Below are 57,503 nucleotides of genomic sequence, written 5' to 3'. Positions count from 1 at the left end.
CGGCACGCTGGCCGAGATAAAGTTTTTCATAAACAGGATCGCCATGGGCAGGTTCACCGCAATGTCGATCAGCACCACGCTCAGGATGTTGTTCATCAGCCCCAGCGCGCGCACCAGCTTGTACTGGGTCATAATGCTCATCTGAAAGGGCACCATCATGCCCGACAGCAGCACAAAAAACATCACGGTGTTGAACCGGCTTTTGCGCCGGGCCAGCACGTAAGAGGCCATGGCCGCCAAAATCAGCATGCCGCCCAGCGCCAGCACGGTGATCACCAGCGTGTTTTTAAACACGTGAGGGTAGTCCATGCTCTGCCAGGCCTTCAGGTAGCCCTCAAAATGCCACTCGGCAGGCAGGGCCAGGGGGTGGTTGGTCGCGTCGTAGGGGGTTTTGAAGGTGGTGATGACCAGATAGTAGATGGGCAGCATCATCACAAAGGTAAGCGCAATAAACAAAACTTCGCGCACGCCCAGCCAGAAGCCCCTTTTAGCCTTGATGCTCATTGCAGGCTGTCCCCCCATTTCCCAAGATATTTTTGCTGGAACACGGTGATCGCCATCACGATCACCAGGAACACCGCGCCCATGGCGCAGGCGTAGCCGTGAAAGCCCTCGGTAAAGCCCTTTTTCATCATCAGCGACACGATGGATTCCGTCTTGCCGTTGGGCCCGCCGTTGGTGAGCGCGTAGATGATGTCGAACACCTTCAGGCCGTTGATCATGCCGGTCACCACGTTAAAGCTGATGGCCGGGAACAGCATGGGCAGCGTCACCCGCATAAACTTCTGCACGGCCGACGCGCCGTCAATGTCCGCCGCCTCGTACAGGTCGGTGGGGATGGACTGCAGGTTTGCCAGGTAGATGGTCATGGTCCAGCCGGCCCACTGCCACACGCTCACAAAAATAATGCATTTCAGCGCAATGGACGCGTCGCCCAAAAAGTTCACCTTGCCCATGCCGAAAAAGCGCAGGATCTGGTTAATCAGCCCAAAGTCCGAGGTGGAGAGCATGTAGTTCCACAAAAAGCCGATGATCAGGGTCGAGAGCACCGCCGGGAAGTACCACACCGCCCGCAAAAAGTTTTTGGTCTTGAACTTCGAGTCCAGCACCAAAGCCAGCGCAAGGCCGGCCACGCTCTGCAAAATGGTGGCGCTGATGGCGTAGATGAACGAGTTGCGAATGCCGATCAGCACGCTCTTGTCCTTGAACAGGCGGATGTAGTTGTCAAACCAGATAAAGGTCTCGCGGCCCGAGTTCAAATCGTTCCAGTTGGTAAAGCTCTTGAAAATGGTGCTGACGGCAGGGTATAAAATGAACACCCCAAAAATCAGCAGTGCCGGAAGCAAAAATGCCTCAAATTGGATCGTGGTCTTGTGTTTGCGCCAGTAAGCGCGCGCCTTTTCGGGCACAGGCGGTCACCCTTTCTCTGAAAAATAGCCGCGGCAGCGCGGGGGTTGTTTTGCCCTTTTCGGCCCCAAACCCCGGGCCCCGGGCAAAAATTTGCAAAAAGCGGCCGGCGGGCGACGATGCCCTGCCGGCCGCAATACAGGTTTAACCCAGTTTCGACATAACCTCTTCGTTCTTGGCGTCGGTGGCCTGCATCACCTCTTCCAGGGTGGTGTCGCCCGCCACAAAGCCCTGCAGCTGCTTGCCGAACTCGTCGTACACGCCGGCGTTCCACTGGCTCCACGGCGCGTAGATGTGGCCGGCCGCGAACACTTCCTTGCAGCCGTCGTACTCGGCGGGCATCTCAAACTCCACGCCCTTCACGTACGAGGAGCCGCCCTGGTTGTTCTCCCAGTAGGCCTTCTGGCCCTCGGGGCTGCTGATGAGCTCCAGCACGCTCAGCGCGGCGGCCAGCTTTTCCTCGTTGCCGCTCTCGCCCAGCTTGGAGTTCACGCCAAAGCGGATGCCGGGGCCGCCGAACAGCCAGCCGGTGTCGCCCTTGTTGCCCACATAGGGCATCATGTCGATCTTGATGTCGGGGTTTTTGCCGTAGATGGCGTCCACGTCCCACGGGCCGGAATCGAACATCGCGGCCTTGCCGGTGGCAAATTCATCCAGCGCCTGGTCGTAATCCATGCCCAGGTCCTCGGCGGTCACATAGCCCTTTTCCACCACCTCGGCCCATTTGTCCAGGTAGGGGCCCCAGCTCTCGGCCATCTTTACCTTGCCGGCGGCGTAGTCCTTGTCCCAGCTCATGCCCTCGGGCTGGCGCAAAAATTCGCCGGTCACGTAGCTCATGGCGTAGTGCATTAAGTAGTTGGGGTTCTTGATGGGGTTTGCCAGGGGCTTCACGCCCTCGGCCGCGATCTTGTCGCACAGCTCCAGCCACTCGTCGTAGGTCTTGGGGATGGTCCAGCCGTGCTCCTCGAACATGCCCTTGTTGTAGAAGTAGCCGCCGAACCAGGACGGGCCGGGGATCACGTAGGAGCGGCCGTCCACGGCCAGCTCGTTCAAAACGGATTCCTGGTAGTTCTGCATAAAGGGCTGGTCGGTGATGTCCAGCACCCAGCCGGCCTGCACCTCGGTGGGCACGTATTCCACGGCCAGGATGTCCGGCCCCTCGCCCGCGTTCATCTGGGTCTTGTACACGGTGGCAAACGAGGTGGTGTCCACAAACTCAAACTGGAAGTCCACGTTGGGCAGCTTTTCGTTGATCAGGTCGATCAGGGCCTGCATGCTCTCCTCTTTGTTCCAGTACATGAACCGCACCGGGATCTTCTCGCCGCTGGGCTGGCCGGCAGTGGACCCCGCGGGGGTGCTGGCCGTGCCCGGCGTCTGGCTGGGGCTGCCGCCGCAGCCTGCCAGCAGGCCAAGGCAAAGCGCCGCGGCACTCAGCATCGCTACGAACTTCTTCATAAAATTTCCTCCTTAAAAAACGCGTTGTGGCGCGCCGCCTTTGCTGTGGGCGGCGCCCTCTTGCTGATCTCATTATAGCAGTGCCCCCGGCGCGCTTTCCATTTCAAAAATTTATGAAACCTTTTAAAAATCCCGCTTCCGAATGCGCAAAAATGCCGTGGTGCCCCTGCCCGGGGCGCTCTCCACCCACACGCCGTACTCCTCGCCGAACACCAGCTTGATGCGCTCGTTCACGTTTTTCAGCCCGTATCCGGCCGTCTCGCGCCCTGTCAGCGAGGCGGCGAACTCCGGGTCCATGCCCACCCCGTTGTCGCTCACCGCAAACAAAATGTCCCCGCCCTGCACCTCGGCCCGGATCACCAGCTTGCCCCGCACGCCCTCGTGCTCGTCGATGCCGTGCAGGATCGCGTTCTCCACCAGGGGCTGCAGGGTAAAGTTCACGGTGGCGCAGTCGTACACGGCCTCGTCCACCTGGTATTCCACGTCAAAATCGTGCTCGTGCATCACCAGCTGCAATTCCACATAGGCCCGCACGTTGTCCAGTTCGCCCTTCACGGCAATGCGGTTTTCGCCCCGGTTCAGGCTGGTGCGGTAAAATTGCGACAGCAGCCCCGCAATGCGGCTGATCTCAGGGCTGTCCGCCTCAATGGCCTTCCAGTTGATCAGCGACAGGGTGTTGTACAAAAAGTGCGGGTTGATCTGGCTTTGCAGGCTTTTCAGCTCCGCGTCCTTCTGGGTGATCTGGCTGGTGTACACCTGGTCGATCAGCTCGTTCACCCGCCGCAGCATCCGCCCAAAGCCGTTGGTCAGCTGGCCGATCTCGTCCTTCGAGTCCGAGTGGATGCTCACCCCCAGATCGCCCTGCTCCACCAGCGCCATCTTCTGGCCCAGCTTGTCGATCCGGCGCACCAGCGTGCGCGAAAAAAGCCACACGAACAGCAGCATCACCGCCAGGCAGGCCGCCACCGTTACAATGGTGTACCACAAAATCACCCCCGCCCGCTGGGTGTAGGCGCTGGGGGTGTAGTAGTAAAGGTTCCAGCCCCCGCTCTCCACAAAGTCGCTGGCGCAGAAATAGTCGCCCCCGCTGGTGCGCAGGCGGCCCTCGCCGCCCTGCCCCACCAGCTCGCGCAGCAGTTCCTCCGGCTCGCCCGCCGCCCCGGGGATGTTGGTGTAGTGGTACACAAGGCAGCCCTCGCCGTCGGTCAAAAAAAAGCCGCAGGGCGCCTCCTGCCGGCGCAGCACGCTGCCCATCAGGTATTCGGTGTTCATGCGCATGTGCACCACACCGATCAGCACCTGTGCGCCGGAATCGTAAATGCGGCGGCTGGCGTACAATTCGCCCCCGTCAAAAAACCAGCGGGTGTCGCTCTGGGCGCAGGCGGTGCGGTACCACTCCTCGCCCTGCACCGCGCCGCTGGGCTCCAAAAACGAGCCGATGGGCCTGGTCAGGTAGTCGGCGTAAATGGTCAGCTTGCGGAAGTCCCGGTTGATGCTCATGTTGTACCAGGACAGCGGCTCAAAATAATTGTTCAGCCGCTGCGAAAGCTCGTACCACTGGATGTCCGAATCCGAAAGCTCCTCCATCACATAGGGGCAGAAGGCGGTAAAGCGGATGAACTCGTTGTTTTTATCCAGCCGGCTGGAAAGAGAATAGGCCACCTGCCGCAGATTGTTGTCTGTGGCGGCGGCCATTTGCTGCTCCAGCGCGTCGATGCTCTGCCGGTACGACACCACGCCCAGCGCGGTGACCGGCAAAATAATCACGAACACATACGAAAGAATGAGCTTGTTGCGGAATTTCAGATGCTTGAACCGCTCCAGCACCTGCCGTTTGAACCACTGTTTCATAAGCGCTCCTCCTTCCGTTTCAAAGGGTCAGGCGTGCTGCTCCCGGTACTGCGAGGGCGACATGCCGTACGCCCCCCGGAACACGGTCACAAAATAGCTGGCCGAAGAAAACCCCACCCGCGCGCCGATGTCCGCAATGCGGGTGTTGGTGCCCTCCAGCAGCTCCCGGGCCCGTTCCAGCCGGTAGCGGGCCAAAAAGTGGGTGGCGCTCTCGCCGGTCTCGGCCTTGAACACCGCCGAAAAATAGCTGGGCGAAAGATACGTCTTTTTCGCAATGTACTCCATGCTCAGGGCCGGGTCGGCATACTGCTCGCGGATCATGGCAATGGCCTCGTTCACCGCCCGGTGCGCCGCGGTCTGCCGCTCCTCGTCGCCGGTCCGCTCGCCCATGGCCCGCAGCTGGGCCGCCGCGTGCTCCTTCAGCTCGTAAAGGCTGGGGGCGGCCATCACCGCCCGCAGCACCTCGTCCCGCTCGTCGGCGGTCAGGGGCGGCCGGGCCTTGCCCGCTGCCTTGCGCAGCGCCTCCGCCATCAGGTTTTTCACATATAACACCGAGAGGCTGTGGTTCTGCTCCAGGGTTTTGAACAGCAGCTCCAGCCGCCCCGCCGCCTTTTCGAACGCCGCGTAGTGGATGTCCTCCATCAGCGAGCGGGTCAGCCCGTCTACCACGGTGTTCAGGTTCGCCGCCGCAAGGTAGCCCTCCTTGCTGAACACCACCATGCCTGCGTCGGCAAAAAATTTGTACTCGCTGCGCTCCTCGGCCTCCTGCACGCTGGCGGCCAGCTGGCGGGGGCCCTGGGCGGGCGGCCCCACCGTAAAAAACACCTCCCGCCGGGTCAGCCGGCGCAGCTTTTCCAGCAGCTTCAGGGCCGCCGCCTCCAGCGCCTCGTCCGGCACGGGGCGCGCGCCGTGCACCAGCGCCACTGCCTGGTTTTCCTCGGTCACCAGAACCTCGCAGGGCCAGGGCCACAGCTCGGCCAGCTGCTTTGTGAACTCCTCCTCGTGGGTGCCGAAAAACGGCTCGTGGGTCTCGGCCAGCACCGGGGTCACCCAGTGCCCGCCGAAGCCCGCCTCGTAATAGGCCGCCGCCTCGGCGGTAAGCTCCTTTTCCGGCGGCAGGAACAAAAGGTCCCACAAGGCCTGCTCCCGCTTCATGCGGTGGTATTCCTCCAGTTCCCGGGCGCGGTCCGCTTCCTGCCGGTCGGCCTCGCACAGGGCCTGCACGTGCTCCATCATGGTCTGGAACTGGGCAAGGTCCACCGGCTTCAGCAGGTAATCCCGCACCTGCATGCTGATGGCCTTTTGGGCATAGGCAAAATCGCCGTAGGCGCTGGCGATCACCACATGCACCGCCGGGCGGTTTGTGCGCACCCAGTCGGTCAGCTCCAGCCCGTCCATCAGCGGCATGCGGATGTCGGTGATCAGCACGTCCACCTCGGTGTGGCCCAGCAGCTGCACGGCCTGCTTGCCGTTGGCCGCCTGAAAGATCTCAAAGGGGTAGCCAAAGCGCCGCACCAGGCCGCAAAGGCCGGTGCGCTCGATCTTTTCGTCGTCCACGATCAGCATACGGTACATCCCGGCGCCCTCCCGTCTTTTTTTAAGGCCCTCACAGGCTGCGCTCAAAGGCGGCCAGCTCCACCGCCCTGCCGTTCACCCGGGCCTCCTCGGCCGCAAAGGCCATCAGGTGGCTCTGCAGGCTCTGCTTCGCGCTGGTGCGGCCCTCGCCGCCGCCCCGCACCTGCAGCACAAAATCGTGCATCAGGCCCACGTCGCCGCCGCCGTGGCCGTAGGCGTTGGCCCCCAGCACCTCGGCCGAAAAGGTCTCGGCCTCGCCCCCAAAGGGCTGAAAGGTCACGGCGCAGCTTTCCAGATCGCCCTCGATCATGCCCTTTGTGCCCATCACCCGCACCGTGCGGGTCAGCCGGGGGGTAAAGGCCGTCATGGTCAGGGTGGCGGCAATGCCGTTTTCAAATTCCATGGCCACCACCTGGTGGTCCACCACGTCGTTGTCGCACCGGTACACACAGCGGCCGTAAGGCCCGGTGCGCAGCGCCTCGGTGCGCTCTTCCAGGCTCATGTCCACGCTGATGGTGTCGGTGGGCCAGTCGGTGTTTTCGGTCAGATAAAGCTTCGGGGCGTAATAGGGGCAGCTCTCACTGGCCGGGCAGCCGTCCAGGCAGCGCTCGGGTGCGCCCTGGGGGGCGTTTTCGGCCGTGAAGTGGGCCAGCCCCCCGTACGAAGATAGCTTTTTGCAGGCCGAACCCGCCATCCAGCTCAAAAGGTCCAGGTCGTGGCAGCACTTCGCCAGGATCATGGGCGCGCTCTCGTCCTTGCGCCGCCAGTTGCCCCGCACAAAGCTGTGGGCCTGGTGCCAGTAGCACACATGCTCGGTCTGCTCAATCACCTGTACCTCGCCCACCGCGCCGTCCTCGATCAGCTGCTTTATTTTGGAAAAGAAAGGGGTGTAGCGCAGCACATGGCACACCGCCAGCACCACGCCCTTTTCCTCGGCCGCGCACTGCATGGCGGCGCACTCCGCCGCGCTGGGCGACATGGGCTTTTCCAGCAGGATCTGGTACCCCTGGCGGATCGCCTCCATGCAGGGGGCGTAGTGCAAATGATCCATGGTGCAGATCAGCGCCGCGTCCGCCAGCTTTGGCTGCGCCAGCAGCTCGGCCCAGTCGGTGTAGCAGGCGGCCTCGGGCAGGCCGTAATCCCGGGCAAACCGGGCCCGGCGGTCGGCCTTCGGCTCGGCCACCGCCACAATCCGGATCTCCTCCGGGTGCGCCTTGGCGTAATCCGCGTAGATGCGGCCCCGGGCGCCCGCGCCCAGCACAACGGCGGTGACAGGTTGCATGCTCATAGTTTGTATCGACTCCTTTTTCGTTTTTGCCGCCCTCAGCAGCACCTTTTGCTCTCATTATAAAAGGCCCGCGGCGCAAAAGCATCGCCGCGCGGCCCGGAACATAAAAAAACGCAAGAAATCGTAAAAAATCAAAAGCCCGCCTCCCTGCCCGGGGGCTTGCCAAGCGTGGTACAATAAGATATATTGCTTCGCCCGCAAAACGCATACAGCCGATAAAATAAAAGCGCGCCCGCGCCCCGGGCCGCAAAGGAGGCCTTCTATGCACCTTCCCTGTGATTGGCAGGACCCCCGCCTGTTCCGCAAAAACACCCTGCCGGACCGCTCTTATTATATCCCCTGCGCCACCGCCGCGCAAGCGCTGGCGGGCCCGCGGGAGCACTCGGCCCGCATGCTGCCCCTCAGCGGACAGTGGGGCTTTTCCCTCTGGCCCAGCCCCGAGGCCGTGCCAGACGCCGCCGTGGCGGGCGGGCCCCTTCAGGGCGAGGCCGGGCTGCCCGTGCCCTCCTGCTGGCAGCTGCACGGCTATGGCAGCCCCCACTACACCAACGTCCGCTATCCCTTCCCCTACGACCCGCCCTTCGTGCCCGCCCAAAACCCCTGTGGGGTGTACCGGCGCTCCTTTTCGCTGCAAAAAAAGCCGGGCGAGCGCTGCCACCTGGTGCTGGAAGGGGCCGACTCCTGCTGCTATGTATACCTGAACGGGGTCTTTGCCGGGTACAGCCAGGTCTCCCACAGCACCGCCGAATACGACCTCACCGACCTTGTGCACAGCGGCGAAAACCGGCTGGTGCTGGTGGTGCTCAAATGGTGCGCCGGCAGCTACCTCGAGGACCAGGACAAATTCCGCCTCTCGGGCCTGTTTCGGGACGTATATCTGCTCTGCCGCCCTGCCGCCCACCTGCGGGACTTTTTTGTGCACACCCGCCTTTGCCCCGGGGGCGGGGCCGAGGTCCAGGTGGAGCTGGAGCGCGCGGGCGGCGCCTTCCCGGTGGCGCTCACCCTGCTCTCCCCCGCGGGCGAAACCTTGGAGCGCCTGGAAACCGCGGGCGCCGGCGCCCTGTTCCGGCTGGAAAAGGCGGAACTCTGGAGTGCCGAGCAGCCGGATCTTTACACCCTTTTGCTCGAGTCCCCGGGCGAGGCGATCCGCCAGCGGGTGGGCCTGCGGCAGGTCAGCATCCAAAGCGGCCGCCTTTTGCTGAACGGGCGGCCGGTGCGCCTCAAGGGCGTCAACCGGCACGATTCCGATCCCCTCACCGGCTTTGCCGTCACCCCCGCCCAGGCGCTTTTGGACCTGGAGCTCATGAAGCGCCACAACATCAACGCCATCCGCACCAGCCACTACCCAAACGCCCCCTGGTTCTGCGAATTGTGCGCCGAGCACGGCTTTTACCTGGTGGCCGAGGCGGATATGGAAAGCCACGGCTGCACCGCCCAATACGGGGCCGACTGGCTGCACGACACAGGCCACATCGCCCAGGACCCCCAATTCTCCGCCGCCATCCAGGACCGGGTGCGCCGCTGCGTCCAGCGCGATAAAAACTGCCCCGCTGTGCTCCTCTGGTCCCTGGGCAACGAGTCCGGCTACGGCCCCTCTTTTGAAGAGGCGGCCCGCTGGCTGAAGGGCTTCGACCCCTCCCGCCCCATCCACTACGAGGGCTCCATCTACACCACAAACGGCTACCAAAACGACACCTCCTGCATCGACGTGTACAGCCGCATGTACCCCTCTTCCAAAGAGGTCGAGGACCATCTGGCCCGTGGTCTCAACCAGGGCAAGCCCTACCTTCTGTGCGAGTACAGCCACGCCATGGGCAACGGCCCCGGCGATCTCGAGGCTTACGCCGCCCTCATGGACGCTCACCCCGAAATGTGCGGCGGCTTTGTGTGGGAGTGGTGCGACCACGCCCTCTGCACCGGCCGGGCCCAAAACGGCATGCCCATGTATCTGTATGGCGGCGACTGGGGCGACGAGCCCAACGACGGCAACTTCTGTGTCGACGGCCTGGTCCGCCCCGACCGCACTCCCCACCGGGGCCTTGCCGAGTATAAAAACGTGCTGCGCCCGGTGCGCGCCCGCCTGACCGGCGATGGGCTGGAGCTTGAAAACCGTCTTGACTTTCTGCCGCTCAACGCGGCCGTGGCCTGCCGCTGGCGGCTCACCCGGGGCGGGGCCGAGGCTGCGTCCGGTCCGCTGGCCCTGCCGCCCCTGGCCCCCCATGCAAGGGCCCTTGTGCCCCTGCCCGCGGCCCTGCCGCAGGGTGAAGCGCTGGCCGGGGCCACCTGGTGCCTCGAGCTGGAATACACCGCCGCGCAGGGCGGCCCGCTTGTGCCCCAGGGCTGGCCCCTGGGCTTTGACCAGCTTGTTCTGCACCGCCTGCGGGCGCTGCCGCCCCTGCCGCAAAGCGCGCCGCCCTCCCTGGGCGAAACGCCCGGCGCCTTTGTGGTCAGCGGCCCGGGCTTCCGGTACGGGTTCGACCGCCGCACCGGTCTGCCCTGTTCCCTCACGCTTCAGGGCCGCGAGCTGCTCACGGCCCCCGCCGCCTGGAACCTGTGGCGCGCCCCCACCGACAACGACCGCCTTGTAAAGCTCGATTGGCTCAAGGCGGGTTACGACCGGGCCGCCCCCCGGGTCTACAGCGCCTCTGCGCGGCTCCAGGGCGGCTGCGCGGTGCTGCGTTTTCGCCTCTCGCTGGTGGTGCCCGCGCTCCAGCCCCTGGTGCGCATGGACGTCTTGTGGCGGGTGAGCGGCACGGGCGAGGCCGAGCTTTGCTGCCGCTGCGCGCGGGATGGCCGCCTGCCGCCCCTGCCGCGCTTCGGGCTGCGGCTGTTTGTGCAAAAGGAGCTGCGCCGCTGCGCGTACTTCGGCTACGGCCCTGCCGAAAGCTATGCCGACAAGCGCGCCGCCGCCCGCCTCTCCCTCTGGCAGGAAACAGTGGATGGCGCCACCGAGCATATCCGCCCGCAGGAGGAGCGCAGCCATTGGGGCTGCACCGAACTCACCCTGGCCTGCCCCGCCGCCGCCCTGCGGGTCGAAAGCGAACAGGACTTCTGTTTCTCCGCCCTTCCCTACACCCAGGAACAGCTCACCCAAACGCGGCACGATTTTGAATTGCAGCCCGCGGACGCCTGTGTGCTCTGCCTGGACCACCGGCAGGCCGGCATCGGCTCGGGCAGCTGCGGCCCCGCGCTGGAGCCGCCCCTCGCCTTTGCCGACCCCGCCTTCGAATTTTGCTGGCGCTTTTCTTTCCCCGCTCCCGTGTCATAACCACGGCCAAGAAAGCGCATAACCTGACCCCTGCAGTGTGGTTCCTTCCCCGAACCTTGCGGCGCGTTTTTCCCGGGCAATTCTCTCTTTTCCCCGGGGCCGGCGTCCGTTGCATGCCGGGTAGCTTGCGGCAGCATCCGCCGCAAAACAGCCCGAAAAAATATCACACGAAAAATGGCGTTTCCCCCGCTCAGGCTTTGGGAAACGCCATTTTTGATTGCTTCACAATAAAAAGCTCATCTTAACGCCCCCGCGCCGCGACCCTGCTGGGCAGCCGGCGCGGGGGTGCAAACAAATTAGAATTCATTTATCCTCTATGTGTGCCAATTCTTGATTCTTTACGTAATTCCCATGCTCGTCCTTTGTAAAAGGAAGCACGGCTATCACCGCGTCATTGTTTATTAACCCATATACATGAGGGTAAAACCTGCCGCAGTTATCTTCATCTTCATAACGAACCTCTGCTTTTAATTTGTTTTCATCAATGCAAAGCAGTACCAATTCTTCTTCCATGTCTTTGAAATTTGGAGCGACACGCCAGAAATATTCAATCGTTGAGCAATGTATACATCCGTGGGCCCGAATGTTTCGATTTCCCCAGGCGGGTTTATGTTTTCTTTCTTCCCAAGTTGTTCCTTTCATACAATGCAAAATCATGAACTATCCCCTCCTCGCAATCCCGATCCGCCGATTTCTATATTGTATATTTTACTATTAATTTCAGTGTTTTCAACTGTTTTTAAGGTTTTGCACTTTTCGGCGGCTCACATTGAAACTCTGTTTTTCAAAGTACCCTTGTCCCGCTTCTGCCGGGGTAGCCGGTGCAAAGGCACAAAAAAGCCTCTCCCGCTTTGCCATGGACGTTCTTTATGGCAGCATTGCGGCGCAAGAGTTTCTTCCGATGGGCGCGTTTCCCGCCCCCCCAGGGCGGCCGAACCACAAGGCCCAAACAGCGCGGGACCCTTCCCCTTTCGGGAAAAAGGCCCCACGCTGTTTTTCTGCCCGCGGTTCACTTTTTTTGCAGCAGCGCCCTGCGGGCGATCAGCACCGCGCCGCTGGCCGCGTCCCTCTCGGGTAAAACACAGCGCAGCCCCGGCAGCTCGCTTTTCAGCGCCTCGCACACCGCCTGCCGCACCGGCGCGCACTTTATAAGCACGCTGCCCGCCAGCGCCGCCCGGGCGGTTTGCAGGCCCAGCCTTGCTGCCACCGGCAGCACCAGCATCGCCAGCTCCCGGCCCGCCTTTTCGCAAATCCCGCGGGCGGCCGGGTCGTTCTCCTGCAGCGCCTCGGTCAGCAGCGGCGCCAGGGCTGCGATCTCCCGCTTGCCCACCCCGGGGGCGTAAATGCGGCCGATCATGCCCTGGATGTCCCCCACGCCCAGCCGGTCAAACACCAGCCGTTCCAGGCAGGTTGCCGGGCCCCGGCCGTCAAAGCCGCGCACCACTGCGGCCAGGATGTCGCGCCCCAGGGCGTAGCCGCCCCCCTCGTCGTCCATCAGGCTGCCCCAGCCGCCCGCCCGGGCCTCTTCGCCCGCGAGGGTCTGGCCGTAGCAAATGGAACCTGTCCCCGCAATCAGCACCATGCCCCCCGCGCCGCCCAGCGCGCCGTACAGCGCGGTCTGCTGGTCGCCGGTAAAGCACACCGGGCCGGCATAGCCCCCCCTTTGCAGCGCGGCCCGCAGCCGCTGCTCGGTGGCCGGGTTGCTGATCCCCGCGGCCCCCACGCACAGCATGCGGCAGCCCGCAAGCCCGCCCGGCAGGGCGGCCATCTGTGCCAGCAGCCCGGCGGCGGTGTCGTCCGCCTGGCCGGGGACCGTGCCGTTGGGGTTCAGCGGCCCGGCGGTAAAGCGCAGCGTTTCGCCGCCTGCTAATTCCCGCACCTCGCAGATGGTTTTGGTCCCGCCGCCGTCCCAGCCGGCAATGTATTCTTTCATCACACACACTTCCTCTCCTGCGTCCTTTGGTTTTTCCAAAAACAGCCCGGAAACGCCGAAATCTTTACTCACTTTTGCCGCGGTTCTGCTATAATAAGAGCAGTGCGAAACTTTATTTCAAAAAACGGTCGTTTTGTCAAAAAAACTGGTCAAATCCATGGGAGGGTCTTTGTATGAACTTTTCCGGAACCGAGCCCCACATCGTGCTGGGGCTGATGAGCGGTACCAGCGCCGACGGGATCGACGCGGTGGCCGTTCGCATTGCGGGCTGCGGCGCCGATACCGCGGTGGAGCAGCTTGCCTTTGTCACCCTGCCCTTCGCAGACGAGGTTCGCGCCCGCCTCCTCGCCCTGGCAGGAGGCTGCGCTGCAAACAGCCGGGAGTTCTGCCTGGTCAATTTTCTGCTGGGTGAGCTGTTTGCCGACGCCTGCGAGGCGGTCTGCCGGGCCGCAGGCCTGCGCCCGGACCAGGTGGATTTTGTGGGCAGCCACGGCCAGACCTTCTGGCACGAGCCCGCCGGGGCCGAATACCTGGGCCGCACGGTGCGGGCCACCCTGCAGCTGGGCGAAGCCAGCCTGATCGCCGAGCGGCTGGGCTGCCCCGTGGTGAGCGACTTCCGCGTGCGCGACATGGCCGCCGGGGGTCTGGGCGCGCCGCTGGTGCCCTATACCGAATACCTGCTTTACCGGCAGCAGGGCCGCACCGTGGCGCTGCAGAACATCGGCGGCATCGGCAACATCACCCTGCTGCCCGCCGGGGGCCGCCTGTGCGACACCCTTGCTTTCGACACTGGCCCCGGCAACATGGTCATGGACGCGCTCGCCGCGCGCATGACCGGCGGCAAACAGCGCTACGACGAAGGTGGCCGGCTGGCAGCCGGGGGCCGGGTGAGCGAAGCGCTGCTGGCATACCTGCTGCAAACCGACGGCTACCTTAACCTCGCTCCCCCCAAGACCACCGGCCGGGAATATTACGGCGAGGGGTTTGTAAACGCGCTCTGGGCCAAAGGCGCGGAGCTGGGCCTTTCCGGGGCAGACATTCTGGCCACCGCCACCCGCTACACGGCCGAGACCATCCGGCTGGCCATCGAGCGCTTTTGCCCCGTGCGGCCGGACCAGCTCATTGTGGGCGGCGGCGGCAGCCGCAACCCGGTGCTCATGGCCCATCTGGCCGCGGCCCTGCCCGGCTGCCAGGTCATGACCAACGAGGGTCTGGGCCTCAACAGCGACGCCAAAGAGGCCGTGGCCTTTGCGGTGCTGGCCAACGAGGCCATGGCGGGCCGCTGCAACAACGCCCCCAGCGCCACCGGCGCCGCGCACCCGGTGGTCATGGGGAAAATCTCATTTTAAACCGTATTTTTAAGGAGGCCCGACCCGCCATGTTTGAAACTGCCTGTTCCCTGCTGCAACATGCGGTAACCGCCGGGCGCTGCCCGGGCGCCGCGCTCGCCGTGGGCTGCCGCGGCCGGCTGCTGGCGCAGGCGTACTTTGGCACCATGGCCCCGCTGGACGCTCCGTTTGAGCCCGTGGGGCCCCGCACGGTATACGACCTGGCAAGCCTGAGCAAGGTGGTGGTCACCACTACCCTGCTGCTGCAGGACTTTGCGTCCGGGGCCCTTTCGCCGCAGGATCCGCTGAGCCGCTTTTTTGCCGGGGCCGGCCCGCAAAAGGGGGCGCTCACCCTGGCCCGGCTGCTCACCCACACCGCGGGGCTGAAAAGCTGGGCCCGGCTGGACCTGCTGGACCCGCCCCCCGCCGCCGCGGCCGAAACCATCCTCTCGCTGCCGCTGGCCTATGCCCCCGGCAGCCGGGTGGTGTACAGCGATCTCGGCTTCATCCTGCTGGGGCGGGTGCTGGAGGCCGTGCACGGCCTTCCCCTGCCCCAGCTGGCGCGGCAGCGGGTGTTCGGGCCTCTGGGCATGGCACACACCGGCTACGCGCCCCCGCCCGCCCTGTGCGCCCCCACCGAGCGGGATGAGCGGGGCGCCTGGCTGCGGGGCGTTGTGCACGATGAAAACGCCCGCTTCCTCGGGGGGGATTCCGGCAACGCGGGGGTGTTTTCCACCCTGCCGGACCTCACCCGCTACGCCGCGGCGCTGGCCTGCGGCGGCAGCCTGGAGGGGGTGGAGCTTGTGCCCGCCGCCACGCTGCGCGCAGCCTGTCAAAACGCCACCCCGGGCCTTGGGCAAAACCGGGGGCTGGGCTTTCAGCTGGCGGGCGCGCCGGGCGATTTTTTCGGGCCGCTGTTCAGCCCCGCCGGGTTTGGGCACACCGGCTTTACCGGCACCAGCCTGGCCGTGGATCCCGCCGGCGGGCTGTTTGTGGTGCTTCTCACCAACCGGGTGCACCCCGCCCGGCAGCCCGACCGGTTCGCGGGCCTGCGGGCCGAAATCCACAGCGCCATTTTGCAGGAGTGGCGCGCGCAGCAAGGAGGAAACGCATGACCAACGTGGAGGCGCGCATCCGCAGCAGCTACGGCAGCCTCAGCGACACCGAGCGCAAAGCGGCCGACTATTTTTTAAATCACATGGAGGCCAGTTATTCCCTTCCCATCGCCCAGCTGGCGCAGGAGGCAGGGGTAAGCCCCACCGCCTGGGTGCGGCTGTGCAAGGCCGTGGGCTACGAAGGCCTGAAGGAAATGCGCAAGCATCTGCTGGTAGAGCGCATGAACGAGCCCCAGGACGCTCCCGAGGACAAGCGCTATTTCTCCGATCTGAACGAGGGCAGCGATGCGGCCCAGATTCTACAAACGGTGTCCAACACCAGTATACAGGCAATTCGCGACACTGCCAAGATGCTGGACCAGAATGCGTTGTATCAGGCGGCCAACTGCATCTTAAAGGCCGCCACCATCCGGCTGTTTGGGGTGGGCGCCTCGGCCCTGGTGGCCGAGGACCTGTATCACAAGCTCACCCGCATCAACCGCTATGCCATGTTCAGCCGCGACAGCCACATCCAGCTCAGCTACAGCTCCACCCTCTCCGCGCGGGACGCCGCGGTGTTCGTGTCCAACACCGGCGCCACCCAAGAGACCCTGGAAACGCTGCGGGCGGCGCAGCAGAGCGGCTGCCGCACCATCGGCATCACCCGGTATTCAAAAAGCCCGCTGGCCGCGGGCTGTGACATCCTTTTGTATACCGTGTCGCCGGAGGTGTATGTGCGCAGCGGCGCCATGAGCAGCCGCATGGCCCAGCTCATGACCGTGGACGTGCTGTTCACGCTGGTGGCCAGCAAGGATTATTCCGCCATTCAGCAGCCGCTGGAAAGCAGCTATAAGATCTGCCAGACCCACCGGGTCAAGGAATAGGCCCCGCCCCGCTTCTACCCCAAAAAAACATCCATCGCGCGCTTCAGCTCCCCGTCCCAGTACGCCCAGTCGTGGGCGCCGGGGCCGGTGCGGAAGGTGTGGGGGATGTTTTTTTGCGTCAAAAAGCCGGCCAGCTCCCGGTTCACTCCGCACAGGGGGTCCTCCTCGCCACAGGCGAGATACAGCCTCGGCAGCGGCGAGGCTGCAGCGGCCGCCAGCCGGAACACATCGCTCTCGGGCGGCACCCGGCCCTGGGCCAGCCCCGGGCCAAAAATCGCCTCGCCCGCGGCGGCGCTCAGCGGCCACTGGGCGCTGCCCACCAGCCGCTCCGGCCGCACCGCGGCCGAAAACGCCGCGCAGCCCGCGTATTGCCCGGGAAAGGTCAGGGCACATTTCAGCGCCCCATAGCCCCCCATTGAAAGGCCAAACACATAATTCTGCTCCCGCTTTCGGCTCAGGCCGAACAGCCGCGCGCACTCGGCGGGCAGCTCCCGGGTCACAAACTCAAAAAACCGCGGGCCGCGGGCCATGTCCGCATAATAGCTGTTGCGGGCGTCGGGCGCCACAAGAACCACGTTTTTTTCCGCGGCGTAGCGCTCGGCCGCGGTGAACCGCAGCCAGCCGCTGCCGTCGTCCGACGCGCCGTGCAGCAGCAGCACGACCGGTGCCTCATCCGGCGCGCCCTGCTCCGGCAGCACCAGCCGCACCCGGCCCTGCCCGCCCAAGGTGGCAAAGCGGTGTGTAAATTCCACAAGGGCCATGCTTTTTGCCCCCTATCGCAGCCGGGCCAGCGGCAACCTGCCCTGGGGCGGCGTCTCGCCGCACAGCACCGGCCACAGCGCCCGGAACATGGCGGGCGTGTATTCCCAGGCGGCCAGCCCGGCCACATGGGGCGGCAGCTCCGCCAGATCGTAGGGGTTGCGCAGCGCCACCAGGATCATGGGCAGCCCGGTGGCGGCCAGCGCCCGGGCCAGCGCCAGCTGGCCCTTTAAAATGTGGCCGTTGTAAGTGCCCAGAACAAGGCAGCTGTGCCCGGCGGCCTTTGCCGTGATTGCTTCAATCTCGGCGTCCGTGGGGTCCTTGGGGGTCACCAGCGCCTGGCCAGCGCCCGCCAGCCGGCACATTTCCTCCGCAAAGGTAAAATCGCCGCTTGCGGCGCTGGAGGCCAGGGTGCTGCGGTAGTCCGGGCAGCCCAAAAACAGGGGCGTTTCGCCCAGCGCGGGCAGGCCCCCGGCGGGCAGCTGCACCGCGGTCACGCTTTTTTGCCGCAGCGCGCCCACGGCGGCCCGGCATTCCTCCCGGCTCATTTCGCCGCCCACCGGCCGCAGGGCCGCGCAGCGGGCCTTGTGCTCCAAAATGCGCCGGGCGCTTTTTTCGATCTCCTCCCGGTCCAGCTTCCCCTCGGCCACGGCCTCCTCGGCTCTCAGCACCGCCTCTTTTGCAAGGGCCGCCGTGTGCGACACGAACACCAGGTCCACCCCGGCGTTCATGGCGGCCAGCACCCCGTTCACCGTTCCGTAATGGGTGGCGATGGCCTGCATCTCCATGCAGTCCGAGATCACCAGCCCCTCAAAGCCCAGGCGGCCCCGCAAAAGGTCGGTCATGATCGCGCGGGACATGGTGGCCGGCACCCCGCCCGGCTCCAATTGGGGGAACAGGATGTGGGTGCTCATAACCGCGGGCGCGCCCGCCGCAATGCCCGCCCGGAAGGGGATCAGCTCCCCCTGTTCCAGCTCTTCCAGCGATTTGTCAATGCAGGGCAGCCCGATGTGGGAGTCCACCGCCGTGTCGCCGTGGCCGGGGAAATGCTTCAGGCTGGCGTAAACGCCGCCCTCGGTCAGCCCCTTCATCATGGCCGTGGCGTACCGGGCCACAGCGGCGGGGTCGTCGCCGTAGCTGCGCACCCCGATCACCGGGTTGTCGGGGTTCGAGTTCACGTCCATCACCGGCGCCAGGTCAAAATCCACCCCCAGCGCCCGCAGCCGGCAGCCGGTCAGGTAGCCCATTTCATAGGCGTTTTCTTCCCCGCCCGCGGCAGCAATGGCCATGGCCCCGGGGGGATTGGTGGTATCGTCCGGCAGGCGGGTCACAACGCCGCCCTCCTGGTCAATGGTAATAAAGGGCTCCGCGCCGGTCGCGGCGCGGATGCGCCGCCGAAGCTCGGCGCAAAGGGCGGCAAGCTGTTCCTCGCTCTCAACGTTGTGCCGGAACAGAATAATGTTCCCCACCTTGTATTCTTCCACCAGCCGGATAAACTCCCCGTCCAGTTCCGTCCCCGGGAAGCCCACCACCAGCTTTTGGCCGATCATTTCGCGCAGGGTCATGGCGCAGTTCCTCCTGTTTGTATTCAATAAAGATGAAATGGCTCCTTGCGGCGGGCAAACTGCTCCTGCTCCCGCCGCTGCCGCTCCAGCAGCGCCGCGGCGGTCCAGCCCGGGCGCTCAAACTCCCGGTGGCCTGCCAGCAGCGAGATAAAAGGCCGGCCGCCCTCGCGCACCGGCGGCAAAAAGGCAAACTCCTTTTCGTGGCGGTCCCGCACCAGCTCCAGCAGGGTCAGCGCCGCCGCCAGCGGCCGCAGGGCTTCGGGGTCGGTCACATGCAGGTGCACACCGCCGCACACCTGCCCCTTGTGCTTGGAGCTGGTCGGCTCAAAGTACTGGGGCGTGGCCAGAATGCCCGGCAGCTTTTTTTGGTTGAACGCGGCGGCAAGGCCCTCCACGTCCTGAATGTAAGGCGCGCCCAAAATGGCAAAGGGATCCGCGGTGCCCCGCCCCTCCGAAAGGTTCGTGCCCTCGAACAGGCAGGTGCCCGCATACAAAAGCGCCGTTTCAAAACGCGGGAGGTTCAGGCTGGGCAGGATCCAGGGCCTGCCCCAGGCGGGGAACATTTCGTCCCGCCGCCAGCCCTCGCAGGGGATCACGGTAAGCTCACACCCAAGCTCCCGCTCCCGGTTCGCCATGCCGGCAAATTCGCCCGCCGTGAGGCCGTAGCGGTTGGGCAGCGGGTAGCAGCCCACAAAGCTGGCAAGCTCCTGCGCCAGCAAATTCCCCTCCACAATCCGGCCGCCCAGGGGATCCGGCCGGTCCAGCACCACCAGGCGCTTGTGTGCGCGGGCGCAGTCCTCCACCGCGTACAGCAGGGTCGAAAGAAAGGTGTAATACCGGCTGCCCACGTCCTGGATGTCGTATACCAGCACATCAAACACATCCAGCATTTCCGCCGAAAACCGCTTGGAATCCGCGCCGTACAGGCTGTAAACCGGCAGGCCGGTAGGGCCGTCGGTGTAGTGGGGAACCAGCGCGCCCGCGGCAAATTCGCCCCGCACCCCGTGCTCCGGGCCGAACAGGGCGCACAGCCTGCACACCCTGCCCAGTGCGGCAATGGTGGCCTCACCCGCCCCGGTGCGGCCGGTGGGGGTGGTAACAAGCCCCACCCGCGCGCCCTTAAAAAGCGCGGCGTATTCCTGCAGCCGGTCTGCGCCGACGCAAAGCTTCTGTTCCATGGCTCACGCCCCTTTCAGCTTTTTATTTCGCCCAGCGCGGCTGCCACCCGGCCTTTGGCGCCTTCCAGCCGCCGGGCCGCCTCGGCCGCGTTTACCCCGGCCCGCACCATCACAATGGCGGTCTTGGCGCTGTATTCGCACTGCTCCAGCGCCGCCCGGGCCCGGGCCTCGGTGCACTCCGCGGCGGTGCACACGATCGACACGCACCTCTGCACCAGCTTTTCATTCGAGGGCTTCACGTCCACCATCAGGTTTCCGTACACCTTGCCCAGGCGGATCATGGTGCAGGTGGAAAGCATGTTCAGCACCATTTTCTGGGCCGTGCCGCTTTTCATGCGGGTGGAACCGGTAACCACCTCAGGCCCCGGCGTGGGTGCAATGCCCACATCCGCCAGCTGGTCGATCTCGCTGCCGGGGCAGCAGGTCACGGCCAGCACCGCGCCGCCTTTCTGGCGGGCGTACCGCATGGCGCCCAGCACGTAGGGGGTGCGGCCGCTGGCCGCAATGCCCACCAGCACGTCCTTTTCTCCAAAATGAATGGCCTCAAGGTCCTCCCGGCCCAAAGCGGGGTCGTCCTCCGCGCCCTCCACCGCCTGGAACACGGCGGGCATTCCCCCCGCAATCAGTCCCTGCACCAACTCTGGGTCGGTGGAATAGGTGGGCGGGCACTCCACCGCGTCCAGAATGCCCAGCCGGCCGGACGTGCCCGCGCCGCAGTAGATCAGGCGGCCGCCGCCGCACATTTTTTCGCAGATCAGGTCAATGGCCGCCGCAATGTGCTCGGTTTCCCGCTCCACCGCCAGCGCCACCTTCTGGTCCTCCCGGTTGATCAGGCGCACCATATCGCAGCTGGAAAGCGTGTCGATGTTCGCCGTCGCTTCGTTGCGCTGCTCGGTTGCGATCTGTTTCAGCTCAACCATATAACAACCTCCTCAGGGTCTGCTTTGCCGCTTTGTGAAAGGCGGCGTTCACACGATCTTATGTTTTTGCCACGCCCCTGAGCGCAGCCGCAGGCTGAACAGCACCGCGCGCACGCCCCAGTCGCAGAAAATGGTCATCCAAATACTCACCACGCCCCAGCCCAGCCCCAGCACGAACAGGCAGCTCAGCCCCACCCGGCACACCAGCATGGACGCGATGCTCACCGCCATGGTGAAGCGCACGTCGCCCGCGGCCCGCAGAGCGCTGGGGGTGCAAAAGCCTGCCGGGTAAAACAGGGTGGCAAACAGGCAGTGCCAGGCCAGCAGCTCCCGCACCACCGCCGTGGTCTCGGCGGAAAGGGCATACAGGCCGCTCAGCTGCGGCAGGAGCACATACACCAGCAGGTTCGCCGCCAGCATCAGCCCATAGGCCGCGCGCAGCAGCTTTGCCGCCAGGCGTTTTGCCTCCTCCGGCTGGCCCGCGCCCACGGCGCGGCCCACCACCGGCAGCATGGCAAGGCTCAGCGCCCCGCCCGGCAAGGTGGCAATGCAGGAAAGCGCCCCCGCGGCCGCATTGGCCGCCAGGGCCACCGTGCCCAGCCCCGCGTACAGCCGCTGTACCAGCAGCTTTCCCAGGCTGAACAGTCCGCTCTCCACCCCGCTGGGAATCCCCACATACAGGATCTTGCCCAGCATTTCCCTGCATTCGGCCAGCCGCACCGGCTGCTTTCGGGGCGCCGCAAGCATCCCGCTTTTTGCCAGCAGAACACACAGCAGCACGGCGGCCCCGCCCCGGGCGATCAGGGTGGCAAGCGCCGCGCCCGCCGCGCCCATGCCCTTGCCGTAAATAAACCATGCGTTGCCGGCCACGTTCAGGCCGTTCATCAGCAGGCTGGCCGCCAGGGTGACCATGCTGTTGCCCTGGCTGCGGAACAGGGCCGCCGCCGCGCTGTAGGCCGCCAAAAACGGGAAACTGCACCCAATCAGGGCAAAATACTCCCGGGCGCTGCGCATGACCTCCGGTTCCACCCGGCCGAAGATCAGCGCCAGCAGCCCGTTGCCGCACAGCAGCACCAGCGCCGCCATGGCCAGGGCAATCGCCAGGGTGCTGCCCATCAAAAGCCGGGCCGCCAGGCTCATGCGGGCCCGGTCGCCGCTGCCGCTGTACTGGCTGGCCAAAATTGAGCCGCCCGCGCACAACGCGCCGAACACCGCCACCACCAGGTAGCTGATCGTATCCACCAGGGCCACGCCCGAAACGGCGCTCTCTCCCGCATAGGCCACCATAAAGGTGTCGGTAATGCCCACCAGCACCACCAAAAACTGCTCACCGAACAAGGGCGCTGTCAATCGTACCAGTTGTCTGTTCGAAAACATTTTTTCACAGAGCCCGGATCTGTCTCTGCTCCTCCGGCAGCACCATAAACGTCTCGGCGTACCCCTTTCGGGCCTCAATGCCCCGCAGTCGTTTCAGGTGGGAATAATACTCGTAATAGGGAAAGCTGGTGGAGCCGGTCACAAACCAATGGGTCTGCACCGCCTCCTGCCACAAAGCAAAGCCCTCGCCGCTCACCTGTGCGTAAAGATACGGGCGGTAGCCGGTGGCGTCCTCCCAGTTTTCGGCAAAATACAGCCGGGCAAAATGGGCCTTGTCCGCCCGCTCAAACCCCGGCGTGGCCGCGTAAAACCAGGCGTCGTGCACAATGCGGTGGCAGGCTGCATGGTCCTTGTGCATGGACTCGGCATGGTGGGTCAGGATCACATCCGGCTTTACCGCGCGGATCACGTCGCACACCGCAAAGCGGGCCGCGTCATCGTCGGCCAGAAGGCCGTCCGGGTAGTCCAGCACATGGGCCTCGCCCCCCAGCTTCTCTGCAAAAGCGCGGGCCTCGGCGCATTTTTGCTGCCGGTATTCCGCAATGTCCCGCCCGGCGGGCACGCCCTTTTCTCCCGCCGTCAGCGCCAGGGTCACAATGCGTCCCCCCTCCAGCGCGCAGGTGGCAAGGGTTCCGCCCACCGTCAGCTCCATATCGCCCACATGGGCGCCAATGGCCAAAATGGTTTTTGCCATGCTTCTCGTTCCTTTCCTTGCGGCGCGGCTCACAGCTCTTTCACAAGCACGCCAAAGCTGCGCACCTGCTCAAAGCCCGCGCTCTCGTAAATTTTGCGGGCGTGGTTGGTCTCGCCGGTAAACAGCGACATATACCGCGCGCCCGCTTCCTTTTCTGCCTGGCACAGCCGGAAGAACAGCAGCCTTCCCAGCCCGCGGCCCTGGTACGCGGGCGCGATCCCAATGCCGGCAAAGTATCCCCGGCCGGTGGGCTCGGGGTATACCGGCCCGGCAAACCCGGCCACCACGCTGCCGCAAAGCGCCACGGGAAGCAACTGCCCGGTTCGCCCGGCCCGGGTGATCTGGGCGGTCCAGTCCGGGTTTTCCAGCGCCGCCAGCATCTCCGCAAGGCCCGTGTGCCGGGCGGGATCATAGGGCTGCACGGTGCAGCCCCCGGCCGCAAGCCGCGTTTCCAGCGCCTTGATCTCGGGCGGCAGGGCAAAGTCCTCCAAACTGCGGTACATGGCGCACTCGCGGGCGGCCTCGGTATAGCCCTGGGCCAGCATCCGGCTGTGCAGCGGCAGCCCGGCGGCCACCCCCGGCATGTTGTTATGCTCAAAGCCGGGCGTGCCCGGGATCACCCAGGGCAGCCGCATGGGGTTAAAAAAGGTCACCGCGCTGCAGCGCTTGCCCGCCGCCCGGAACGACTCCTCCAGCGCGGCGAACATGTCCGCGCAAAGCGCGGGGGTGTCCAGCGCCTCGTCCGCCAAAAAGCAGGTAAAGTACCCCCGCTCACCGCCCCGGGGGATATCGTCGCCGGTGCAGCCGCAGATGAACGCGCCCACACCGCCCCCGTTTTCCCACACAAAGGCGTGCCGGCTGTTAAAATAGGGGTGCTCGAACAGCAGCGGGCCCAGCTGCCCGGGCGTGCGGGGGGCATACCCCTGCCGCACCGCGCTGCGCTGCCACAGGGCCGCGACGGCCGGCCGGTCGGCCGGAATATAATTTCTCAGCATATGCAGACCTGTTCCTTCCCGGGCTCAGCCCTTCACCGCGCCCACGGTAACGCCTTCCAAAAAGTACTTTTGCAGGCAGAAAAACAAAACGAACATCGGCATGGCGCTGATGGTCGCGCCCGCCATCATGGGGCCAAACAGGGTGGTATTGGCAAATTTGAACTGCTTGAGGCCCACCTGGATGGTGTACATGGCCTCCTTGGAGGTGGCCAGGAAGGGCCAGAAGAAGTTGTTCCAGCTGCTCAAAAAGGTGGTGATCGCCAGCACCGCCAGGATGGTTTTGGAAAGGGGCAGGATGATGCGGCAGAAGATCCCCATCTGTGTGCAGCCGTCCAGCTTGGCGCTCTCGATCAGGGCGGTGGGAATGCTGCTGAAGAACTGCTTGGTCAAAAAGATGCTGTAGGTGGTAACCAGGCCCGGCAGAATCAGGGCCATGTAAGTGTTCGACATCTTGAAATTGTTCACGATCAGGATGTACAGGGGCACCTGTGTCACCTGGTAGGGGATCATCATGCCCACCATGATGAGGTAGAACAACACGTTTTTGCCTTTAAAATTCAGCTTGGCAAAGGCGTAGCCCGCCATGCTGGCAAACAGCACGTTGCCGATCACCTGGAACACAGCCACCACAAGGCTGTTCCAAAGCCACCTGCTGCTGTATTTGCTGAAGTCGAAAAAGGCTTTGTAAGAGTCCAGGCTCCAGGAGGAGGGCAGGATGCTGCGCGAGGAACCGGCCGCCTCCACCGCGGGGCCAAAGGAGTTGGCGATCATATAAAACAGCGGAAATAAGCAGGCTACGGCCAAAAGCAGCAAAAAGGCGACCAAAAGGGTGTTTCGCAGATACCGCGCCTTTTTGTTGTTCACATGCTGGGAATACAAACCGGTGGTTGCCATGTCGTCCCCTCCCCCTTAATATTCAACGTCCGAACCAGCTACTTTAAACTGGAAGAACGATATGGCCGCAATGATGATGGTCAGGATCACCGCCTGGGCGCAGGCCAGGCCGTACTTGTTGTATTTGAAGGCGTTGTTGAAAATCAGCAGGCCGATCATGGTGGTGTTGTTGTCCGGCCCGCCGCCGGTCATCATGTAGGCGTTCATGAACACCTGGAAGGAACCGATCACGCCGGTGACCAGCAAAAACAGGGTGGTGGGCTTGACCAGCGGGAACACGATGAACCGCACCTTCTGCATAAAGCTGGCGCCGTCCAGCTCGGCGGCTTCAAAATAGGTGTTGTCAATGCCCAAAAGGGCTGCGGTATAAATAATGATGTTCTGCCCCTGGCCGCTCAGCAGCGCCATAATGATGAGCGAGAGCATCGAGGTCTTGCTGGAACCCAGCCAGTTTTGGGTGGGCAGGTGAAACACGGTGAGCAGCTGGTTGAACAGGCCCGTGGGCGAAGCGTCGTAGATCCACAGCCACACCACGCTGAGCGCGATCCCCGAGGCCACCGCCGGCAGGTAGTACATGGCCTTGAACACCGACTGCAGCTTTTTACCAAAGGGCATAAACATGATTGCCACCGCAAACGAGAGCAGCAGCGAAACAGGCACCACCACCGCTGTGTAAACCAGTGTGTTCTTCATGGATTTCCAGAACAGCTCGTTCTGAAAGGTGGTTGCGTAATTTTCCAGCCCCACAAAATCCGAGCCGAAAGGCTTGTAGTTTTCCAGGCTGGTCTTCAGCGCCGAAAACAGCGGATAGATCGTAAACATCCCAAAGAACACCAGGGCCACCGCAATGAACAGGTACCCCCACAGATCGTCGTTTGTGAAAAAGCGCCGCCTGCGGCGCAGTGCGGTCCCGCCGGCCCCGTTGCAGCTCACCGGGCGTTGTTTTGTGGGAGCCCCCGCGCCCGAACCCTTATATTTCATTCAAAAGCACCTCCTGTGAATCATGAAAATCGGAAGAAAAGGCCGGCATAAAAAAGCTTTGTTTTGCCCAGGAGGCAAAAAAGCGGCCTGTCCTTTGCAGGACAGGCCACCTGCCCATATGGGCTTTCCCTCATGCAGAAAACGATCAGGTCAGATCGCAGTTTGCCTCGCCGAACGCGGCGGTGCCCTTGGAAACGATCTCGTCGTACATCGCCTGCGCGGTCACCTCACCGGCCAGCAGCGCCTGGAACTTGGGCACAATGACCTCGTCCATGATCTGCTGCGCGGTGGCGCTCTGCTCGGCGGTGATGCCGGTGGGGGGCGCGATCACGGTGGTGATCATGCGGGCGGCGCAGTCCACGTTGCCCTGGTCCCGCTCGCCCACGTCCATGGTGGCCAGCGCCTCGCGGGAGGTCTTGCTCACGCCGTCCAGGCAGGTCGCGGCGTCCACATAAGCGGCGCGCTCACCGGAAGACAGGAAGTACAGCGCCTTCATCACGTTCTGGGTGTGCTCGTCGGTGGTGTTCTGGTTGCGGAAGGCCACCAGGCCGTCCACCGCGCCAAAGCAGGTCTCGGTCACACCCTCCATGGTGGGCACGGGCAGGAACGCGTAGTTCACGGGGATGGAATTCTCCACCGCGGTGCCGTCATTGGCCTCCAGGGCAGCGTTGTTCTTGGTGATATTGATCTCAAACAGGGGCATCGCCTTGCCAAAGATCATGGCGTTGCCGGTCTCGCACATTACCATCCGCTGCGAGGCCTCCACGCCGTAGTTGGGCATGTAGCCGGAGGAGGTCATCTCCTCCACCGCCTTCAGCAGGTTCAGCATCTTGGTGCTGGTGTAGGCGTACTTCAGGTCAGAGGTAAAGGCGTTGTTCAGCCCGGCGCTCACCCCGAAGATGGTCAAAAAGTCAGAGGCGGTCACCCCGGAGTTCGCAAACACAAAGCCGAAGCAGTCCTTGGTGGTGCCGGCCTTGATGGCAGCCATAAACTCGTCGTAGGTCCAGCCGCTGGACTGCACCTTGGCCACGTCCACGCCGGCGGCGGTGAGCATGTCCTTGTTGGCGCCCAGGGCCTGGATGGTGATGTACAGGGGCAGGCCGTACACGTTGCCCTCAATGGTCATGTAGTCCAGCGCGTTCTGGTCAAAGTCGGCCAGCAGCGTCGGATCCATCACTTCCGACAGGTTCAGCGCGGTGCCGTTCTCCACATAGGTACCGATCGCGGCGTAGGCCATCTCGGCGATATCGGGCGCCTCGCCCGCGTTCGCCATGGTGGAAAGCTTGGTGTTGTGGTCGTCCCAGGAGGTGCCGATCACCTCCATGGTCAGGTTCGGGTACATCTCGTGGAACTCGGCGGCCCACTCGGTCATCTTTTCCAGATAATCATTGGTCACAGGGGGCACCAATACGGTAATGGTGTCTTCCGCCCCAGCGGTGGAAGACGCGCCGGAGGCCGGCGTGGACGCGGGCGCGCTGGACGGCGCTCCGCCGCAGGCGGTGAGCAGGCTGACCAGCATCAGCACCGCCAAAGACAAAGCCAGAAACTTTTTCATGCGATAATCCTCCTTTGTGAATCCGGCCCGGCGGCACTTCCCGCCGGGACTGTTTCTTTTTAAATTGTATTCTTTTTTCACAAAAGTGTCAATATATTGAAACTTTATTTCAAAATCAGTTTGAACTTTTGTTAATCCAGCCAGATATCCCAGCCTTTCTCTGTGGGAGTTGTACAAGAAAAGGGTGACCCTTTGTGAAACTTTCGCGGCTTATTTTATACATTTTAACCTGGTTTTAAAAAAGCCCTGTCCTGCCGCGCCTGGGGGGCCTCGCCGGCAGGCAGGCGTCTTTAAAACAAGGGGGGCCGCGGCCCGCAGCGCGGGGCGGGGGCTTTAGCGGGCGGCCTTTCCACTGCAAAAAGAGCGGCGCGGCCCTGTTCAGGCTCAACAGGGGCCGCTCCGCTCTTTTCGTTTTTTGCTCCCGCCGGGGCAGGGGCCGCGCCGGGCGCTCAGTCCAGTTCCAGCGCGCCGGTGTACAGCTGGTAATAGGTGCCTTTCTGGGCGATCAGCGCCTCATGGGTGCCCCGCTCGATGATGCGCCCATGATCCAGCACCATAATGGCGTCCGAGTTTTTCACGGTGGACAGCCGGTGCGCGATCACAAACACCGTGCGCCCGGTCATCAGCGCGTCCATGCCCTGCTGCACGATGGCCTCGGTGCGGGTGTCGATCGAGCTGGTGGCCTCGTCCAGCACCATCACGGGCGGGTCCGCCACCGCGGCCCGGGCAATGGCCAGCAGCTGCCGCTGCCCCTGCGAAAGGTTCGCCCCGTTGCCGGTCAGCGGCGTGTCGTAGCCCTGGGGCAGCCGGGTGATGAAGTCGTGCGCCCCCGCCAGCTTTGCGGCGGCGATGCACTCCTCGTCGCAGGCCTCCAGCTGCCCGTAGCGGATGTTCTCCATCACGGTGCCGGTGAACAGGTTCGTGTCCTGCAGCACCACGCCCAGGCTGCGGCGCAGGTCGGCCTTTTTGATCTTGCGGATGTTGATGCCGTCGTACCGGATCTTGCCGTCCGCAATCTCGTAAAAGCGGTTGATCAGGTTGGTAATGGTGGTCTTGCCCGCGCCCGTGGCCCCCACAAAGGCCACCTTCTGGCCCGGCTGCGCATACAGGCTCACGTCGTGCAGCACGGTCTTGTGCGGCTCGTAGCCAAAGTCCACGTCAAAAAAGCGCACGTCGCCCTTCAGGCGGGCGTAGGTCACGGTGCCGTCGCCGTGGGGGTGCTTCCAGGCCCACACGCCGGTGCGCTCGGGGCATTCCACCAGCTCGCCGTTCACCTCTTTGGCGTTCACCAGGGTCACATAGCCCTCGTCGGCCTCGGGCGCCTCGTCGATCAGGTCAAAAATCCGTTTTGTGCCCGCCAGGCCCATCACCACGGCGTTCACCTGGTTTGACACCTGGCCGATGTTGCCGCAGAACTGCTTGGTCATATTCAAAAAGGGCACCACGATGCTGATGCTGAACGCAAGGCCCGAAACGCTCAGGTTCGGCGCGCCGGTCACCAGCAGCACGCCGCCGGCCAGCGCCACCACCACATACAGCACATTGCCGATGTTCATCAAAATGGGCATCAGCATGTTGGCGTAGCGGTTGGCTTTTTCCGCATCGGCGAACAGCGCGTCGTTCACCGCGTCAAAATCAGCCTCGGCCCGGCGCTCGTGGCAGAAGACCTTCACCACTTTCTGGCCGTTCATCATCTCCTCCACAAAGCCCTCGGTGCGGGCCAGCGCCTGCTGCTGACGCACAAAATATTTGGCCGATGCGCCGCCCACCTTTTTGGTCACGGCCACCATAAACACAACGCCCGCCAGCACCACCAGGGCCAGCCACAGGCTGTAATAGACCATAATGCCGAACACGGTGAGCACCGTCACTGCCGAGATCATCAGCTGGGGGAAACTCTGCGAAATCATCTGCCGCAGGGTGTCGATGTCGTTGGTGTAGTAGCTCATCACGTCGCCGTGGTTGTGGGTGTCAAAATATGCAACAGGCAGGTCCTGCATGCCGTCGAACATCTTTTCCCGCAGCTTTTCAAGCGAGCCCTGTGTGATAACGGCCATGAGCTGGGTGTAGGCAAAGCCCGCGGCCAGGCTGATCGCGTAAAAAACGCCCAGCAGGCCCACCAGGCCCAGAATATGGCCCCCCACCCCGGCCCAGTCGCCGGTCTGCCAGCTTTGCTCCACGGCGGCAATCACATTCTGCATAAAGATCGAGGGCACCGAACTCACCACCGCGTTCAGCAGGATGCACACGATCACCACTGGCATCAGCGCCGGGTAAAAGCCAAACAGGGTCCTGATCAGCCGCCCCAGCACGCCCTTCGGCGCGCGGCGGCCGGTTTTTTTACTGCTCATCCTTGTCACCTGCCTTGTTCTGCGAGATATACACCTCTTGATAGATATCGCTGGTGCGCATCAGCTCCTCGTGGGTGCCCACCACGTCGATGGTGCCGCCCTTCATCACTACAATACGGTCTGCGTCCTGCACCGAGGCAGTGCGCTGCGCGATAATGATCTTTGTGGTTTCGGGGATATACTCTCTCAGCGCCTTGCGGATCAGCGCGTCGGTGCGGGTATCCACCGCGCTGGTCGAGTCGTCCAGGATCAGGATCCTGGGCTTTTTCAGCAGCGCCCGGGCAATGCACAGCCGCTGCTTTTGCCCGCCCGACACATTCGCCCCGCCCTGCTCAATGTAAGTATCGTAGCCGTCCGGGAACTGGCGGATGAATTCGTCCGCCTGGGCAAGGCGGCAGGCCTCCTCCAGCTCGGCGTCGGTGGCGTTCTGGTTGCCCCAGCGCAGATTTTCCTTGATGGTGCCCGAAAACAGCACATTTTTTTGCAGCACCACGGCCACCGCGTCCCGCAGGGTTTCCAGGTCGTACCGGCGCACGTCCACGCCGCCCACCCGCACGGTGCCCTCGGTGGCGTCGTAAAGCCGTGAGATCAGCTGGATCAGGGTCGATTTTGACGACCCTGTGCCGCCGATGATCCCGATGGTTTCGCCCGGGCGCACATGCAGGTCAATGTGTTCCAGCGCCATGCGCTCCGCGCCCTTGGCGTACTGAAAGGCCACCCCGTCAAAATCAACCGAGCCGTCCTTCACCTGCATCACCGGCTGGTCGGGGTTGCGGATGGCGCTCTCCTCCCGCAATACCTCCACAATGCGCTGCGCCGATTCGCTGGCCATGGTAATCATCACGAACACCATCGACAGCATCATCAGGCTGTTCAGGATCTGGAAGCTGTAGGTCAAAAGCGACGACATCTGCCCCACATCCAGCGCGAGGCCCCGGCTGGTGATAATGGTGTAGGACCCGTAGGACAGCACGAACACCATGGCCGCGTACAGGCAGAACTGCATCAGGGGGTTGTTGATGGCCAGAATGCGCTCCGCCCGGGTAAAATCAGCCCGCACATCCTGGGCGGCGGCGCCGAATTTTTTCTTTTCATGTTCCTCCCGCACGTAGGATTTTACCACCCGGATGCCCTTGATGTTCTCCTGCACCGAGCTGTTCAGCGCATCGTATTTGCGGAACACCCGCCGGAACAGCGGCATGGTCCTGCGCACGATCACCGCCAACCCAATGCCCAAAACAGGGATGGTAAATAAAAAGACAAACGCCATCCTGCCCCCCATCACATAGGCCATGATAAACGAAAAGACCAGCATCAGCGGGCAGCGGATGGCCGTGCGCACGATCATCATGTAGGCGTTCTGCACGTTGGTCACATCGGTGGTCAGGCGGGTCACCAGCGAGGAGGTCGAAAATTTATCGATATTCTCAAACGAGTAGCCCTGTATTTTGTAAAACATGTCCCTGCGCAGGTTGCGGGCAAAGCCGCAGCTGGCGGTGGCGCAGGCCGAGCCGGCCAGCGCGCCGAACACAAGCGACAGCCCCGCCATCACCACCAGCACAAGGCCGTAGCCGAGGATCACGTTCACCGTGCAGCCCGCCTTGATCTGGTTCACCAGGTTTGCGGTGATAAAGGGGATGATGCACTCCATCACCACCTCCCCGCTCACCAGCACCGGTGCGGCCAGCGAGGGCTTTTTATATTCCCGTATACTTTTTGCAAGTTCCTTCAGCATAACAGCCGCCTCTCTTTCCCCTGAGGCAGGGCTTGTTTTTCCCACCTCGTTTTGTTATGAACCTAACATTTACCGCAAAAAAACGCGCGCCGCGGCCCCTCCCGCCGCCCGCTCAGGCGCCCAGGTTTTCACTCATCTGCTCTGCCACCCGCAAAAACACCTGCAATTCGCCCGGGTCCACGCCCCGGACCAGCAGCGCCTCGGTCTCGCGGATGCAGTCTCGCATCTGCGCGTGGATCGCGCCGGCCTTCTTGGTGGGCACCAGGCTTTTCAGCCGCGCGTCGCAGGGCACACTCTCCCGCCGGATCAGCCCGTTCTTTTCCAGCAGCTGCAAAATGCCGGTGGCGGTGGAGCGGCGCAGGGTAAACGCCTGTTCTACATCCCGCTGGAACACCTGCCCCTCCCTGCACATGTCGATGATATAGTGCAGCACCCGGCCCTGCACGCCGGTCACACCCATTCCGCCCAGCCGCCCGTCCATGCGCCGTTTGATCTGGTGCGCCAGCTGGTTGATCCTGCGCCCGCAGTCGTTTTCGCCCTTCATTTCCGCCTCCCGCCGGTCTCCCGGCCCGTTCCGTTTTACGCAGCCGTTTTGTGCTTCAGGCCCAAAACGGATTTTGTTAGGTTGCTAACATATTATAGAGAGCATTTCCCCTTCTGTCAAGGGCGCGTCGCACTTTCCTCAATTTTTTCACAACCGTTTTTTTTCGGGCAAAAAGGTGGTATCCTTAAAGAAAAGCCCTGCGCCCTCGAGGCCGCGGGGGATGCGAAAGGGAGCGCTCTTTCATGTACGACGAACTCACCCCCCTGGACCTGCATACCATGCAGCAGGAGATCGACCACCGCATCCTGGTGCTGCGCCCCCAATACATCCGCGAGGTGCAGGAGGCCCGCGCCTTTGGCGATTTGAGCGAAAACTTTGAATACAAAGAGGCAAAGCGCCAAAAAAACCGCAACGAGAGCCGCATCCGCTATCTTCAGCGCATGATAAACACCGCCCGGGTGGTCCAGCCCGGGCAAAGCGGCGGCGGCGTGGGCCTGTTCGACCATGTGGAGCTGTATTTCCCCCAGGACGGCGAGACCCTGCGGGTGCAGCTGGTCACCACCCTACGGGTGAACGCGGGCGAGGGGTATATCAGCCGCGAGTCTCCTTTGGGGCGGGCCATTTTCGGGCGTGCCGCGGGCGAGCGGGTGCAGGTACAGGTAAACGGCCAGGTCTCCTACCCGGTCGAGATCCGCGCCGTACGGCCGGGCGAAGAAGACCCATCGCTGCCCATCAGCCAGTACTGAGGCGGGTCTTTCGGGGGCGTTTTCCCCTTTTTCCGCGCAGAAAATGTCGGCAGGCGGCAAATCACGTTGAGTTCCGGCCCTGTTTGCACTATAATGGAACCAATAAGGTTGTCCCGCGGGGCAACCGCCCTTTGTCGGCTCTGCGCGCCGCCGGTGCGGCGCGCCCGGCCCTTCAGTGAGGTGTGGCGCTTATGTTGCAGCCGAGCGATCCAATCAGAACTCCGGCCGCGGGCGGCAGCCCCGGCGGGCAGCAGCCCAGCCCGTTTTTCCCCTCCCCCACCCTGGACCGGCAGGAGCTGGACCGGCAGCTGGGCGCCCGCGGGTGGGATATCCTGAGCAAAAGCATCCCCGGCGGCATGATGGGCGGCTATCTGGAGCCGGGCTTTCCGCTGTATTTTGTCAACGATTTCATGCTCTCGTATCTCGGCTACAGCTACGACGAGTTCGTGGCCGCCATCGGCGGCAAGGTCATCAACTGCATGCACCCGGCCGACCGGGAGCGGGTGGACCGGCAGGTGGAAGAGGCATTCTCCCGGGGCGCTGTCTACGAGGTCCAATACCGGATGCAAAAGAAGGACGGCAGCTACATCTGGGTGAACGACGTGGGCAAAAAGGGCCTCGCCGAGGATGGCCGCGGCGTCTGCATCAGCGTCATCCGGGATATTTCCGCCGAGCGGGAAAACCGCGAACGCCTGGAGCGCCAGGCCGCCGGGCAGCGGCGGCTGGCGGCCGGCTACGACCATCTGTTCCAGTCGGTGCTGTGCGGCATCGTGCAGTACACCCTGTCCGGCCGGGGCGTCGTTTTCAAAAAGGCCAACCGGGAGGCCATCCGCATCTTCGGCTACGAGCCCGATGAATTTTGGCAAAAAAGCGATTGGGATCTCGCGGCGCTGATCGCCCCCGAGGACCGCCGGCGCGTGCTGGCCGGCGCCGCCACCCTGCACCGCGTGGGCGACAAAAGCCCCTACGAGTATCGTCTGCTGCAAAAAAGCGGCGCCTATTGCTGGATCATCGGCAGCGCGGAGCTGCTGGTCAACAGCGAGGGCGAGCAGGTGATCCAGAGCGTCTTCCTGGACATCGACGAGCGCAAAAAGGCCGAGCAGCGCAGCCTGCTTCTCGCCCGGCAGGTGGAGGCCAGCAGCGAGGTCCTTCACCTGGCGCTCAAGGGCACCTCCACCTGCGAATTTTTTTACGACCCCGACGCCCGCGAGTGCCGCATGCCCGCGCGCACCTGCCGGGTGTACCAATGCGCCGGGCAGTACGCCGGCATGCCCGGCAGCTTTGCCTCCCAGCAGGTGGATCCCGCCCACCGGGCCGCTTACTGCCAGGCTTTCGAGCGCATCCACGGGGGAGAAGCGGCCTCCTCCTGCGAGTTCCGCAGCCTGAAAAGCGGCCTCTGGTGCCGCCAGACCCTGTCGGTCATCCACACCGGCGAGGGCGGCGCGCCCCGGCTCGTGGTGGGCATCCTCGAAGACATCACCCGCCAAAAAGAGATGGAGCAGGCGCTGGAGGAAGCCCGCTCCCGCGACACGCTCACCGGTCTTTACAACAGGGAGTGCGGCGTGCAGCTCATCCAGCAGTATCTCGCCGGCAGGGCTCCCGGCGAGCACGGGGTCCTCATGCTGCTGGACATGGACGATTTCGAGGCGATCAACCAGCGGGAGGGCAGCATTTTTGCCGACGCCCTCCTGCAGGAGACCGCCGGCCTGCTGTGCGCCGAGACCGGCCCGGAGGATATCCAGGTCCGCCTCGGGGGCGACGAGTTTATGCTCTTTCTCAAGCACTCCAACAAGGCGCAGGCCACGGTCACGGGCCCCCGCATCGCCGCGCTGGTGCAGGGCATCCTGGCAAACGCCGAAAAGCCGCTGCCCGTCTCGGTCAGCATCGGCATGTGCAGCACCGAGGTGGTGGGCGACTACAATTCCCTCTACCGCTGTGCCGAGAGCACCCTCAAATACGTCAAGGAGCACTGCAGGGGCCAGGCCGCCTGCTATCTCGACACCTCCCACGAGATGGGCGTCTTTCTCACCCAGCTCTACACCGACGAACACCCTGTCAACCCCATCGAGACCGAGGGCTCCCGGCGCGGGGAGGATCTTGTCTCCTTCGCGCTGGACCTGCTGGGCAAGGCAAAAAACCTTAACGACGCGGTATTCCTTTTGCTCTCCCGCATCGGCCGCACCTTCCACTTTGACCGGGTGAGCATCATCGAGGCCAACCGGGAATACCTCACCTATCGCTTTTCCCACCAGTGGGCCCGCAGCCGCGCCGATCTGCAGCTGGGCCAGTCCTTTTATGTGTCCGAGCAGGATTTCGAGCTCTGCACCGCCATGTACGACGAGGACGGCCTGGCCGACCACAATCTGCACGAGGGGATCTCGCACATCGCCTCCTGCCTGCACGCCGGCATCTGGGACTACGGCGAATATGTGGGCTCCATGAGCTTCGAGATCGACCAGCCCGGGTATCGCTGGACCCCCGAACAGCGCAGGCTGCTCAAGGAGCTGGTGGGCATCGTGCCCTCCTTCATCATGAAATCCAAGGCCGACGCCCTCAGTAAAGCCAAAACCGACTTTCTCTCCCGCATGTCCCACGAGATCCGCACCCCCATGAACGCCATCAGCGGCATGACCACCATCGCCCAAAGCGTGGCGGGCGACCGGGCCAAAACCCTGGACTGCCTGCAGAAGATCGAGTCGGCCAACGCCTATCTTCTCAGCCTCATCAACGACATCCTGGATATGTCCCGCATCGAGAGCGGCAAGCTCGAGCTCCACTGCGAGGCCGTGGACCTGGCGCAGCTGCTGGGCGACCTCGAGGCCCTCTTCCGGGCGCAGGCTCTCGAGAAGGGCCTTGCGCTGCGCTTTGAAAACGGCCGCGCCGCCAACGCCCCGCTGCTGGCCGACCGCCTGCGTCTGAACCAGGTGCTGGTAAACATCATCGGCAACGCGGTCAAATTCACCGACCAGGGCGGCGTCACCGTCCGGGTCGACGAGCTCGGGGCCCAGCCCAATGCCGTGGCGCTTCGCTTCAGCGTGTCCGACACCGGCGTGGGCATCGAGCCCGCGGCCCAGGGCCGCATCTTCAACGCCTTCGAGCAGGCCGACGCCGGCACCGCCGCCCGCCGGGGCGGCACCGGGCTGGGCCTGTCCATCTCCAGCCGGCTGGTGCAGATGATGGGCGGCACGCTCGAGGTTCACAGCCAGCCGGGCAAGGGCTCGGAATTTTTCTTCACCCTCACCCTCGGCTGCGCCCCCGCCGGGCCGGCGCCGGCCCCCGCTGCGCCATGCCCCGTCCCCCGGAGGGATTTCACGGGCTGCACCATTCTCCTGGCCGAGGACAACGAGCTCAACCGCGAGATCGGCCAGACCATCCTCCAGATGAACGGCTTTACCGTGGTCTGCGCCACCGACGGCCGCGAGGCGCTGGAACTGTTCTGCGGCTCGCCGGCCGGCCGCTTCGGCGCCATCCTCATGGACATCCGCATGCCCGTAATGGACGGCCTCGAGGCCACCCGCCGCATCCGCACCTCCGGCCGCCCCGATGCGCGCACCGTGCCCATCATCGCCCTCACCGCCAACGCCTTCGATGAAGACAGCAAAAAATCCATCGCCAGCGGCATGAACGGCCATCTCTCCAAGCCCGTCCAGGTCGACCGCCTGCTGGAACTGCTGGCGGAATCCCTGCCCCTGGGGCCGGCCGTAACCTGAAGCCACAAGGTGGAAAACCAGATGGAACAGCGAAAAGACATGTTGTATCTGCTCAAGTCCCGCGGCGTCTGTGCGCGGGGCTTTTTTCAGATCGGCTCCGACCCCGGCGCCTGTTACGGCGTGAGCCGGGGCGGCGCGGTCTACGGCCTCGACCTCGGCCCGGCCCCGCTGGATGAAAACGACATTTGGGAGCGGCTGGAACAGATCCATCCCATCTCCAAAGCAGAATTCGAGGCCGCGCAGAGCCGGCATCGGGGCGCCCCCACCGCCGCGCAGCTGGAGCCCCTCGCACAGTGGTTCGCGGCGGAATATTCCGGCCGCCACGCCCTGGGCCGCTGGAAAGCCGCCGCCCGTTACGGCGAGGAGACCATGCGCCGCATCGCCGGCCGCGCCGCCGGGCTGCTGGCCGCCGAAAGGGCCCTGGACCGGGCCGGTCAAAAGCGGCTGCGGGACCGCATGTTCGCGGACCTTGCCCGCGCCCGGGCCGAGCAGCTGTCCCGCGGGCCCGGCCGCCCTTTTAAAGAGAACGGGCCTTAAAGGGCGGGCGCGCCAGGGCAGCGGCTGTTCTTGCCCCCGGCGCATCCCGCAAGCCGCCTCAAAACGCAAAAGCCGCCCTTCCCATCAGCAGGGAAGGGCGGCTTTTTGCGTTTCTACTCTTCCGCGGCCGGGCAGCCGCAGGCTGTGCCGGGGGCTTCGGCGGCGCTTCCAAACAGGGGCAGCAGGTCCGTCACGTCCTGCAGCGGGTAACCGGCTTCCCTTGCCTGTGCGGCACAGGCAAGCCCCGCGCACGCAAAGCCGCCGGCGGCCGCGGCCTGCGCCCCGGCCGCCGCGTCCTCCACCACAAGGCACTGCCGCGGCTCCAGCCCCAGCAGCTCCGCCGCCTTCAGGAACACCTCCGGATCGGGCTTCGAGCGGCGCAGCATCGTGCCGTCCACCACCGCGTCCAGCAGGCCGTCCAGTTCCACCCGGCGCAAAATCATCGGCGCGTTTTCGCTGGCGCTGGCCACCGCCAGCCGCACGCCCTGCGCCCGCAGCGCTTTCAGCATTTCCCGGGTGCCGCGCGGCACGTCCGCCGGGGTCAATTGCTCCAGCAGGGTGCGGTAGTACGCGTTTTTCTCCCGGGCCAAAGCGTCCTTTTCGGGCTGCGGCAGCTCCATCGCCGCGCCCTTTAAAATCAGCTCCACGCTGGCGCTGCGGCTCACGCCCCGCAGCTGTTCGTTCACAGCCTCGCTGAAGGGAATGCCCCTTTGCGCACAGGCGTGCGCCCACGCCTCGCAGTGAAGCCGGTCGGTGTGGCACAAAACGCCGTCCAGATCAAACACAACACCGTCGAACCGCCTGGGCGGCGTATCCGCCGCGCGCTCCCCGCCGGGCTCCAGCCACAGGCGCGCGCCCTGGTGGAGCAGGGCCATGGCCTCCCCCTCCTCCAGCAGATAAGCTGTCTGCGCCCGCCTCACACAGACCCGCAGCCGCCTGCCCCGCCAGCGGACGCAAAAGCCGTACTGTTCCCAGCCCTGCGGCAGGCAGGGGCGAAACGCCAGCAGCCCGCCTTTTTGCCGCATGCCGGCAAAGCCGTACACCACGCTGAGCCAGGTGCCTGCCATGTTGGCCATGTGCAGCCCGTCCCGCGAGTTGCCGTGGCTGTCGTCCAGGTCCAGCCGCGCCGACCCCTCAAAAAACGCATACGCCTTTTCATGGTAGCCGATCTCGCTGGCCACAATGCTGAACACCGTTTTGGAAAGGGAGGAGTCGTGGGTGGTGAGCGGCTCGTAAACGTCAAAAATCTTTCGCTTTTGCAGCAGGTCAAATCTCTCCCCCCGCAGCAGCAGGGCCAATACCAGATCTGCCTGCTTGCAGACCTGGTGGCGGTAGATGACCAGGGGGTGGTAGTGCAGCAAAAGCGGGAAATTTTCTTGGGGGATCGTTTGCAGCGGCCAGGGCACGCGCTGGAAAAAGGCGTCGTCCTGCAAATAAACGCCCCGCGCCTCATCGTAGGGTAGGTACATGCTTTGGGCCGCGGCGCGCCAGGCGCCGGGTTCCTCCTCCCCCAGGCCGATGCGCCGGAACAGCGCCCCGGCCGCTGCGGGATAGGTTTCCCGCAGCCAGGCCGTCCACCGCGCCGCCTGCTCCAGGTTCTCGGCAGCCATCAGGTTGGTGTAGCAGTTGTTGTTCACCAGCACGCTGTATTCGTCCGGCCCCGTGACCCCGTCGATGCAAAAGCGCCCGCCCTGTTCCGCGCTGTAAAAGCCCAGATCCAGCCAAAGGCGCGCCGTTTCCGCCAGGATCTCCACGCCGCATTCCCGCATAAAAGCCTCGTCGCCCGTCGTCTCGGCATACAGGGCCACGGCGTTGGCGATGTCGGCGTTGATATGATACTGGGCCGTGCCCGCCGGGTAATAGGCCGAGCACTCCTCGCCGTTGATGGTCCTCCAGGGAAACAGCGCCCCCCGGGGGTGTCCCGTCTCCCGGGCGCGGGCGCGGGCCTGGTCCAGGATGGAGTAGCGGTAGCACAAAAGCGACCGGGCGATCCCGGGCAGGGTATACAGAAAAAACGGAAAAATATAGGTTTCGGTGTCCCAAAAATAGTGGCCCTCGTAGCCCTCCCCGCTCAGCCCCTTGGCGGAAATATTTGTCTTGCCGTCCCGCCCGGCGGACTGAAACACCTGGAACAGGCTGAACCGCAGCCCCTGCAAAAGGCGCGGGTCCCCCTCGATCGAAAGGCCCGTGTTTGTCCAGAACTCTTCCAGCGCCTCCCGCTGCGCCGTTTGTAGCCGCTCCGCGTCGACAGCGGCCTGCCGGGCCTGCGCCTGTGCCCGGCGGCCCAGCGCCGCCGCCTGCCCGGCCGGGCCGTGAGTATACGCCACGAACTTTTCCAGCAGCACAGCGCCGCCGGCACAGTAGGTGCAGCACACTTCCTGCGCATTCTGGCTGCAAACAGCCGTTACCGGCGCGGCCGACCGCACGCGGTGTACTGCTGCGCAGGCATAGGCCAGGGCCGAACGGCGCGTCGCCTGCACCAGCATACAACCGTCGCCCTGCGCTCTGAACTGCATCGTTTTCAGCGGCGCGCCGTCCAGGCAGGAGCCCACCCGCGGATCCTCCCGGGCGGCGGTATTTTTGGCCCGGGCGTCGATGGCGCTCTCGATCCGCACCTGTTTTACCCCTTCCAGCGGCTCCACCGCGCAGCGCAGGCAGGCAACATCTCCGCCCGAAAGCGAAACCATGCGCTCAAACCGCACCCGCGCGGTACGCCCCTCCGGCGAGCGCCACTCGAATTCCCGGGTGAGCGCGCCCTCCTTCATCGAGAGCACGCGCCGGTAATTTTTCACCTCGCCCCGCGCCAGGCACAGCTCCTCGCCGTCCAAAAAAATGCGGATCCGCTTTGCGTTGGCAAGGTTGAGCATGGTCTGCCCGTTGCGGGCATAGCCATAGGCCGTTTCCCCGTAACGGATGGGCGCGGTATCATAAAAGCCGTTTAGATAAACTCCTTCGCGCGCGCCCGGATAGCCTTCCTCAAAATCCCCCCGGAAGCCCAGGGAGCCGTTCCCCAGGGTGAAAAGGGATTCGCCGCGGCCCAGGGCGGCGGGGTCGAACCGGTCCTCTGTCATATAAAAGCTGTCGTCCGGGCCGCTTGTGCGCTTTGTCCCTTCCATGTTGTTTCCCCTCAATCGAAAATATGATCCGCCCTGTAGGCGATGGAGATATCCTCCCATGGGCCCAGCAGGCAGGCCTCCCCGGCGGATTCCCCCGGTATGCCCTGCACCCGCCCCTCCAGGATGCCGGTGGCGCAGGCGTCGTATTTTTCCAGCACCTCCGGGCCCAGCGGCGCCTCGTGGTGGCCGGGGTGGATGGTGGTAAACCGGTCCGCCAATGCGCGCAGGCTCCGGATGCTCTGCCGGAAGGTCGCCACCCCACAGGAGTGAGGCAGGCACAGCAGCACGCCGCGGGCGCAGGCGGTGTCGCCCGTGTACAGGGCACCCCGGCCTTCCTCCAAAAAGCACACCGAACCGGGCGTGTGCCCGGGCGTGGCCAGCACGCGCAGGGTGCGGCCGCCCAGCTCAAACACATCCCCCTGCGCCATGGGCAGGTAGCGTGCGCCCTTGCACCGGTGCGCCAGCGCGTCCAGCTGCCTCTCGCCCAGCAAAACGCCGAGCTCCCGCGCAAACCGCAGGAACATGCCGCGCCGGTAGGCCGGCTCGCCGTGCTCCTGCGCCACCGGCAGATCAGCCTCCGCGAGATAAGCCCCGGCAAAGGCGGCGTTGCTGCCGATGTGGTCCAGGTGACCGTGGGTGTTGACCACGAGCACGGGCTTTTTCGTCAGCTGCTCCACGGCGGCGCGCAGGTTCCCCAGGCCCTGGCAGGTGTCGATCAGCATGGCCCACTCAGCGCCCTCCAGCAGGTAGGCGTAGGTGTGCGCGCCGCCCATCGCTTCGTCGATGCGCCAGGTGTCCGCACTCAGGGGCGTAACGGCATACGTAAATTCCATAAGCTTGCCTTTCTGCGGCAGATCGCCGCTCACTGCAGCATGGGGCCAGGGCCGAACACCCGGTATTCCCCGGGCACGGCCTCGTCCAGACGGATGGTCTCAACCCCCTGTGCGCGGCAGATCTCCAGCGTGCGGGGGTCGGCCATAAAGGCGGCGTCCGCGGCCCGGTGCCGCGCGATCTCCTCGCCCGAACACAGCGCATTGCCCGTTTGCAGCATCTCCTGGCTGTACAGTGCCGGGTGCGCCACATAACAGTACTGCCCGTCGCCCAACCCCGAAAGCACTTTTTCAAAAAGGCCCGGCGTCACCGCCACCTCGTCCATATGCGGCAGCACCCTGTCCATGTAAAAGCCGAAATCCAGCAGGCCTTTTTCGCGGATCCACTGCGCCAGGCGCTGCTGCAGGCCGGGCAGGTACCGCTCGGGCAGCATGTGGCACTCGGCGTAGCTCAAATGGAACCCGGCCCCGGCAAGGCGGGCGTATTGGGCCTCGATCTCCGCCATCACCTCGTCCAGCCGGGGCGGGTGCTCCGCGAACTGCGCGGGGTCCTGGTAAAAGCAGCCGCGCGCATCCGTCAGCGACGGCGCGTTTGTCAGCGGGCCCCAGCGCATCACGTCCCACTCCGAATTCAGGGCGATGTGCAGGCCGAAGCACAGCTCGTCTTTATGTGCCAGCAGGCCGGCGGCCTCCTCCACAAAGGGGCACACCGCCATCACCGAAATGTTTTTAACAAACCCCGCCTGTGCCGCCCGGGCAATGGCCTGGTTGGCCGCGCGGCTGGACGCACAGTCGTCTGCGCGGGTAATGAGCGTTTTCATCAGCAGCCCCCCTCTTTTTGCGGCGTTTCTCTGCACAGCCCCCGGAAAAAGCCCAGGATCGGCAGGATGTGCTCCTCCTCCAAAAATTCCGGCCCGCCGCCCGCGTGGGCCACCCTCTCCATCAGATCCAGCGTCACCGCGCTGCCCCCGCACACCGCGCGCAGCTGCGCCGCAAACTCCCGGGCCTGCTCCACCGGCACGGCCGGGTCCAGCGTGCCGTGCTGCAGGTAGAAAGGCGGGGCCTTGACCGTGATATATTCCCGCGCGCCGGCGCGGCGGGCAAGGGGCGCATCCTCGTTCGGCGCAGCGCCCAGGTACTGCACGGCCGATGCAAGGAACATTTCCCGCACCGCGGCTTCGCCCTCCATCGCCTGCATATACGCCCACTGGTTTTCGAAATCCAGCAGCGGGCACAGGGCCGCCACGCCCGCCACGGCTTCCGGCGTGCCCGCGGTTTGCAGGCCCACCAGCGTCACCAGGTTTCCGCCCGCCGAGGTTCCATACAAAAAAACGTCCTGTGTGCGCAGGCCGTACCGCCCCGCCTGCGCCCGCAAAAAGCGAAGGGCCGCCTTCAGGTCCTCCACCGGGGCGGGGAACCTGGCCGCCGGTGCCAGCCGGTAATTCACCGACGCCAGGGCAAAGCCCTCGCGCAGGGCATAAAAGCCGGGGTACAGGTGCCAGTCGCGCTTGTCGCACAGGCAGAACCCGCCGCCGTGCACCAGCACCACCAGCGGCAGCGGCTTTTCCGCGCGCGGCGGCAGGTAGAGATCCAGCCTCTGCAGCGGGTCTTCGCCGTAGGCGAGATCCAAGTATTTTTCTTCGATCCAGTCGATGCGCGGCTCCGGCACCTGGGGAGTCATGTCGATCCACGCGGGAACAAACTGTGCGTCACGAATCGTTTTCATGGTATTATCCTTTCAAAGCGCCGGCCGTCAGGCCGTCCATGATGTTTCTCTGCATGAGCAGAAAGAACACGAGCACCGGGAAGATCGAGAGCACCAGCCCGGACATAATGAGCTGCCACTCGTTCAGGTAGCTGCTGTAAAACACACTGAAGGAGAGGGGCAAGGTCTTCAGGCTTTGTGAGCTCAGCATAATCAGCGGCAGGGTGAAATCGTTGAACACGCCCAAAATGTTGATGATGGCCACCGTGGCTGTGATGGGCTTCAGCATGGGGAATACGATGCGGAAAAAGGCGCGGATCTGGCCGCAGCCGTCGATCATGGCCGCCTCCTCCAGCTCACGGGGCACCCCCTTCACAAAGCCCTGGTACAAAAACATGGCCATGGGCAGCAAAAAGCCCCAGTACATCACGATCATGCCCGGCCGGCTGTTCACCAGGTGCAGCTCCCGCGCCACAATCACCGAGGGCACCATCAGCACCTGGAACGGAATGGCCATGGAAGCCACCATCAGCCCCGAAATGATCCGGCTTGCCAGGCACTTGCGCCGCACCACCTGATAGGCCGCCATCGAGGCGAACAGCACCAGCCCCGCAACGCTGCACACCGTGATCAGGATGGAATTGGCAAAGGCCTGCAGGTAGTTCATCTGCGCCATCGCATTGGGAAAGTTTTCAAAATGCAGCTGCGTGGGCAGGGCCAGCAGCGACGCCGTGATCTCCGATTGGCTCTTGAGGCAGTTCAGAAAGATCAGGATCAGCGGAAACAGGAACAGCAGCGCCGCAAGCAGCAGCACCGTTACCAGCACGGCTTTTCCGGCCGCGCGCTTTTTCTTTTGCGCCATTACAGCTCCACCTCCTTGCGCCGCGTCAGCAGGACCTGCAGCCCCGCCACAAGGGCGATGAGGATGCTGAACAGCACCGCCTTGGCCGACGCGTAGGAGATGGCGTCGCGCTTGAAGGCGTCCAGATAGATCTGGAACGACAGCGACTGTGTGGTGCCGAAGGGTCCGCCATTGGTCAGCGAATAGTTCAGGTCGAAGGACTTAAACCCGCCCACCAGGCTCAAAAACAGGCAGATGGTGACCGAGGAGCGGATCATAGGCAGCTTCACCCGGAAAAAGGTCTGCACGGGTCCCGCGCCGTCGATGGTGGCGGCCTCCACAATTTCCTGCGGCACGCCCTGCAGGCCGGTGAGATAAATCAGCATGTAATAGCCCGTCATCTGCCACACCGAAACAATGATGAGGGCCGCAAACGCCAGCGGCGGATACGACATCCAGTCCTTCTGCAGCCCTTCGATCCCCGTGAGCTTGCCCAGCATGGGGAAAAGATGCACCACGATGAAGTTCCACAAATAACCGCTGGTGACCGAACTGATGACCATGGGCGTAAAAAAAGCCGCGCGCAGCAGGCCGCGCCCCGGGATCCTGGCGTTCAGACCCACGGCCAGCAGCAGTGCAAAAACGTTCACCAGTACCACCGTGATCACGGTGTAACGGATCGTGAACCAAAGCGACGCCCTGAAGTCTGGGTCGCTGAACACCCGGGCATAATTGCGCAGGCCCACAAAGTTGGATGCCGGGTCGATTCCGTTCCAGTCGCGCAGGGAGTAAAAAATCCCCAGCCCCACCGAACAGATTACAAAGGTAAAGAACAGCAGCATGGCCGGCCCTGTAAACAGAATGTACAGCGCGTTCTGCCGCAGCTTTTTCTGCAAATGTTTTTTCTGCATGTGTACCTCTTCTTTTTGGGGGCGCGCTTTGCCGCGCCCCCTGCCTTGTTGCACCTCGCGGGCACGCTCTGGCTGCGGCCCTGTTAAAAACGCAGGGCCGGGCAAAAAGCTCTCCTTGCTTTTTCACCCGGCCCCCTTCATTTTCTTAGCCGCCCTGGGCCGCCAGCCGGTTTTCATATGCCTTCTGCAGCGCGTCGATGGTGGCCGCCTCATCGGCCATGCCCGCCGCATAAGCCTGCAGCGGCGTGGCGATATCGGTCACAAAGCCGGAGGGGAAATACTCTGTGCCGAAGATCGGGAACGCCTTCCCCTCGGCCATATAGCGCTGCATATCCTCGTTCAACGCCCCCAGGTTGCTCAGGTCCACATTGTCGTAAGGCGGGGCCACGCGCATGGTGCTGTCCACCAGGTATTTCTGCGCGTTTTCATAGATCCAGTTCAGGAATGCGCCCGCCTCTGCGGCGTGCTTGCTGGTGTTGGCAACGCTGAAATAGCGGGTGGCCGAGGTCATCAGCTTGGTATCGGCCGCATTGTTGGTGAGGGGCACGGCAAAAAGGCCGATATCCAGGTCGGGGTTGGTGGCCCACAGCGGGTCGCCGTACCAGGTCCCCTGCTTGATCATCGCCATCTTGCCCGCGGCAAAGTCCGCCACCTGGTCGGCAGCGCCGTACCCCACAGACTCCGCGCCCTTGCCGTAATCCAGCGTCAGGTCGTACAATCGGAAGAAATTGTCGATGTTGGCCAGATCGCCCAGGGTCTTGGTTCCCGCGTTCAACTCGTCGCAGAAGGCCCTGGGATCCTTTTCATATGCCACGGTAGTGCCGAAAATGTGCATCAAAAAGCCCCACTCTTTAAAGGCCTCACCAAAGGGCTGGATGCCCGCGGCCCGCAGCTTTTTGCAGGTGTCCTCCAATTCGTCCAGGGTTTCGGGCACCTTGTCGATGCCTGCCTGGGCAAAGAGCGCTTTGTTGTAAACAATGCCGTTGCCCTCCACCGCATAGGGGAAGCCCAGCACCTTGCCTTCAACCGTGGCCGCGGCCAGGGCGGTCTCATCCATGTGGCTGACCCAGTCCGCGCCGGTCAGGTCGGCGCAGCGCACGCCCCAGGTGGCGTAGTCGCCGTTGGCCAGATCAAAAATATCGGGCGCCTCGTTGGAGGCAAACCGCGTTTTGAGCAGGGTGTAGGGCTCGTCGCCCGGGATCTCCCACTCCACGGTAACGCCGGTTTGGGCTTTGTAATCCGTGGTCATCTGGTCAATGGCTTCCTTCATGGGCGAGGTCCCGCCGTAAACGCTCAGTGTAACGGCGCCCCCCTCGGGCGCCGCCCCGCTGCCGCTGGGCGCGGCGGAAGGCGCGCCGCCGCAGCCGGCCAGCAGCCCCGCCGCCAGCGCGCCTGTCAGAAGCAATGCAGTAAAACTTTTCATTTTCATTTTATTTCCTCCTTAAAATCGGTTTTGCAAGTAAATTCTTTACCAAAACCATATCATCCTGGCATTTGTCTGTCAATGCATTCAAAATATTTTCATTAAAATCTATTTTTTCGCCATATGAACCAAATAATAAATGGCTTTTTGGACAAGAAAAACCCACCTGCCAGATAAATTACTAAATAAATTTATCTGGCAGGTGGGTTTTTCTGTCATTCTCTCATGCAGTTTCGCGCCAGCACACCGAGGCGCTGATCTTAAAAGGCTCGTCAGCGGCAGCCCCCTCAATCAGGTTCAGAAGCTCTTTTGCCGCCAGATATCCGTTCTCATACCGGGGGATGGAAACCGTGGTAAGGCCCATCAGCGCCGCGGCGTCGCAATCGTCGAACCCGGTGACCGCAATGTCCCCCGGGATCTCCAGGCCGCGCTCCTTAAACGCGCGCATCGCGCCCAGGGCCATGTTGTCGTTGGCGCATACCAGCACCTGCGGCAGCGCATTGCCCAGCAGCATCAGCTTGGCCGCCTGGTAGCCGCTTTTTTCCCGGTAATCCCCATGGAAATAATACTTTTTGTCAAAGGGGAGATTGTTTGCCCGCAGCGTGCTTTCAACCGCCGCAAACCGCTCGATGTTGTCCAGTGAGCGCTCGGTTCCCCCCACATAGCCAAAGCGCTGGTATCCTTTTAGAATCAGTTTCTGCACCAGCTCGCACATCACGGGGTAATTGTCCACCACCACACTTTTGATCGATTCATTTTCCAGCACCCTGTCCATCACCACAACCGGGTATCCGTCCTGCGCCACGGCCAGCAGCTGCTCGTCGCTGATCTTCCCGTCCAGGCTGATCGCCCCCGCGGAAAAGCGGCTTTTCATAAAGTTCCGGCTGGATCTGCTGGTGCACACGATCAGATCGTAGTTGTTTTCCGTCAGGCATTCGCTGATGCCCTTGATGATGTTCAGGTAAAAGCTCCGGTCAAAATCGCTGAAGTTGAACACCACAGTGCGGGGCTGGCCCCCTTTGTGCACCCGCGCCGCGGGCTGGTAGCCCGTCTGCCTGCAAAGCTCCAGCACCTTTCGGCGTACTTCCTCGCCCACATTTTTTCTGCCGTTCAGCACGTTGGACACGGTCGCCGGCGAAACGCCCGCCATTTCTGCGATCTGTTTCAGTTTGATCATCCTGCGCCACCACACTCAAAAAGTATTTTACTAAATTATACCAGTAAAATATGGTTTTGTAAATCAATAAAATAAGTTTTTTATGATCTTCCCAACACTTTGCCACACAATAAAAGCCATTTGCCTTTGAACAAGGCAGACGGCTTATTGCTGAAGGCAAACAAAAAAGCTCTTAAAATCAACGATAAATCGTGATTTTAAGAGTTAAAGTGACATGCTTAACAAAAAAGATATTTGCGCTTCAAGCTCCAAATCATGAGATATCGTTGTTGGACAATTAGACCTAACTTATCCAATAAGAGGCGAAATCCGCTAAAGTCTATTTGCTTAAAGTTAGCCGATACATACAGAAAGTTCCTGATGCAACACAAAAAAGGAGTCAAGTTTTGTTCAGTCTCATCAGACTGTTCAGAACTTGACCCCTATTCATTTGGTTGCGGAGGCAGGATTTGAACCTACGACCTTCGGGTTATGAGCCCGACGAGCTACCGGACTGCTCCACTCCGCGATATAGGCACCCCGTTTTTTGGGTGCCTATATAATATAGCATGGCGCAAAGGTCTTGTCAAGCTTTTTTGCCCATTTTTTTTGCGGCGGGCGGGGGCCCGTCCTGCACCCCTGCTTTTGCTCCCCTCACTCCACCGAGAACCGCCAGGTGGTCCTGTGGCGCTGGGGGGCGCCGGGCAGCAGCAGATTCTGCTCAAATCCCGGGTGATGCACCGCGTCCGGGAAATACTGCGGCTCCAGGCAGAAGCCGCTGTGACGGCTGTAGGCCGCGCCCCCCTTGCCCCGGGCGGCGCTCAGGTAATTCCCGGTATAAAGCTGCACGCCCGGCAGGGTGGTCTCCATGCGCAGCCGCACGCCCGTGACCGGGCTGTACCCTTCCGCGCAGGGGTGCGGGGTGCCCGTTTCGCCCTCCAGAACAAAATTGTGGTCGTAGCCCCCACCGAAGCCAAGCTGCGGATCCGGCGCCGCGATCTCCCGGCCAAGGGGCTTTGCCGCGGTAAAATCAAAGGGGGTGCCCGCCACCGGCCGCACCTCCCCGGTGGGGATCAGCGTCTCGTCCACCGGCGTGTACGCCGCCGCAAAAAGCCGCAGCCGCTGGTCCAGCACATCGCCCCGCCCCTGGCCCGCCAGGTTCCAGTAGGCGTGGCAGCTGGGCCCGAACAGGGTGGGCTGGCCCGCCTCGCCCTTCCACTCCATCGAAAAGCCGTCCTCCACCAGCCGCAGGCATACCTCCACCCGCACCGCGCCGGGGTATCCCTCCTCGCCTGCCGGGCTTTCCAGCACAAAAACAAGGTGATCCGGCCCCTCCCCCGCCAGGGTGAACAGCCGTTTGTCAAACCCCTCGCGGCCTCCGTGCAGGTGGTTCGGGCCGTCGTTGCAGGCAAGGGCGTACTCCTGCCCCCCAAGGCAAAAGCGGCCGCCCGCAATGCGGTTTGCCACCCGGCCCACAAACGCGCCCAGGTACCCGCCGTTTTCCTCGTAGCTTCGCACATCGTCATAGCCCAGCAGCACATCCACCGGGCCCTCCCTGCCGGGCACAGTCACGCTTTGCAGGGTAACGCCCCGGTCCAGCACCGCCACGGCCAGGGTTTCATTGTACAGGGTATAGCGCCACACCGGCGCACCCGCGCCGGTGTGGCCAAACAATTCCCGTTTCACTGCCATAAAACGCACTCCTTCCGCTTTTGCCGCGCCCTTACAGGCTGGCGATGAACCGGTCAAAGGCCGCCTGGCCCTCGGCGCTGCGCTTATAAACGCCGGCGTGCTCCAGCACGGTGGCAAACACGCTGCCCACCTCGGCCTGCAGTATCGCAGCGGCATTGGCCGCGCACAGCTCGGGGTGGCGCGCCTTCACCTGCCGCGCCCATTCGGCATGCAGCGCTGTGGCGGGGTCTGCCTCCAGGTCGGCGCCGCTCACCAGCGCGGCGGCCACCGCCTCCAGCTCATCCTTCAGGCGGGCGGGCAGCACCGCCAGCCCCATCACCTCGATCAAACCGATGTTCTCTTTTTTGATGTGGTGCAGCTCCTGGTGCGGGTGGAATACGCCCATGGGGTATTCTTCGGTGGTCCGGTTGTTGCGCAGCACCAGGTCCAGCTCGTAATCGGCCCCCCGCCGCCGTGCAATGGGGGTGATGGTGTTGTGCGCCTCGCCCCCGGTCGCGGCGTAAATACCGGCGGCCCCGTCGCTGTAAACGCGCCAGGCTGTCAAAATGTGGTCGGCCAGCGCGGCCAGCGGCTCTTTTTCCGCGCACGTCAGGCGGATCACGCTCATGGGCCAGCGCACCACCCCGGCCCGCACCCCCTCCCAGCCGGGCACAGCAAAGCCGCGCTCCACCGGGGCGGTCTCCATGGCAAAGGTGTGCCGGCCGCCCTGGAAGTGCTCGTGGCTCAGGATCGAGCCCCCCACGATGGGCAGGTCGGCGTTGGAGCCCACAAAGTAGTGGGGGAACTGCTCCACAATGGCCAGCAGCTTTTCAAAGGCGCCCCGGTCGATCTTCATGGGGCGGTGCTGCCGGTTCAAAAAGATACAGTGCTCGTTGTAATACACATAGGGTGAATATTGCATGGCCCACGCTTCGCCCAGCAGCTCCAGCGCCAGCAGCCGGTGGTTCTGGCGGGCCGGGTGGTCGGCGCGGCCCGCGTAGCCCTCGTTTTCCTGGCACAGCAGGCACTTGGGGTACCCGGAGGGCGCCTTCAGCCGCGCGGCGGCGATGGCTTTGGGATCCTTTTCCGGCTTTGACAGGTTGATGGTGATCTCCATGGGGCCATAGGCGGTGTCCGCCAGCCATTTCTGATCCTTGGCAATGCGGTCCCGCCGGATGTAATTGGTCGCCTGGCTGAAGGCGTAATACCAGTCGGTGGCGCGCTGCGGATCCCCGGCATACAGCTGCCAAAAGCGCCCGTTCACCTGGCTGGGGCGCGGGGTCAGGCAGCCCATCAGCCTTGTGTCGAACAGGTCGTGCTCGGTGATTCCCTCGCCGCACAGGCCCTTTTCCCGCGCAAACTCCACCAGCCGGTCCAGCACTTCCTCCAGCGGCAGGGCGGGCAGCTCCGCCGGCTCGGTGTAGCTGTCCAGCCCCAGGGCTTCCAGCAGGGCGTTGATGCCGTACCAGTGGTCCCCCGCTTCCAGCAGGCCGTTGTGCTCGGCATAGGCTGCCAGGGCCGCGATATAAGCGTCGATCATGCTTTTTCCCCCTTCTTTATTCTTCGGCCAGGCATGCGCCGCCCACCGGGCGAATGGCCAGCACGTGGCACATCCCCTCGCCCAGGGCTGCCTCCATGCCCGCTCGGAACGCATCCAGCCTGTGCAGCGGCACGAAGGCCTGAATGGTCCCCGCGAAGCCGCCGCCGTGCACCCGGAACGCGCCCTCACCGCCTAAAAGGTGCTCCGCCAGGGCCAGGGCCGCGGCAACCGGCTGCTCCTCGGGGGGCTTGGAATGGCAGGCCACATTCTGCAAATACATGAACGAGGAGGCACCGCTCTCCTTCACCAGCTGCAAAAAGTGCGCAAAATCGCCCGCCTCCAGGGCCTCGGCCTCGGCCGCCGCGCGGGCGTCGTCGGCATAAAAGTGCACGGCCCGCAGCACGGCCCGGTCGCCCAGGGTCCGGCGCAGCCCGGGCAGCTTTTCATAAAACACTTCCTCCGGCACCTGGCGCAGCACCTGGCCGCCGCAGGCGGCCGCCACAGCGCCCATCTCGGCGGGCACGGCGGCGTATTCGCCCGTCAGATCGGCATGGTCCGCGCCGGTGTCGATCACGCACAGTGCGTACCCCTGGGCCGCCAGATCCAAGCCGATGGGCCGCACCCGGGGCGCGGCCGGGTCGGCAAAATCAATGGCCACCACCCCGCCCACCGAGCTGGCCATCTGGTCCAGCAGGCCGCTGGGCTTTTTAAAAAAAACATTTTCGGCGTATTGGCCGGTTTTGGCAATTTCCACCGCGTCCTGGCCGCCGCCGAACAGCCCGTTTACAATGTTGCCCAGCAGCACCTCAAAGGCCGCGGAAGACGAAAGCCCGCTGCCCTTCAGCACATTCGAAACCGTGTAGGCGTCAAAGCCCCGCACCTTGCAGCCCAGCTGTGCAAAGCGCGCGCACACGCCCCGCACCAGCGCCGCCGAGTGGTTGGCCTCGCCCTCCGCAGGCTCCAGGCAGGAAAGCTCCACCACGTCCATGGGGTACCCCTCAGACAATACCCTCACGGTATCGGTGCCGTTGGGCGCGGCCAGGGCGATCACGTCCAGGTTCACGCTGGCCGCAAGCACCCTGCCCCGCTGGTGGTCGGTGTGGTTGCCGCCCAGCTCGGTGCGGCCGGGGGCCGAGAAAAAGGCGTAGGCCCGCTCCCCCTCGCCAAAGGCGGCGGCGAAGCCGGCCCCCAGGGCGGCATACCGGGCGCGGCAGGCGGCCAGCGGAATGCCCGCGCAGCCATAAAGCGCGGTGAAAGCGGCGTCAAAGCGGCCCGCCTCCACCGCCTGTTTGAGCTCTTGGATGGTACGCATGGTGGTGTTCCTCCTTACAACGCTGCCCGGCCGGGCCGGGCCTTGTGGGCCCCCGGTGGTTCCGGCGGGCTCTTCTGCCACCATTATAGCACAAAGATCGGTGGGTTTCGTTGTCTGTTTGTTGCTTTTCGGCTGGATAAAACGCGCAATATCTCACCAGCGGCAGGGATTGCGGACCTGCCCCGGCCGCTGTATAATGGTGCTTGACAAAACAGCGCGGCCCTGTTCCGCGCAGAGGAGCAACGTATGCGTATCTATATGGACAAATTGACCCTTCCGGGCTCGCTGCCCGGCCCGGAGAGCCCCCAGCCCGTATTCTGCGCCCCCCGGCGCGACATGGCCGTTCCGCAGGATGGCACCCTGCGCCCCGCCGAGCTCACAGGCTACGGCGCGGGGTGCGGCGCCCGCTGCCTACCCTACCGCATGCAGGACCGGTACACCCGCAGCGACGCGCCTGTCACGGTGGAAGCCGCGGTGCTGGAAAACGACCACCTGAAAGCGGTGCTTCTGCCCGGCCTCGGCGGGCGGCTGTGGTCGCTTTACAGCAAGGCCGAGGGGCGGGAGCTGCTGTTCCGCAACCCCGCGCTGCGCATTGCGAACCTGGCCATCCGGGGCGCCTGGTTCTCGGGCGGGATCGAGTGGAACCTGGGCCACACCGGCCACCACGTGTTCACCTGCGCCCCCCTGTATTGCTGCCGGGTCAGCGCCCCGGACGGCGAGGAGTTCCTGCGCATGTACCAGTACGAGGCCATCGAGGGCCAGGTGCTCCAGCTGGACTTCCATCTGCCGGACGGCGCGGCCCAGCTGGCAGTGCAGGTGCGCATCGAGAACACCCTCCCCGGGGAATCGCCTCTTTACTGGTGGACCAACACCGCCATGCCCCTGACCGGCGGCACCCGGGTGTTTTCCGGCACAGCCGAAGTTCTGTATCAGCTCACCCCTTCGCCGGAAAACCTGCAGCCGGGCTTCGGCATTTGCCGCATGCCCTTCCAGCCCAACCTGCCCGGGGTGGATGTGAGCTTTCCCGCCCGCATCCCCCGCTCGGTGGAATACTTTTTCCAGAATGGCCGCACCGACCCCGCCCCCTGGGAGGTCTGCGCCGAATCGGATGGCCGGGGCCTGTTCGAGCGCTCCACCCAGCCCCTCTTCGCCCGCAAGATGTTCTGCTGGGGCGCAAGCCAGGGCGGGCGGCACTGGTGCGACTATCTGGCCCAGCCCGGCCGGGGCGATTACATCGAGATCCAGGCGGGCCTGGCCCCCAGCCAGCTCCACACCGCCCGCATCGCCGGGCGGGGCGTGGTGCAGTTTGTGCAGCTGTTCGGCGCCTTCACCGCCCCGGCCGCCGCGGTGGCCGGGGAATGGAACGAAGCCCTGCCCGGGGTGGAGGCGGCTGTGGAAGCGCTGCTGCCCGCGGCCCGGGTGAACGCGCTGGCCGCCCTTTATGCCGAAAAAGCCCTTCTGCCCGGCGGCGGGCTGCTCTGTGCGGGCGATGAGCGGGGCGGCCTGGAGCGGCTGCGCCGCCAGGCGGCGGGCCAGCCGGATTTTGCGCCGCACCTCGCTTTCCCCGCACCCCGGGCGGGCAGCGAACTCGCCCCCTGGGCCGCGGCGCTGGCCGGCGAAATGCTGCCGGAAACCGAGCGCCCCCTGCCCTATATGACCGCCCCCGCCTGGCTGCCCCTTTTGGAAGAGCTGGCGGCCCGCCCCGGCGCCGCCGGGCAGGCAAAATTCCAGTGCGCGGTGGCTCTGGCCGAAAACGGCCGCGAGAGCGAGGCTCTGCCCTTCTTTGAGCAGCTGGCACGGCAGGGCAGCCCCTGGGCGGCCCACGCCCTGGGCCTGCTGGCGGCCCGCCGGGAAGACTGGCCGCTCGCCGCCGACTGCTTTGTTCTGGCCCACCGGCTGGAGGGCGACCGCCTGGATCCCAGCTTTTCCGAGCAGGCCCTGAACGCCCTGGTCCGGGCAGGCCGGCTGCAGGAGGCCTGGCAGCTCTGGCAGGCACTGCCCTCACACCATCAGACCGAGACCGGGCGCCTCACCGCGGCCCAGGCGGCGGTTGCCCTGGGCCAGGACGCCTTTGTGGAGGACTGCTTCACCCGGGAATACGCCTGCATCCGCGAGGGGGCGCTGGGGCTTGCGAACGTGTGGTTCGAGCACCAGGCCCGCCTTGCCTGCCGGCAAAAGGGCGTGCCCTTCACCCCCGCGGCCGTCGATTACAACCTGCCCCTGCCCCGGGAACTGGATTTCCGCATGTTCGGCGCGTGACCTTTAACAAAATGCACCGGGCGGCCCCTGCTTTTATGCGGGGGCCGCCCGGTGTTCTTTTATTCCTTGCCCTCCCGCGCCAGGGGCGGGATGTCCGGCCGCAGACAGCGCTTTTGCTCCTCGGGCAGGTCCAGGCCCAGGGTGCCGCCCGGGTTCATGATGTTATCTGGGTCAAAGTGCCGTTTCAGCGCCCGGATTACGTCGTATTCCCGGTGCCCCACGCTGCCCTCCAGCCAGGGCCCGAACATCTTGCCGATACCGTGGTGGTGGCTCATGGAGGCGCCCGAGCGCTGGATCGCGTCCAGAATGCCCGCGTGGTAGGCGCGGTACTCCTCGGGGTCGCTCATTTTTGCAATAAAGATCCAGTACAGGTTCGCCCCCTGGGGGTACACATGGCTCATGTGGGTCATGCAGATGGTATTGGGCCGGCTTTTGCAGTAGGCCCGCACCTCCCTGTGCACCCGGGCCATGTTGCTCCAGTTCACGCTGCACTCCATGGTATCGGTCACCAGGCCAAAATCCTGGATGGTGTCCCGCATGAAGGGGTCGCTGAACCGGCCCTTTTCCCAGCCCTTGGTCACATAGCCGGTCAGGCTCATGCCGCCGAACTGTTTGGCCACCCGGTGCATCACCCTTGCGCAGTTTTTGGAAAAGCCCTTTTCGCCGTTGGTAAAGCCCAGGTAGAGGCACATCTCCCCTTCCTTAAAGCCCCGCAGCTTGAACAGCTTCATCAGCGGCGTTTCATCCACCCCGTAAAGCCGCAGCATGATGCCGGTCTCCTCCGGGTCCGAAAGCCGGAACACCGAGGGGTGCCCCGCCTCGCACTGCATCATCTCCCGCGCGGCCGCCTGGGCGGTCTCCCAGTCCCGGAACATAAACGAAAAGCGCCGGATGGTCTCGGGGGTGTGGCGGAAAATCTTCAGGGTCACGTGGGTCAGCACCCCGAACGCGCCCTCGCCGCCCATCATGATCTGCCCCAGGTCCGGCCCGGTGGCCTTGCGGGGGTAGGTGTCGGTGCGGATGGTGCCAATGGGGGTGGCGTACTCCTGCGCCAGCACAATGTCGCTGATGCAGCCGTAATAGGTGCTGTTCTGCCCCGCACCCCGGGTCACCACCCAGCCCCCCACCGAGGAATATTCGAAGCTCTGGGGGAAGTGCCCGCAGGTATAGGCCCGCTTTGCGCCGAAAAGCCGCACCGCGTCGTTCAGCGTTTTCTCCAGCTTGGGCCCGCTCATGCCCGCCTCCACCGTGATGGTCTGGTCCACCTCGTTGAAGGCCACCACCTTGTTGAAGCGCAGGCGCATGTCCAGCGAAACGCCGCCCTTCATGCACTCCACGCCCCGCGTCACCGACGATCCGCCGCCGTACACATACACGGGGATTTTTTCCTGCTGGCAGTAGGCAACGATCTGTTCGATCTGCTCCTTTGTGTCCGGGTACAGCACCGCGTCCGGGATGTTCTCCACAATTTTGCCCCGCAGCCGCAAAATGTCGTACATGGTTTTGCCGTATGCAACCGAGAGGCGGGCGTAATCGTCGGTGCGCAGGTACTCCGGCCCCACAATGGCCCGCAGCGCGTCCAGCTGCGCTTCGCTCAGGGCAATGGGCGCGTCGAACTGCACCTCGTCCAGGCCCAGATCCTCGGTGTAGTGGTCAAAATCCGCGTCGGTCAGGCCGAAGGTTTCCTTGATCATCTTATACAGGGTCTCTTTGGGGGGCTTGATCTGGTCCGGGCCGCCCCACTTAAAGATGGAGCGGTAGCTTTTGGGCGAATAATCGCCCCGGAACCAGTTGGGTTCAAAATCGCGGTATGGTTTTGACATGGCTTTGCATCTCTCCTTTTATACAGCGCGCCCAAAAAGCGCGGCAGGGTTTCACGGCACCGTGGCCGGCTGCGGCTGTTCAGCGGCCGGGGCGGCGAACTGCTCCTCCACCGCCTGCTCTTTTTTGTACAGGGGCAAAAGGCGCGGGAACACCTTCTGGAACACCTGGGCATACAGCGCCTCGTACAGCCGGTGCTGGGCAGCTTCCGGCTCAAACCGGTCCTTCACACGCACCATGGCCTGCGCCGCGGCCTGCATGTCCGGGTACACGCCCTTGGCGGCAAAGGCCACCATGCTGCTGCCCAGGCCGCTGGCCTCGTGGGTCTGGATGCGGTGCACCGGCAGGCCGAACATGTTTGCGGTGATCTGGCAGATCTCGTCGCTCTGGGCGCCGCCGCCCGCCGCATACAGCTCCCGCACCGCAAAGCCGCCCCGCTTTTCCAGGGTGCGCAGGCCGTCCAGCAGCGCGTAGTTCACCCCCTCGATGATGGCCCGGTACAAATGGATGCGGGTGTGCCGGTCCGAAAACCCCACGATCGACCCGCGGGCGGTGGGCATGGCGATGCCGGGGGTAAAATAGGGCTGGAACAAAAGCCCCTCGCAGCCGGGCGGCACCTCGGCCAGCCGCCGGTTCAGCAGCTGCTCGGCGCTCACCCCCTTCTGCCGGGCCTCGGCCATCTCCTTGGCTGCGAACTCCCGCTTGAACCAGGATACCAGCCAGTATCCCCGGTAGATCTGCACCTCCGGGTTGTAGGCCCCTTTCAGCACCGCCGGGTAGGCGGGGATGAAGGGAAGCGGCTCCATGTAGCTTTGTGTGGTCACCTGCACGGTGGCGGTGGTGCCAAAGCTCAGCGCCGCCTTGTCCGGCCCTGTGCACGAAAGGCCCAGCGTTTCGCACCCCTTGTCCGAACCGGTGGCAATCAGCTCCATGCCCTCGGGGATGCCGGTCTGCTCCCCCGCCCACCGGTGCACAAAGCCGATCCGTTCGCCCGGCTCCACAACGCTGTACAGCTTTTCCGGCTCCACCTCAAAAATGCAGCGGCGGAGATCGCTCATGCGCATCCAGCGGCGCTCCTTGCTGTCAAAGGGGATGTGGCCGATCAGGTTGGCGCAGCTGTCCACATAATGGCCGGTGAGGCGGTAGTTCAAATAAGCCGACAGCATTAAAAATTTGTGCGTCTTTTTCCAGATCTCCGGCTGGTTCACCTTGATCCAGTTGCAGGCGGACATGCGCCGCTGCAATTTCACCGATTCGTACATGCCAATGGCCGCAAAGGCCGCTTTGCCGGCGGCGGGGATGCGGGGCAGGCCGTGGGCCTCCCGCTTATCCAGCCACAGGATGGCGGGGCGCAGCGGCTTGCCGTCTATATCCACGCACACGCAGGTATCGCGGATGCAGGTCAGGGTCACGGCAATGGCCCGCGCCCAGTCCGGGCCGGCCTTTTCCTTCAGCTCCCGGCTCACTGCACACAGCTCCCGCCAGTAAAAGTCCGGGTCCTGCTCGGCCCAGTCCGGCTGGGGCGAAACATACGGCGTTTCGTACCGCCGCTGCGCCTTGTACAGAATGTTGCCCGCCGGGTCCACCAGCATGGCGCGGGCGCTCTGGGTGCCCAGGTCAAAGGTGAGCACCAGCGCCCCCCCGCTCTGTTCGTTCATGGGTTCCCTCCTTCCCGCTCCAGGGTGCAGGTGGCCACCACCCGCACGCCGGTGCCCGCAAGGTCCTTCAACACCTCGTCGCCGCAGGCGACGGGGGCCTGTACCCTCACGCGCCCCAGCTCGGCCATGGCCGCCTTCAGCGCTTCCTTGGGGATTTCCCCGTCGGTGCGCACCGGCAGCACCGGCAGCGCCGCCCCCAAAATGCGCACGGTGGTGGTCAGGCTGCGCACCGGGTGGGTCAGCTCGTCCCTTGCAAACTGGACCCCCTTGGGGCACAAATTGCCCTTTACCGTGATCTCCTCCCCCGCCCGCCGCACCGCAAGGCGGCAGCCGTTGGGGCACACGATGCAGGTCATTTCTTTCTCAACTGCTTCGCCGGGCATGTCAGCCCACCTCCTCCAGCATGATCTCCAGCACACTGCCCTCTGCGGCGCCCAGCGCGCCCACCTCCAGCTCCACCCGCTCCATCTCGGGCGGGCGCAGGGCCCGGTAGGTTTTGCGCAGCACCTCCCGGCCGTCCAGCTTTACCAGCAGCCTGGTGCGGCCCCGCTCGGCACGGGTGCGGAAAAAGAGCGCCGCTTTTTGTGCGCCTGCCGCAAGGTCCAGCCGCCGGGGCACGCAATACAGCAGGCTGTC

At 64.0% G+C, this 57,503-nt stretch carries 43 protein-coding genes, 1 tRNA gene and 1 pseudogene (1 of these 45 running past the window's edge); 8 read left to right on the top strand and 37 right to left on the bottom strand.

The features are described from left to right. The 6 genes from ACMLHZ_RS06540 to ACMLHZ_RS06515 all read right to left on the bottom strand — a co-directional run. Positions 1–504 carry the 5' portion of a carbohydrate ABC transporter permease gene (locus ACMLHZ_RS06540; protein ID WP_418666965.1) on the bottom strand. Its footprint begins 336 nt before the window's first position, so 504 of the gene's 840 nt are visible here — the first part of the coding sequence; the start codon lies at positions 502–504; its stop codon lies off the left edge, out of view. Then, complete coding sequence (locus ACMLHZ_RS06535; RefSeq protein WP_418666964.1) at positions 501–1,409, bottom strand: carbohydrate ABC transporter permease; 909 nt, start codon at positions 1,407–1,409, stop codon at positions 501–503. The genes ACMLHZ_RS06540 and ACMLHZ_RS06535 overlap by 4 nt, the downstream gene beginning before the upstream one ends. 142 nt (positions 1,410–1,551) lie before the next feature. Continuing rightward, positions 1,552–2,862 (bottom strand): ABC transporter substrate-binding protein, encoded by a 1,311-nt coding sequence (locus tag ACMLHZ_RS06530; RefSeq protein ID WP_418666963.1) that lies wholly within the window; start codon positions 2,860–2,862, stop codon positions 1,552–1,554. A gap of 123 nt (positions 2,863–2,985) precedes the next feature. After that, positions 2,986–4,713 carry a cache domain-containing sensor histidine kinase gene (locus ACMLHZ_RS06525; protein ID WP_418666962.1) on the bottom strand — a complete coding sequence of 576 codons (1,728 nt, stop codon included), beginning with the start codon at positions 4,711–4,713 and terminating at the stop codon, positions 2,986–2,988. 27 nt (positions 4,714–4,740) lie between these two features. Continuing rightward, complete coding sequence (locus tag ACMLHZ_RS06520) at positions 4,741–6,288, bottom strand: response regulator (protein ID WP_418666961.1); 1,548 nt, start codon at positions 6,286–6,288, stop codon at positions 4,741–4,743. 31 nt (positions 6,289–6,319) lie between these two features. Continuing rightward, positions 6,320–7,576 (bottom strand): Gfo/Idh/MocA family protein, encoded by a 1,257-nt coding sequence (locus tag ACMLHZ_RS06515; RefSeq protein ID WP_418666960.1) that lies wholly within the window; start codon positions 7,574–7,576, stop codon positions 6,320–6,322. Between the two features lie 262 nt (positions 7,577–7,838). Here ACMLHZ_RS06515 and ACMLHZ_RS06510 point away from each other — a divergent pair, with 262 nt between their 5' ends. After that, entirely contained in the window at positions 7,839–10,844 is a 3,006-nt protein-coding gene (locus ACMLHZ_RS06510; protein ID WP_418666959.1) for a glycoside hydrolase family 2 TIM barrel-domain containing protein, read from the top strand. Between the two features lie 303 nt (positions 10,845–11,147). Here the strand turns inward: ACMLHZ_RS06510 and ACMLHZ_RS06505 are convergent, their stop codons facing one another. Both ACMLHZ_RS06505 and ACMLHZ_RS06500 read right to left on the bottom strand, forming a co-directional pair. Next, positions 11,148–11,501, bottom strand: coding sequence for a DUF952 domain-containing protein (locus tag ACMLHZ_RS06505; protein ID WP_418666958.1), 354 nt, complete (start codon positions 11,499–11,501; stop codon positions 11,148–11,150). 352 nt (positions 11,502–11,853) lie between these two features. Further along, positions 11,854–12,777: an N-acetylglucosamine kinase gene (locus ACMLHZ_RS06500; RefSeq protein ID WP_418666957.1), complete on the bottom strand. Its 924-nt coding sequence runs from the start codon at positions 12,775–12,777 to the stop codon at positions 11,854–11,856. A gap of 173 nt (positions 12,778–12,950) precedes the next feature. Here ACMLHZ_RS06500 and ACMLHZ_RS06495 point away from each other — a divergent pair, with 173 nt between their 5' ends. The 3 genes from ACMLHZ_RS06495 to ACMLHZ_RS06485 are packed head-to-tail and all read left to right on the top strand — an operon-like array spanning position 12,951 to position 16,083. Further along, positions 12,951–14,126, top strand: a complete 1,176-nt coding sequence (locus ACMLHZ_RS06495) for an anhydro-N-acetylmuramic acid kinase (RefSeq protein WP_418666956.1) — start codon at positions 12,951–12,953, stop codon at positions 14,124–14,126. Positions 14,127–14,155: 29 nt separating this feature from the next. Continuing rightward, the gene (locus tag ACMLHZ_RS06490) at positions 14,156–15,220 is read left to right on the top strand and encodes a serine hydrolase domain-containing protein (RefSeq protein WP_418666955.1); all 1,065 of its coding nucleotides are present in this window, start codon (positions 14,156–14,158) and stop codon (positions 15,218–15,220) included. After that, entirely contained in the window at positions 15,217–16,083 is an 867-nt protein-coding gene (locus ACMLHZ_RS06485) for a MurR/RpiR family transcriptional regulator (protein ID WP_418666954.1), read from the top strand. Before ACMLHZ_RS06490 ends, ACMLHZ_RS06485 begins: the two co-directional genes overlap by 4 nt. 14 nt (positions 16,084–16,097) lie before the next feature. On the opposite strand, the gene ACMLHZ_RS06480 is transcribed toward ACMLHZ_RS06485, so the two are convergent. The 13 genes from ACMLHZ_RS06480 to ACMLHZ_RS06420 form a co-directional block, all read right to left on the bottom strand. After that, positions 16,098–16,844, bottom strand: coding sequence for an alpha/beta hydrolase (locus tag ACMLHZ_RS06480; protein ID WP_418666953.1), 747 nt, complete (start codon positions 16,842–16,844; stop codon positions 16,098–16,100). Between the two features lie 12 nt (positions 16,845–16,856). Continuing rightward, entirely contained in the window at positions 16,857–18,407 is a 1,551-nt protein-coding gene (gene nagZ, locus ACMLHZ_RS06475) for a beta-N-acetylhexosaminidase (protein ID WP_418666952.1), read from the bottom strand. 23 nt (positions 18,408–18,430) lie between these two features. After that, positions 18,431–19,585 (bottom strand): exo-beta-N-acetylmuramidase NamZ domain-containing protein, encoded by a 1,155-nt coding sequence (locus ACMLHZ_RS06470; protein WP_418666951.1) that lies wholly within the window; start codon positions 19,583–19,585, stop codon positions 18,431–18,433. 14 nt (positions 19,586–19,599) lie between these two features. Next, entirely contained in the window at positions 19,600–20,505 is a 906-nt protein-coding gene (gene murQ / locus ACMLHZ_RS06465; protein WP_418666950.1) for an N-acetylmuramic acid 6-phosphate etherase, read from the bottom strand. A gap of 48 nt (positions 20,506–20,553) precedes the next feature. After that, positions 20,554–21,855, bottom strand: a complete 1,302-nt coding sequence (locus ACMLHZ_RS06460; RefSeq protein WP_418666949.1) for an MATE family efflux transporter — start codon at positions 21,853–21,855, stop codon at positions 20,554–20,556. 31 nt (positions 21,856–21,886) lie between these two features. Then, complete coding sequence (locus ACMLHZ_RS06455; protein ID WP_418666948.1) at positions 21,887–22,576, bottom strand: PIG-L deacetylase family protein; 690 nt, start codon at positions 22,574–22,576, stop codon at positions 21,887–21,889. A 29-nt stretch (positions 22,577–22,605) separates the two neighbouring features. Beyond that, positions 22,606–23,571, bottom strand: a complete 966-nt coding sequence (locus ACMLHZ_RS06450; RefSeq protein ID WP_418666947.1) for an N-acetyltransferase family protein — start codon at positions 23,569–23,571, stop codon at positions 22,606–22,608. 24 nt (positions 23,572–23,595) lie between these two features. Next, positions 23,596–24,465, bottom strand: coding sequence for a carbohydrate ABC transporter permease (locus ACMLHZ_RS06445; protein ID WP_418455640.1), 870 nt, complete (start codon positions 24,463–24,465; stop codon positions 23,596–23,598). Between the two features lie 15 nt (positions 24,466–24,480). Next, the gene (locus ACMLHZ_RS06440) at positions 24,481–25,446 is read right to left on the bottom strand and encodes a carbohydrate ABC transporter permease (protein WP_418666946.1); all 966 of its coding nucleotides are present in this window, start codon (positions 25,444–25,446) and stop codon (positions 24,481–24,483) included. A gap of 145 nt (positions 25,447–25,591) precedes the next feature. Beyond that, on the bottom strand, positions 25,592–27,001 hold the full coding sequence (locus ACMLHZ_RS06435; RefSeq protein WP_418666945.1) for an ABC transporter substrate-binding protein: 1,410 nt from the start codon (positions 26,999–27,001) through the stop codon (positions 25,592–25,594). 449 nt (positions 27,002–27,450) lie between these two features. Then, a complete protein-coding gene (locus ACMLHZ_RS06430) occupies positions 27,451–29,352 on the bottom strand; it encodes an ABC transporter ATP-binding protein (RefSeq protein WP_418666944.1) in 1,902 nt (633 codons plus the stop codon). Continuing rightward, positions 29,342–31,087: an ABC transporter ATP-binding protein gene (locus ACMLHZ_RS06425; RefSeq protein ID WP_418666943.1), complete on the bottom strand. Its 1,746-nt coding sequence runs from the start codon at positions 31,085–31,087 to the stop codon at positions 29,342–29,344. The genes ACMLHZ_RS06430 and ACMLHZ_RS06425 overlap by 11 nt, the downstream gene beginning before the upstream one ends. Positions 31,088–31,199: 112 nt before the next feature. Continuing rightward, a complete protein-coding gene (locus tag ACMLHZ_RS06420) occupies positions 31,200–31,631 on the bottom strand; it encodes a MarR family winged helix-turn-helix transcriptional regulator (RefSeq protein ID WP_418666942.1) in 432 nt (143 codons plus the stop codon). 242 nt (positions 31,632–31,873) lie between these two features. On the opposite strand from ACMLHZ_RS06420, the gene ACMLHZ_RS06415 reads away from it, so the two are divergent. The 3 genes from ACMLHZ_RS06415 (at position 31,874) to ACMLHZ_RS06405 (ending at position 36,624) form a co-directional block, all read left to right on the top strand. Further along, on the top strand, positions 31,874–32,377 hold the full coding sequence (locus ACMLHZ_RS06415; protein ID WP_418666941.1) for a GreA/GreB family elongation factor: 504 nt from the start codon (positions 31,874–31,876) through the stop codon (positions 32,375–32,377). Between the two features lie 191 nt (positions 32,378–32,568). Beyond that, positions 32,569–36,087 (top strand): PAS domain-containing protein, encoded by a 3,519-nt coding sequence (locus ACMLHZ_RS06410; RefSeq protein ID WP_418666940.1) that lies wholly within the window; start codon positions 32,569–32,571, stop codon positions 36,085–36,087. A gap of 21 nt (positions 36,088–36,108) precedes the next feature. Then, complete coding sequence (locus ACMLHZ_RS06405; RefSeq protein ID WP_418666939.1) at positions 36,109–36,624, top strand: hypothetical protein; 516 nt, start codon at positions 36,109–36,111, stop codon at positions 36,622–36,624. Between the two features lie 113 nt (positions 36,625–36,737). Here ACMLHZ_RS06405 and pgmB read toward each other — a convergent pair whose 3' ends face one another. The 12 genes from pgmB to ACMLHZ_RS06345 all read right to left on the bottom strand — a co-directional run bounded on the left by pgmB (position 36,738) and on the right by ACMLHZ_RS06345 (position 51,129). Beyond that, a complete protein-coding gene (gene pgmB / locus ACMLHZ_RS06400) occupies positions 36,738–39,740 on the bottom strand; it encodes a beta-phosphoglucomutase (RefSeq protein ID WP_418666938.1) in 3,003 nt (1,000 codons plus the stop codon). Positions 39,741–39,751: 11 nt separating this feature from the next. Beyond that, the gene (locus ACMLHZ_RS06395; RefSeq protein ID WP_418666937.1) at positions 39,752–40,573 is read right to left on the bottom strand and encodes an MBL fold metallo-hydrolase; all 822 of its coding nucleotides are present in this window, start codon (positions 40,571–40,573) and stop codon (positions 39,752–39,754) included. Between the two features lie 29 nt (positions 40,574–40,602). Further along, complete coding sequence (locus ACMLHZ_RS06390) at positions 40,603–41,391, bottom strand: ChbG/HpnK family deacetylase (RefSeq protein ID WP_418666936.1); 789 nt, start codon at positions 41,389–41,391, stop codon at positions 40,603–40,605. Next, positions 41,391–42,296, bottom strand: coding sequence for an alpha/beta hydrolase fold domain-containing protein (locus ACMLHZ_RS06385; RefSeq protein WP_418666935.1), 906 nt, complete (start codon positions 42,294–42,296; stop codon positions 41,391–41,393). Before ACMLHZ_RS06385 ends, ACMLHZ_RS06390 begins: the two co-directional genes overlap by 1 nt. A 4-nt stretch (positions 42,297–42,300) precedes the next feature. Beyond that, positions 42,301–43,137 carry a carbohydrate ABC transporter permease gene (locus ACMLHZ_RS06380; protein ID WP_418666934.1) on the bottom strand — a complete coding sequence of 279 codons (837 nt, stop codon included), beginning with the start codon at positions 43,135–43,137 and terminating at the stop codon, positions 42,301–42,303. Continuing rightward, entirely contained in the window at positions 43,137–44,027 is an 891-nt protein-coding gene (locus tag ACMLHZ_RS06375) for a carbohydrate ABC transporter permease (protein WP_418666933.1), read from the bottom strand. The genes ACMLHZ_RS06380 and ACMLHZ_RS06375 overlap by 1 nt, the downstream gene beginning before the upstream one ends. Positions 44,028–44,172: 145 nt before the next feature. Further along, the gene (locus tag ACMLHZ_RS06370) at positions 44,173–45,456 is read right to left on the bottom strand and encodes an ABC transporter substrate-binding protein (RefSeq protein ID WP_418666932.1); all 1,284 of its coding nucleotides are present in this window, start codon (positions 45,454–45,456) and stop codon (positions 44,173–44,175) included. Between the two features lie 217 nt (positions 45,457–45,673). Next, positions 45,674–46,627 carry a LacI family DNA-binding transcriptional regulator gene (locus ACMLHZ_RS06365; protein WP_418666931.1) on the bottom strand — a complete coding sequence of 318 codons (954 nt, stop codon included), beginning with the start codon at positions 46,625–46,627 and terminating at the stop codon, positions 45,674–45,676. A gap of 431 nt (positions 46,628–47,058) precedes the next feature. Further along, positions 47,059–47,135: transfer RNA gene (locus ACMLHZ_RS06360), tRNA-Met, on the bottom strand. A 125-nt stretch (positions 47,136–47,260) separates the two neighbouring features. Beyond that, positions 47,261–48,298 carry an aldose epimerase family protein gene (locus ACMLHZ_RS06355; RefSeq protein ID WP_418666930.1) on the bottom strand — a complete coding sequence of 346 codons (1,038 nt, stop codon included), beginning with the start codon at positions 48,296–48,298 and terminating at the stop codon, positions 47,261–47,263. Positions 48,299–48,329: 31 nt separating this feature from the next. Further along, on the bottom strand, positions 48,330–49,817 hold the full coding sequence (galT, locus tag ACMLHZ_RS06350) for a UDP-glucose--hexose-1-phosphate uridylyltransferase (RefSeq protein ID WP_418666929.1): 1,488 nt from the start codon (positions 49,815–49,817) through the stop codon (positions 48,330–48,332). Between the two features lie 16 nt (positions 49,818–49,833). After that, the gene (locus ACMLHZ_RS06345; RefSeq protein ID WP_418666928.1) at positions 49,834–51,129 is read right to left on the bottom strand and encodes a galactokinase; all 1,296 of its coding nucleotides are present in this window, start codon (positions 51,127–51,129) and stop codon (positions 49,834–49,836) included. Between the two features lie 246 nt (positions 51,130–51,375). On the opposite strand from ACMLHZ_RS06345, the gene ACMLHZ_RS06340 reads away from it, so the two are divergent. Next, positions 51,376–53,388, top strand: a complete 2,013-nt coding sequence (locus tag ACMLHZ_RS06340; protein WP_418666927.1) for a DUF5107 domain-containing protein — start codon at positions 51,376–51,378, stop codon at positions 53,386–53,388. A 59-nt stretch (positions 53,389–53,447) separates the two neighbouring features. Here the strand turns inward: ACMLHZ_RS06340 and ACMLHZ_RS06335 are convergent, their stop codons facing one another. The 4 genes and pseudogenes from ACMLHZ_RS06335 to ACMLHZ_RS06320 all read right to left on the bottom strand — a co-directional run. Beyond that, entirely contained in the window at positions 53,448–55,211 is a 1,764-nt protein-coding gene (locus ACMLHZ_RS06335) for an FAD-binding oxidoreductase (protein ID WP_418666926.1), read from the bottom strand. 51 nt (positions 55,212–55,262) lie between these two features. Continuing rightward, a complete protein-coding gene (locus tag ACMLHZ_RS06330) occupies positions 55,263–56,867 on the bottom strand; it encodes an FGGY-family carbohydrate kinase (RefSeq protein ID WP_418666925.1) in 1,605 nt (534 codons plus the stop codon). Beyond that, positions 56,864–57,250 (bottom strand): DUF1667 domain-containing protein, encoded by a 387-nt coding sequence (locus ACMLHZ_RS06325; RefSeq protein ID WP_418666924.1) that lies wholly within the window; start codon positions 57,248–57,250, stop codon positions 56,864–56,866. Before ACMLHZ_RS06325 ends, ACMLHZ_RS06330 begins: the two co-directional genes overlap by 4 nt. A gap of 1 nt (position 57,251) precedes the next feature. Then, positions 57,252–57,503: pseudogene (locus tag ACMLHZ_RS06320) on the bottom strand (pyridine nucleotide-disulfide oxidoreductase); the annotation flags it as partial.

The sequence above is a fragment of the Allofournierella sp. genome, assembly GCF_048388525.1.
Taxonomy (GTDB): Bacteria; Bacillota; Clostridia; order Oscillospirales; family Ruminococcaceae; genus BQOK01.
Note: the sequence above shows the minus strand (reverse complement) of the source record. Positions and strands in the feature narration are given on the sequence as shown.

Excerpts from the sequence above, each read along its gene's own strand:
- ACMLHZ_RS06420 (WP_418666942.1), bottom strand. The coding sequence starts at position 31,631 with ATGAAGGGCGAAAACGACTGCGGGCGCAGGATCAACCAGCTGGCGCAC.
- ACMLHZ_RS06515 (WP_418666960.1), bottom strand. The coding sequence starts at position 7,576 with ATGAGCATGCAACCTGTCACCGCCGTTGTGCTGGGCGCGGGCGCCCGG.
- ACMLHZ_RS06485 (WP_418666954.1), top strand. The coding sequence starts at position 15,217 with ATGACCAACGTGGAGGCGCGCATCCGCAGCAGCTACGGCAGCCTCAGC.
- ACMLHZ_RS06335 (WP_418666926.1), bottom strand. The coding sequence starts at position 55,211 with ATGTCAAAACCATACCGCGATTTTGAACCCAACTGGTTCCGGGGCGAT.
- ACMLHZ_RS06510 (WP_418666959.1), top strand. The coding sequence starts at position 7,839 with ATGCACCTTCCCTGTGATTGGCAGGACCCCCGCCTGTTCCGCAAAAAC.
- ACMLHZ_RS06520 (WP_418666961.1), bottom strand. The coding sequence starts at position 6,288 with ATGTACCGTATGCTGATCGTGGACGACGAAAAGATCGAGCGCACCGGC.
- ACMLHZ_RS06415 (WP_418666941.1), top strand. The coding sequence starts at position 31,874 with ATGTACGACGAACTCACCCCCCTGGACCTGCATACCATGCAGCAGGAG.
- ACMLHZ_RS06490 (WP_418666955.1), top strand. The coding sequence starts at position 14,156 with ATGTTTGAAACTGCCTGTTCCCTGCTGCAACATGCGGTAACCGCCGGG.
- ACMLHZ_RS06370 (WP_418666932.1), bottom strand. The coding sequence starts at position 45,456 with ATGAAAATGAAAAGTTTTACTGCATTGCTTCTGACAGGCGCGCTGGCG.
- ACMLHZ_RS06405 (WP_418666939.1), top strand. The coding sequence starts at position 36,109 with ATGGAACAGCGAAAAGACATGTTGTATCTGCTCAAGTCCCGCGGCGTC.
- ACMLHZ_RS06445 (WP_418455640.1), bottom strand. The coding sequence starts at position 24,465 with ATGGCAACCACCGGTTTGTATTCCCAGCATGTGAACAACAAAAAGGCG.
- ACMLHZ_RS06455 (WP_418666948.1), bottom strand. The coding sequence starts at position 22,576 with ATGGCAAAAACCATTTTGGCCATTGGCGCCCATGTGGGCGATATGGAG.
- ACMLHZ_RS06525 (WP_418666962.1), bottom strand. The coding sequence starts at position 4,713 with ATGAAACAGTGGTTCAAACGGCAGGTGCTGGAGCGGTTCAAGCATCTG.
- ACMLHZ_RS06480 (WP_418666953.1), bottom strand. The coding sequence starts at position 16,844 with ATGGCCCTTGTGGAATTTACACACCGCTTTGCCACCTTGGGCGGGCAG.
- ACMLHZ_RS06425 (WP_418666943.1), bottom strand. The coding sequence starts at position 31,087 with ATGCTGAAGGAACTTGCAAAAAGTATACGGGAATATAAAAAGCCCTCG.
- ACMLHZ_RS06355 (WP_418666930.1), bottom strand. The coding sequence starts at position 48,298 with ATGGCAGTGAAACGGGAATTGTTTGGCCACACCGGCGCGGGTGCGCCG.
- ACMLHZ_RS06340 (WP_418666927.1), top strand. The coding sequence starts at position 51,376 with ATGCGTATCTATATGGACAAATTGACCCTTCCGGGCTCGCTGCCCGGC.
- ACMLHZ_RS06530 (WP_418666963.1), bottom strand. The coding sequence starts at position 2,862 with ATGAAGAAGTTCGTAGCGATGCTGAGTGCCGCGGCGCTTTGCCTTGGC.
- ACMLHZ_RS06330 (WP_418666925.1), bottom strand. The coding sequence starts at position 56,867 with ATGAACGAACAGAGCGGGGGGGCGCTGGTGCTCACCTTTGACCTGGGC.
- ACMLHZ_RS06435 (WP_418666945.1), bottom strand. The coding sequence starts at position 27,001 with ATGAAAAAGTTTCTGGCTTTGTCTTTGGCGGTGCTGATGCTGGTCAGC.
- ACMLHZ_RS06495 (WP_418666956.1), top strand. The coding sequence starts at position 12,951 with ATGAACTTTTCCGGAACCGAGCCCCACATCGTGCTGGGGCTGATGAGC.
- pgmB (WP_418666938.1), bottom strand. The coding sequence starts at position 39,740 with ATGGAAGGGACAAAGCGCACAAGCGGCCCGGACGACAGCTTTTATATG.
- galT (WP_418666929.1), bottom strand. The coding sequence starts at position 49,817 with ATGATCGACGCTTATATCGCGGCCCTGGCAGCCTATGCCGAGCACAAC.
- ACMLHZ_RS06365 (WP_418666931.1), bottom strand. The coding sequence starts at position 46,627 with ATGATCAAACTGAAACAGATCGCAGAAATGGCGGGCGTTTCGCCGGCG.
- ACMLHZ_RS06440 (WP_418666946.1), bottom strand. The coding sequence starts at position 25,446 with ATGAAATATAAGGGTTCGGGCGCGGGGGCTCCCACAAAACAACGCCCG.
- ACMLHZ_RS06500 (WP_418666957.1), bottom strand. The coding sequence starts at position 12,777 with ATGAAAGAATACATTGCCGGCTGGGACGGCGGCGGGACCAAAACCATC.
- nagZ (WP_418666952.1), bottom strand. The coding sequence starts at position 18,407 with ATGACCCTGCGCGAAATGATCGGCCAAAAGCTGGTGGTGGGCTTCCCG.
- ACMLHZ_RS06345 (WP_418666928.1), bottom strand. The coding sequence starts at position 51,129 with ATGCGTACCATCCAAGAGCTCAAACAGGCGGTGGAGGCGGGCCGCTTT.
- ACMLHZ_RS06430 (WP_418666944.1), bottom strand. The coding sequence starts at position 29,352 with ATGAGCAGTAAAAAAACCGGCCGCCGCGCGCCGAAGGGCGTGCTGGGG.
- ACMLHZ_RS06505 (WP_418666958.1), bottom strand. The coding sequence starts at position 11,501 with ATGATTTTGCATTGTATGAAAGGAACAACTTGGGAAGAAAGAAAACAT.
- ACMLHZ_RS06325 (WP_418666924.1), bottom strand. The coding sequence starts at position 57,250 with ATGCCCGGCGAAGCAGTTGAGAAAGAAATGACCTGCATCGTGTGCCCC.
- ACMLHZ_RS06470 (WP_418666951.1), bottom strand. The coding sequence starts at position 19,585 with ATGGAACAGAAGCTTTGCGTCGGCGCAGACCGGCTGCAGGAATACGCC.
- ACMLHZ_RS06385 (WP_418666935.1), bottom strand. The coding sequence starts at position 42,296 with ATGAAAACGATTCGTGACGCACAGTTTGTTCCCGCGTGGATCGACATG.
- ACMLHZ_RS06375 (WP_418666933.1), bottom strand. The coding sequence starts at position 44,027 with ATGCAGAAAAAACATTTGCAGAAAAAGCTGCGGCAGAACGCGCTGTAC.
- ACMLHZ_RS06390 (WP_418666936.1), bottom strand. The coding sequence starts at position 41,391 with ATGAAAACGCTCATTACCCGCGCAGACGACTGTGCGTCCAGCCGCGCG.
- ACMLHZ_RS06380 (WP_418666934.1), bottom strand. The coding sequence starts at position 43,137 with ATGGCGCAAAAGAAAAAGCGCGCGGCCGGAAAAGCCGTGCTGGTAACG.
- murQ (WP_418666950.1), bottom strand. The coding sequence starts at position 20,505 with ATGGTTGAGCTGAAACAGATCGCAACCGAGCAGCGCAACGAAGCGACG.
- ACMLHZ_RS06395 (WP_418666937.1), bottom strand. The coding sequence starts at position 40,573 with ATGGAATTTACGTATGCCGTTACGCCCCTGAGTGCGGACACCTGGCGC.
- ACMLHZ_RS06450 (WP_418666947.1), bottom strand. The coding sequence starts at position 23,571 with ATGCTGAGAAATTATATTCCGGCCGACCGGCCGGCCGTCGCGGCCCTG.
- ACMLHZ_RS06410 (WP_418666940.1), top strand. The coding sequence starts at position 32,569 with ATGTTGCAGCCGAGCGATCCAATCAGAACTCCGGCCGCGGGCGGCAGC.